This window comes from Stutzerimonas sp. FeSN7, from assembly GCF_030263795.1.
Taxonomy (GTDB): domain Bacteria; phylum Pseudomonadota; class Gammaproteobacteria; order Pseudomonadales; family Pseudomonadaceae; genus Stutzerimonas; species Stutzerimonas stutzeri.
The window spans coordinates 2,282,647-2,339,804 of sequence record NZ_JARPMN010000001.1 but is presented as its reverse complement, the minus strand read 5'-3'; the positions used below and the strand labels follow the sequence as shown (position 1 = coordinate 2,339,804).

51 protein-coding genes and 3 tRNA genes (2 of these 54 only partly in view) are annotated in these 57,158 nt (G+C 60.9%); 33 read left to right on the top strand and 21 right to left on the bottom strand.

The annotated features are described in order from the left end of the window. Window positions 1–947, top strand: the 3' portion of a protein-coding gene (locus tag P5703_RS10930) for a L,D-transpeptidase family protein (RefSeq protein WP_014596643.1). The gene continues 19 nt to the left of window position 1, outside the view; only the last 947 of its 966 coding nucleotides appear in the window; its start codon lies beyond the left edge, outside the window; the stop codon is at window positions 945–947. 61 nt (window positions 948–1,008) lie between these two features. Here P5703_RS10930 and P5703_RS10925 read toward each other — a convergent pair whose 3' ends face one another. Next, on the bottom strand, window positions 1,009–1,263 hold the full coding sequence (locus P5703_RS10925) for an Lpp/OprI family alanine-zipper lipoprotein (RefSeq protein WP_003294452.1): 255 nt from the start codon (window positions 1,261–1,263) through the stop codon (window positions 1,009–1,011). A gap of 391 nt (window positions 1,264–1,654) precedes the next feature. Between P5703_RS10925 and P5703_RS10920 the strand changes: the two genes are divergently transcribed. Further along, window positions 1,655–1,948 (top strand): GNAT family N-acetyltransferase, encoded by a 294-nt coding sequence (locus tag P5703_RS10920; protein ID WP_011913163.1) that lies wholly within the window; start codon window positions 1,655–1,657, stop codon window positions 1,946–1,948. A 31-nt stretch (window positions 1,949–1,979) separates the two neighbouring features. Here the strand turns inward: P5703_RS10920 and P5703_RS10915 are convergent, their stop codons facing one another. After that, on the bottom strand, window positions 1,980–3,056 hold the full coding sequence (locus P5703_RS10915; protein WP_013982729.1) for a 3-deoxy-7-phosphoheptulonate synthase: 1,077 nt from the start codon (window positions 3,054–3,056) through the stop codon (window positions 1,980–1,982). Window positions 3,057–3,319: 263 nt separating this feature from the next. Between P5703_RS10915 and P5703_RS10910 the strand changes: the two genes are divergently transcribed. Together P5703_RS10910 and cysB are read left to right on the top strand one after the other, a co-directional pair. Further along, complete coding sequence (locus tag P5703_RS10910; RefSeq protein ID WP_125882282.1) at window positions 3,320–4,276, top strand: putative 2-dehydropantoate 2-reductase; 957 nt, start codon at window positions 3,320–3,322, stop codon at window positions 4,274–4,276. Window positions 4,277–4,452: 176 nt separating this feature from the next. After that, window positions 4,453–5,427 carry an HTH-type transcriptional regulator CysB gene (gene cysB / locus P5703_RS10905; protein WP_011913166.1) on the top strand — a complete coding sequence of 325 codons (975 nt, stop codon included), beginning with the start codon at window positions 4,453–4,455 and terminating at the stop codon, window positions 5,425–5,427. Between the two features lie 68 nt (window positions 5,428–5,495). Here cysB and P5703_RS10900 read toward each other — a convergent pair whose 3' ends face one another. Then, the gene (locus P5703_RS10900) at window positions 5,496–6,230 is read right to left on the bottom strand and encodes a phosphoadenylyl-sulfate reductase (protein ID WP_218651157.1); all 735 of its coding nucleotides are present in this window, start codon (window positions 6,228–6,230) and stop codon (window positions 5,496–5,498) included. Between the two features lie 191 nt (window positions 6,231–6,421). Here P5703_RS10900 and thrH point away from each other — a divergent pair, with 191 nt between their 5' ends. Further along, on the top strand, window positions 6,422–7,039 hold the full coding sequence (thrH, locus tag P5703_RS10895) for a bifunctional phosphoserine phosphatase/homoserine phosphotransferase ThrH (RefSeq protein WP_011913168.1): 618 nt from the start codon (window positions 6,422–6,424) through the stop codon (window positions 7,037–7,039). Between the two features lie 40 nt (window positions 7,040–7,079). Here thrH and pabB read toward each other — a convergent pair whose 3' ends face one another. From pabB to rloA, 4 genes are read right to left on the bottom strand one after another with little or no spacing between them, the layout of a single operon-like run. Then, a complete protein-coding gene (pabB, locus tag P5703_RS10890; RefSeq protein WP_285586726.1) occupies window positions 7,080–8,426 on the bottom strand; it encodes an aminodeoxychorismate synthase component I in 1,347 nt (448 codons plus the stop codon). A gap of 50 nt (window positions 8,427–8,476) precedes the next feature. Then, window positions 8,477–9,460 carry an alpha-L-glutamate ligase-like protein gene (locus tag P5703_RS10885; RefSeq protein WP_011913170.1) on the bottom strand — a complete coding sequence of 328 codons (984 nt, stop codon included), beginning with the start codon at window positions 9,458–9,460 and terminating at the stop codon, window positions 8,477–8,479. Between the two features lie 3 nt (window positions 9,461–9,463). Beyond that, window positions 9,464–10,990, bottom strand: coding sequence for an osmotic stress tolerance membrane protein RloB (gene rloB / locus P5703_RS10880; protein WP_011913171.1), 1,527 nt, complete (start codon window positions 10,988–10,990; stop codon window positions 9,464–9,466). 5 nt (window positions 10,991–10,995) lie between these two features. Then, window positions 10,996–11,532, bottom strand: a complete 537-nt coding sequence (gene rloA, locus P5703_RS10875; RefSeq protein ID WP_014596645.1) for a retropepsin-like aspartic peptidase RloA — start codon at window positions 11,530–11,532, stop codon at window positions 10,996–10,998. A 266-nt stretch (window positions 11,533–11,798) separates the two neighbouring features. Here rloA and P5703_RS10870 point away from each other — a divergent pair, with 266 nt between their 5' ends. The 5 genes from P5703_RS10870 (at window position 11,799) to prpF (ending at window position 18,614) form a co-directional block, all read left to right on the top strand. After that, on the top strand, window positions 11,799–12,524 hold the full coding sequence (locus tag P5703_RS10870; RefSeq protein WP_011913173.1) for a GntR family transcriptional regulator: 726 nt from the start codon (window positions 11,799–11,801) through the stop codon (window positions 12,522–12,524). Continuing rightward, window positions 12,521–13,408 (top strand): methylisocitrate lyase, encoded by an 888-nt coding sequence (prpB, locus tag P5703_RS10865; RefSeq protein ID WP_011913174.1) that lies wholly within the window; start codon window positions 12,521–12,523, stop codon window positions 13,406–13,408. Before P5703_RS10870 ends, prpB begins: the two co-directional genes overlap by 4 nt. Window positions 13,409–13,504: 96 nt before the next feature. Then, entirely contained in the window at window positions 13,505–14,632 is a 1,128-nt protein-coding gene (prpC, locus tag P5703_RS10860) for a bifunctional 2-methylcitrate synthase/citrate synthase (protein ID WP_011913175.1), read from the top strand. A gap of 76 nt (window positions 14,633–14,708) precedes the next feature. Beyond that, on the top strand, window positions 14,709–17,312 hold the full coding sequence (gene acnD / locus P5703_RS10855; RefSeq protein WP_061373577.1) for a Fe/S-dependent 2-methylisocitrate dehydratase AcnD: 2,604 nt from the start codon (window positions 14,709–14,711) through the stop codon (window positions 17,310–17,312). A 114-nt stretch (window positions 17,313–17,426) separates the two neighbouring features. Then, complete coding sequence (prpF, locus tag P5703_RS10850; protein WP_020306354.1) at window positions 17,427–18,614, top strand: 2-methylaconitate cis-trans isomerase PrpF; 1,188 nt, start codon at window positions 17,427–17,429, stop codon at window positions 18,612–18,614. A gap of 106 nt (window positions 18,615–18,720) precedes the next feature. Here the strand turns inward: prpF and ppsR are convergent, their stop codons facing one another. Next, entirely contained in the window at window positions 18,721–19,539 is an 819-nt protein-coding gene (gene ppsR / locus P5703_RS10845) for a posphoenolpyruvate synthetase regulatory kinase/phosphorylase PpsR (protein ID WP_011913178.1), read from the bottom strand. 154 nt (window positions 19,540–19,693) lie between these two features. On the opposite strand from ppsR, the gene ppsA reads away from it, so the two are divergent. From ppsA to P5703_RS10810, 7 genes are all read left to right on the top strand, one after another. Then, window positions 19,694–22,063: a phosphoenolpyruvate synthase gene (gene ppsA / locus P5703_RS10840; RefSeq protein WP_285586719.1), complete on the top strand. Its 2,370-nt coding sequence runs from the start codon at window positions 19,694–19,696 to the stop codon at window positions 22,061–22,063. Between the two features lie 144 nt (window positions 22,064–22,207). Continuing rightward, on the top strand, window positions 22,208–22,696 hold the full coding sequence (rraA, locus tag P5703_RS10835; RefSeq protein WP_011913180.1) for a ribonuclease E activity regulator RraA: 489 nt from the start codon (window positions 22,208–22,210) through the stop codon (window positions 22,694–22,696). A gap of 81 nt (window positions 22,697–22,777) precedes the next feature. Then, window positions 22,778–23,773: a divalent cation transporter CmaX gene (gene cmaX, locus P5703_RS10830; RefSeq protein ID WP_043942321.1), complete on the top strand. Its 996-nt coding sequence runs from the start codon at window positions 22,778–22,780 to the stop codon at window positions 23,771–23,773. Window positions 23,774–23,829: 56 nt separating this feature from the next. Further along, window positions 23,830–24,072 carry a hypothetical protein gene (locus P5703_RS10825; RefSeq protein ID WP_013982738.1) on the top strand — a complete coding sequence of 81 codons (243 nt, stop codon included), beginning with the start codon at window positions 23,830–23,832 and terminating at the stop codon, window positions 24,070–24,072. 2 nt (window positions 24,073–24,074) lie between these two features. Beyond that, complete coding sequence (locus P5703_RS10820; protein ID WP_014596651.1) at window positions 24,075–24,899, top strand: mechanosensitive ion channel family protein; 825 nt, start codon at window positions 24,075–24,077, stop codon at window positions 24,897–24,899. Between the two features lie 84 nt (window positions 24,900–24,983). Beyond that, window positions 24,984–25,574: an RNA polymerase sigma factor SigX gene (gene sigX / locus P5703_RS10815; RefSeq protein WP_017245062.1), complete on the top strand. Its 591-nt coding sequence runs from the start codon at window positions 24,984–24,986 to the stop codon at window positions 25,572–25,574. Between the two features lie 99 nt (window positions 25,575–25,673). Then, window positions 25,674–26,666 (top strand): OmpA family protein, encoded by a 993-nt coding sequence (locus P5703_RS10810; RefSeq protein ID WP_017245063.1) that lies wholly within the window; start codon window positions 25,674–25,676, stop codon window positions 26,664–26,666. A gap of 204 nt (window positions 26,667–26,870) precedes the next feature. Here the strand turns inward: P5703_RS10810 and P5703_RS10805 are convergent, their stop codons facing one another. Then, complete coding sequence (locus P5703_RS10805; protein WP_285585726.1) at window positions 26,871–28,073, bottom strand: ISL3 family transposase; 1,203 nt, start codon at window positions 28,071–28,073, stop codon at window positions 26,871–26,873. Window positions 28,074–28,196: 123 nt separating this feature from the next. Then, complete coding sequence (gene acnB, locus P5703_RS10800; protein WP_285590162.1) at window positions 28,197–30,806, bottom strand: bifunctional aconitate hydratase 2/2-methylisocitrate dehydratase; 2,610 nt, start codon at window positions 30,804–30,806, stop codon at window positions 28,197–28,199. Window positions 30,807–31,213: 407 nt separating this feature from the next. Between acnB and P5703_RS10795 the strand changes: the two genes are divergently transcribed. Next, window positions 31,214–31,690 (top strand): DUF1289 domain-containing protein, encoded by a 477-nt coding sequence (locus P5703_RS10795; RefSeq protein ID WP_084899316.1) that lies wholly within the window; start codon window positions 31,214–31,216, stop codon window positions 31,688–31,690. Window positions 31,691–31,728: 38 nt separating this feature from the next. Here P5703_RS10795 and uspL read toward each other — a convergent pair whose 3' ends face one another. After that, window positions 31,729–32,589, bottom strand: a complete 861-nt coding sequence (gene uspL, locus P5703_RS10790; RefSeq protein WP_011913188.1) for a universal stress protein UspL — start codon at window positions 32,587–32,589, stop codon at window positions 31,729–31,731. 176 nt (window positions 32,590–32,765) lie between these two features. Between uspL and P5703_RS10785 the strand changes: the two genes are divergently transcribed. After that, window positions 32,766–33,371 (top strand): MiaE family protein, encoded by a 606-nt coding sequence (locus tag P5703_RS10785; protein WP_011913189.1) that lies wholly within the window; start codon window positions 32,766–32,768, stop codon window positions 33,369–33,371. Here P5703_RS10785 and lpxH read toward each other — a convergent pair. Beyond that, a complete protein-coding gene (lpxH, locus tag P5703_RS10780; RefSeq protein ID WP_285586714.1) occupies window positions 33,368–34,090 on the bottom strand; it encodes a UDP-2,3-diacylglucosamine diphosphatase in 723 nt (240 codons plus the stop codon). The genes P5703_RS10785 and lpxH overlap by 4 nt on opposite strands. Window positions 34,091–34,096: 6 nt before the next feature. Continuing rightward, window positions 34,097–34,591 carry a peptidylprolyl isomerase gene (locus P5703_RS10775; protein ID WP_013982747.1) on the bottom strand — a complete coding sequence of 165 codons (495 nt, stop codon included), beginning with the start codon at window positions 34,589–34,591 and terminating at the stop codon, window positions 34,097–34,099. 1,195 nt (window positions 34,592–35,786) lie between these two features. Between P5703_RS10775 and ltrA the strand changes: the two genes are divergently transcribed. The 3 genes from ltrA (at window position 35,787) to cysS (ending at window position 40,838) form a co-directional block, all read left to right on the top strand. Beyond that, window positions 35,787–37,526 carry a group II intron reverse transcriptase/maturase gene (gene ltrA / locus P5703_RS10770; protein ID WP_285586710.1) on the top strand — a complete coding sequence of 580 codons (1,740 nt, stop codon included), beginning with the start codon at window positions 35,787–35,789 and terminating at the stop codon, window positions 37,524–37,526. A 259-nt stretch (window positions 37,527–37,785) separates the two neighbouring features. Then, window positions 37,786–39,453 (top strand): glutamine--tRNA ligase/YqeY domain fusion protein, encoded by a 1,668-nt coding sequence (locus tag P5703_RS10765; RefSeq protein ID WP_011913192.1) that lies wholly within the window; start codon window positions 37,786–37,788, stop codon window positions 39,451–39,453. After that, window positions 39,453–40,838 (top strand): cysteine--tRNA ligase, encoded by a 1,386-nt coding sequence (gene cysS, locus P5703_RS10760; RefSeq protein ID WP_049339981.1) that lies wholly within the window; start codon window positions 39,453–39,455, stop codon window positions 40,836–40,838. The genes P5703_RS10765 and cysS overlap by 1 nt, the downstream gene beginning before the upstream one ends. Before the next feature lie 57 nt (window positions 40,839–40,895). Here the strand turns inward: cysS and folD are convergent, their stop codons facing one another. Then, on the bottom strand, window positions 40,896–41,750 hold the full coding sequence (gene folD, locus P5703_RS10755) for a bifunctional methylenetetrahydrofolate dehydrogenase/methenyltetrahydrofolate cyclohydrolase FolD (protein WP_014596658.1): 855 nt from the start codon (window positions 41,748–41,750) through the stop codon (window positions 40,896–40,898). Between the two features lie 272 nt (window positions 41,751–42,022). Between folD and P5703_RS10750 the strand changes: the two genes are divergently transcribed. From P5703_RS10750 to P5703_RS10700, 11 genes are all read left to right on the top strand, one after another. Beyond that, window positions 42,023–42,099: transfer RNA gene (locus P5703_RS10750), tRNA-Arg, on the top strand. Between the two features lie 33 nt (window positions 42,100–42,132). Next, window positions 42,133–42,208 (top strand) — tRNA-His (locus tag P5703_RS10745). Window positions 42,209–42,259: 51 nt separating this feature from the next. After that, window positions 42,260–42,344 (top strand) — tRNA-Leu (locus P5703_RS10740). A 254-nt stretch (window positions 42,345–42,598) separates the two neighbouring features. Then, on the top strand, window positions 42,599–43,306 hold the full coding sequence (locus P5703_RS10735; protein WP_125866089.1) for a FadR/GntR family transcriptional regulator: 708 nt from the start codon (window positions 42,599–42,601) through the stop codon (window positions 43,304–43,306). A gap of 8 nt (window positions 43,307–43,314) precedes the next feature. After that, complete coding sequence (locus P5703_RS10730) at window positions 43,315–44,076, top strand: sulfite exporter TauE/SafE family protein (RefSeq protein ID WP_049339837.1); 762 nt, start codon at window positions 43,315–43,317, stop codon at window positions 44,074–44,076. Window positions 44,077–44,248: 172 nt separating this feature from the next. Further along, window positions 44,249–45,559 carry a trigger factor gene (tig, locus tag P5703_RS10725; RefSeq protein WP_014596661.1) on the top strand — a complete coding sequence of 437 codons (1,311 nt, stop codon included), beginning with the start codon at window positions 44,249–44,251 and terminating at the stop codon, window positions 45,557–45,559. Between the two features lie 90 nt (window positions 45,560–45,649). Next, a complete protein-coding gene (gene clpP, locus P5703_RS10720) occupies window positions 45,650–46,288 on the top strand; it encodes an ATP-dependent Clp endopeptidase proteolytic subunit ClpP (protein ID WP_013982753.1) in 639 nt (212 codons plus the stop codon). Window positions 46,289–46,385: 97 nt separating this feature from the next. Then, complete coding sequence (clpX, locus tag P5703_RS10715) at window positions 46,386–47,666, top strand: ATP-dependent Clp protease ATP-binding subunit ClpX (RefSeq protein ID WP_049339836.1); 1,281 nt, start codon at window positions 46,386–46,388, stop codon at window positions 47,664–47,666. Window positions 47,667–47,798: 132 nt separating this feature from the next. Continuing rightward, entirely contained in the window at window positions 47,799–50,195 is a 2,397-nt protein-coding gene (gene lon, locus P5703_RS10710) for an endopeptidase La (protein ID WP_011913200.1), read from the top strand. A 130-nt stretch (window positions 50,196–50,325) separates the two neighbouring features. After that, on the top strand, window positions 50,326–50,598 hold the full coding sequence (hupB, locus tag P5703_RS10705) for a nucleoid-associated protein HU-beta (RefSeq protein WP_003282502.1): 273 nt from the start codon (window positions 50,326–50,328) through the stop codon (window positions 50,596–50,598). 205 nt (window positions 50,599–50,803) lie between these two features. Next, a complete protein-coding gene (locus P5703_RS10700) occupies window positions 50,804–52,660 on the top strand; it encodes a SurA N-terminal domain-containing protein (RefSeq protein ID WP_285586695.1) in 1,857 nt (618 codons plus the stop codon). Window positions 52,661–52,756: 96 nt separating this feature from the next. Here P5703_RS10700 and P5703_RS10695 read toward each other — a convergent pair whose 3' ends face one another. From P5703_RS10695 to P5703_RS10665, 7 genes are all read right to left on the bottom strand, one after another. Next, complete coding sequence (locus tag P5703_RS10695) at window positions 52,757–53,602, bottom strand: dihydroorotate dehydrogenase (protein ID WP_185749364.1); 846 nt, start codon at window positions 53,600–53,602, stop codon at window positions 52,757–52,759. Further along, window positions 53,595–54,695 (bottom strand): 3-phosphoserine/phosphohydroxythreonine transaminase, encoded by a 1,101-nt coding sequence (serC, locus tag P5703_RS10690; protein WP_285586694.1) that lies wholly within the window; start codon window positions 54,693–54,695, stop codon window positions 53,595–53,597. The genes P5703_RS10695 and serC overlap by 8 nt, the downstream gene beginning before the upstream one ends. Then, complete coding sequence (locus tag P5703_RS10685) at window positions 54,676–55,179, bottom strand: urate hydroxylase PuuD (RefSeq protein WP_011913203.1); 504 nt, start codon at window positions 55,177–55,179, stop codon at window positions 54,676–54,678. Before P5703_RS10685 ends, serC begins: the two co-directional genes overlap by 20 nt. 83 nt (window positions 55,180–55,262) lie before the next feature. Continuing rightward, a complete protein-coding gene (gene pqqE, locus P5703_RS10680) occupies window positions 55,263–56,408 on the bottom strand; it encodes a pyrroloquinoline quinone biosynthesis protein PqqE (RefSeq protein WP_265660162.1) in 1,146 nt (381 codons plus the stop codon). Then, a complete protein-coding gene (pqqD, locus tag P5703_RS10675; protein WP_003282508.1) occupies window positions 56,377–56,670 on the bottom strand; it encodes a pyrroloquinoline quinone biosynthesis peptide chaperone PqqD in 294 nt (97 codons plus the stop codon). The genes pqqE and pqqD overlap by 32 nt, the downstream gene beginning before the upstream one ends. A 55-nt stretch (window positions 56,671–56,725) precedes the next feature. Continuing rightward, window positions 56,726–56,800, bottom strand: coding sequence for a pyrroloquinoline quinone precursor peptide PqqA (gene pqqA, locus P5703_RS24040; protein WP_003282509.1), 75 nt, complete (start codon window positions 56,798–56,800; stop codon window positions 56,726–56,728). 182 nt (window positions 56,801–56,982) lie between these two features. Next, window positions 56,983–57,158, bottom strand: partial view of an ISL3 family transposase gene (locus P5703_RS10665; protein WP_003282047.1) — the 3' portion only. It continues 1,027 nt past the right edge of the window; only the last 176 of its 1,203 coding nucleotides appear in the window; the start codon falls outside the window, past its right edge — the gene reads right to left on this strand; it ends in the stop codon at window positions 56,983–56,985.

The following is a 57,158-nucleotide window of genomic DNA, read 5'->3' as shown; positions in this document are numbered from 1 at the left end:
CGGTCGCCTCCTGTTTGTCATTCGCTGCTTTGCTTTCGGCGGGCCCCAGCGCGGCGCTCGAACTGCCGCTGCCGCCGGAAGGCGAAGACATCGTCGGCCAGATTCAGGTCATCAAGGCGAAGTACGAAGATACCTTCGCTGCCATCGGTGAAGCCCACGATCTTGGCTATCTGGAGTTGGTCGCGGCCAACCCGGGTGTCGACCCGTGGCTGCCGGGCGAGGGCACCGACATCATTCTGCCGACCCGTTTCATCCTCCCGCCGGGCCCGCGCGAGGGCATCGTGATCAACATTGCCGAGTACCGGATGTACTACTACCCGGAAGGCAAGAACGTGGTGCATACCTTCCCGCTGGGTATCGGCCGAGAGGGCTGGGGTTCTCCGGTTGGAACAGCCCGGATCACGGCCATGACCAGCAACCCGGCCTGGTATCCGCCGAAGTCGATTCGCGAAGAGCACGCCGCCGATGGCGATCCGTTGCCGACGGTGGTTCCGCCAGGCCCGGACAATCCTCTCGGCCCATACAAGATGAGCCTTTCGCTTCCGGGCTACCTGATTCATGGCTCGAACAAGAAGTTCGGTATCGGCATGCGGGTGAGCCACGGTTGCTTCCGTATGCTCAACCACAACGTGCTAGAACTGGCGAAGATGGTGAAAGTCGGAACGCCGGTGCGTATCGTCGACGAGCCCTACAAGTTCGGCGTCAGCGAGGGCAAGGTCTATCTAGAAGCCCATGCGCCGCTGGAAGACGGTGATCAAAAGACGCTGACACTGATGGACAAGCACGCCGTCGTCATCAATACCCTGCTCAAGCGTGACGAGGCCGCGGGCAAGTTGCACCTGGACTGGGAAATGGTGCGCGAGATCATTGCTGGCGAAGACGGCTTGCCGATCCAGATCGCCGAGCAGCGGACCGAAGTCGCCGTCCATGAAGAGCAGTTGTTCTGACTGCTTTTCCGCGGGCATAAAAAAGCCGACCTTGAAGGTCGGCTTTTTTGCTTTTACAAGCTTACTTGCGGCTGGCGCGTTCCAGCATACGCAGAGCACGCTCGTTGGCTTCGTCAGCAGTCTGCTGAGCCTTCTGAGCGGCGGCCAGAGCTTCGTCGGCCTTGCTGTACGCTTCGTCAGCGCGAGCCTGGGCGCGAGCAGCGGCGTCTTCGGTCGCGGTCAGGCGAGCTTCGCTTTCTTTGGTCATGCTGTTGCTGCAACCGGTAGCCAGAACTGCGGCCAGAGCCAGAGCAGAGAATTTCAGAACGTTGTTCATCTTGTTCCCCTTAAGGTGGAAATCCATAAAGCAACTTCCGTTATGGAAAGTTTGCGCGCACATACTACCTATAACTTAGCTTAAGTAAACTGAGTGGGCGCAGGCGCTACAGGTTTTTTTTCAAACTGCCTTTGCTTTGTCTCTCATCCCGGCAAGTTGGATAAAAAACATCCAGCGCTGGTTCCCCAAAGACCCATCATAGTTGCCTGATTGCATCACGCATCGAAAGTTCCGGTGCAGGGCGTGCAAATAATGATCAACGCAAGGCTGGTCGAACGACTTCGAAAGAGGTAGAAAAGACGTCTGTGAATGTATGCGGCTGCCGACGACACGTCCCTGGTGCAGCCACCCGAAAACAAGAAGACAGGACAATCCTGCTGAAGGAGTCACGATGAGCGACACGGTGCGCGTCCATCACGACCAGGCTGGCCATCGCTTCGAGGCGATGATCGAAGGTCACTGCGCCTACCTTGCCTACATGGATCTTGGCAAGCAGACACTGGATATGTATCGCACCTTCGTTCCGGACGCATTGCGTGGGCGAGGCATCGCAGCGGCCCTGGCGCAGCATGCGCTCGAATACGCGGAGCGGGAGGGCTATCAGGTCATCCCTTCATGCTCATATGTGGAACGCTACATCGAACGCAATCGAACGGGCTCTGGCCAGGCCACGCCAGAGCCATAAAAAAACGCCGGGAGACCGGCGTTTTTTCTTCCTAGCCGCGCTGCCGTTTGGGCAGCACGTCCTTGAGCTTGTCATGCATGCTCAGCACGGCTTTCTCGGTGGTGTCCCAGTCGATACAGGCGTCGGTAATGGACACTCCGTACTTGAGATCGCACAGGTTCTTCGGAATGGCCTGATTGCCCCAGCCAAGGTGGCTTTCGACCATGAGGCCAACAATGGAATTGTTGCCTTCGAGGATCTGGTTGGCGACGTTGTCCATCACCAGCGGCTGCAGGGCAGGGTCCTTGTTGGAGTTTGCATGGCTGCAGTCGATCATGATGTTCGGGCGAATGCCCGCCTTGTGCAGCTCCTGCTCGCAGAGCGCGACGCTGACCGAGTCGTAGTTGGGCTTGCCGTTTCCACCGCGCAGCACCACGTGGCCGTAGTTATTGCCCTTGGTGGTGACGATGGACACGCCGCCAGACTGGTTGATGCCAAGGAAACGGTGCGGGCTGGAAACCGACTGCAGCGCGTTGATGGCCACGGTCAGGCTGCCGTCGGTGCCATTCTTGAAGCCGACAGCCGAGGACAGCCCGGACGCCATTTCGCGGTGCGTCTGCGATTCGGTGGTGCGCGCGCCGATCGCCGACCAGCTGATCAGATCCTGCAGATACTGCGGAGAGATGGGGTCGAGTGCCTCGGTGGCGGTGGGCAGGCCCATCTCCGCCAGATCGAGCAGCAGCTTGCGGCCGATGTGCAGACCGTCCTGGATCTTGAACGAGTCGTCCATGTAGGGATCGTTGATCAGGCCTTTCCAGCCGACAGTGGTACGGGGCTTCTCGAAATACACGCGCATGACGAGGAACAGGCTGTCGGAGACCTTTTCCGCCAGGACCTTGAGGCGCTCGGCGTACTCGTGGGCGGCTTTCAGGTCATGGATGGAGCAGGGGCCGATCACCAGGAACAGGCGGTGATCCTTGCCGTCGAGAATGTCGCGTACGACCTGACGACCATGGGAGACGGTCTGCAATGCCGAGGCGGTCAGCGGGATTTCACGCTTCAGTTGCTCCGGCGTGATCAGGGTCACGTTGGACGCAACGTTGAGGTCGTCGATTGGTAAATCAGCCATTTGTCACTCGTCAGGAATCACGGGAGCCGTCCGCCAGCGATCCCGGTGCGGCGGAACTGGACTTGAGGGCGCAGCGGGGAAACGGAACCTTAGCGCTAAAGGGCTTAATCGACAACGAGATTGATGGCGTATTGAGTCGATCCGCCTGTCGATCTTCGCAACGCCAAGCGGGACGCTGTGATGCGCATCGTCGGGCTGCTATCGTTCTGCTTTTTCAATCGGTTGGCGCGGGTATCCCGCCGGCCACATGACCTGGAGCGCTTATGTCTGCAGCCAATCCACGTATAGGCATCATCGGCACGGGTGCCATCGGAGGCTTCTATGGCTTGATGCTGGCACGCGCCGGCTTCGATGTGCATTTCCTGTTGCGTAGCGAATACGATGCCGTCCTCGCCCGTGGCCTGCAGGTCAATAGCGCGGTGCATGGGCCATTACTGCTGGAGCAGCCGCAGATTTACCGCGCTGCCGCCCAGATGCCTCCCTGCAACTGGCTACTGGTGGGGGCTAAAAGCACCAGCAACCAGGAGCTGGCGCCGCTCATCGCTCAGGTCGCAGCACCCGATTGCAAGGTGGTGGTACTGCAGAACGGGCTGGGTGTGGAGGATGTGCTCAGGCCATTTCTGCCGGCCAGCGTGCACCTGCTGGGCGGCCTGTGTGCGATCTGTGCACATCGTTCCGCGCCCGGCGTGGTCGAGCATCAGGCCCTTGGTGGGGTCAACCTTGGCTACCATTCCGGGCCAGCCGGGCATGACCCGCAGGCACAACAGGTATTACTGGGCGAGATGGTCGAGATGTTCCGTCGGGCCGGGGTGGATTCTTCACCGATGCCCAGCCTGGCACAGGCGCGCTGGATGAAGCTGGTGTGGAACGTGCCGTTCAACGGCCTCTCGGCTCTGCTCGACGCTGGTACCGAGTCGCTGCTCGCCAGCGACGACACGCGGGCGCAGATCAAGGCCATCATGCAGGAGGTCTGCGCCGCGGCGCAGGCGCTGGGTTGTGCGCTGCCAGAGGATTTCCCGGAGAAGTTGCTGATGGGAACGGCACGCATGCCCGACTACCTGCCCAGCATGTATCACGACAGGTTACACAACCGGCCGATGGAGCTGGAGGCGATCTATGCCGCACCGCTTGCCGCAGCTGCGCAGCAGGGCGTATCGATGCCCCGTACCGAAATGATCTATCGCCTGTTGCGCTTCCTGGAGCAGCGTAACGGCGCCTGACACAAACGCCGGCCCGGTTTTCGCCGCACTGCTAAGCTCAACGGCAGTCGCGGCGAGTCAGACCAAAGGTCGCACAGCAAAAGCCAGGCGGAACATCTATCATCCGTTGGCGCACCGTTCATAAGGTTATAAGTGTTGCGGCAGGCGCAGTGGTGCCTTTGCCTTGAGGGATTTCTATGAAGCTTCAACAACTGCGTTACATCTGGGAAGTGGCGCACCATGACCTCAACGTTTCGGCAACTGCCCAGAGTCTGTTCACCTCGCAACCCGGCATCAGCAAGCAGATTCGCCTGTTGGAGGATGAACTCGGCGTCGAAGTGTTCGCCCGCAGTGGCAAGCATCTGACGCGGGTGACACCTGCTGGAGAGCGCATCATCACCACGGCTGGCGAGATTCTGCGCAAGTGCGAGAGCATCAAGCAGATTGCCCAGGAGTTCTCCAACGAAAAGAAGGGCACCCTGAGCATCGCGACCACCCACACCCAGGCACGTTATGCGTTGCCTCAGGTGATCAGCAGCTTCATCAAGCAGTACCCGGACGTGTCGCTGCACATGCACCAGGGTACGCCGATGCAGATCGCCGAAATGGCCGCCGACGGGACGGTCGATTTCGCCATCGCAACCGAGGGGCTGGAACTGTTCGGCGACCTGGTGATGATGCCTTGCTATCGGTGGAACCGCTGCGTGATCGTGCCTCGCGGCCATCCGCTGGCGAAACTGGACAAGCTCACCCTCGAGGCGCTGGCCGAGCACCCGATCGTGACTTACGTGTTCGGTTTCACCGGGCGCTCCAAGCTCGACGAAGCCTTCGGCCATCGTGGGCTTTCGCCGAAGGTGGTTTTCACCGCAGCCGACGCTGACGTGATCAAGACCTATGTCCGGCTCGGGTTGGGCGTTGGTATCGTGGCGCGCATGGCGGTGGACCCGAACCTGGATTCGGATCTGGTGGTGCTGGATGCCAGTGAGCTGTTCGAGTCCAGCGTGACCAAGATCGGCTTCCGCCGCGGCACTTTCCTGCGCGGCTTCATGTGCGACTTCATCCAGCAGTTCGCCCCGCATCTGAACCGGGACATGCTGGAAAAGGCCATCCAGTGCCGCAACAAGGCGGAACTGGATGAGCTGTTCGACGGCATGCAGCTGCCGACCTACTGATCATTCGAGGCACGGGTTCGGCGCTGGCGCCAACCCGTGAGTGCACTGTCTACCGCATGAGTGTGCGGTCAGCTCTTGGCGATCAGATTGCCGGCGTGCAGCCCGCATTCCTTGTGGGTGGCTTCCTCCCACCACCAGCGACCTTCACGCTCGTGCTGGTTCGGTAGCACCGGCCGAGTGCAGGGCTCACAGCCGATACTGATGAACCCGCGCTCGTGCAGGCTGTTGTAGGGAATTTCCAGCATGCGGATGTAGCCCCAGACTTCCTCGCTGGTCATCTGTGCCAGCGGGTTGAACTTGTACAGCGGGTGGTCCGGTGTCGAGAACGCGGTATCCAGTTCCAGTACTGCAACCTGGCTACGGGTGCCAGGGCTCTGGTCACGCCGCTGGCCGGTGGCCCAGGCGCGCACTGTCGACAGTTTGCGGCGCAGCGGCTCGATCTTGCGGATACCGCAGCATTCGCCATGACCGTCGCGGTAGAAACTGAACAGGCCCTTTTCGTTGACCAGCGGCTGCAGCAACGCCGGGTCCGGGGTCATGATCTCGATGGCGATGCCGTAGTGATCACGGACCTGCTCGATGAAGCGATAGGTCTCGCTGTGCAGGCGTCCGGTATCGAGGGTGAACACCTTGACGCTCTTGTTCAGCTTCCAGGCCATATCCAGCAGTACCACGTCTTCGGCGCCACTGAAGGAGATCCACAGGTCATCGCCGAACAGATCGAGGGCGAGCTTAAGAACGTCTTGCGGCGATTTCTCGGCGTAGGCTGTAGCCAACGCGGCGACGTCGATGGAGGTGATCATCAGGCGGCTTCCTTATAAATGTCCACGGCGCTTCGGCGCTCTGAGGCGGCGGATGGTAGCAAAAGGGGTTTATGCCGCTAAATAACGTTTAGATACGCGTATCAGCCTTTTCGGGTATAAGCGCTGCGTTGCTTCGGCTGCGAGCTGCCGTTAGAGTGCCGCCTTCAATTTTCTGCATTGAGGAGTGGCCCGTGGAAATAGCCTGTCTCGACCTGGAAGGTGTGCTGGTTCCGGAAATCTGGATCGCCTTTGCCGAGGCCACCGGAATCGAATCGCTCCGGGCGACCACACGGGACATTCCCGACTATGACGTGCTGATGAAGCAGCGCCTGCGCATCCTCGACGAGCACGGCCTGAAGCTCGCCGATATCCAGAAGGTCATCGCAACGCTGAAGCCGCTGGAAGGCGCGCCGGAGTTCATCGACTGGCTGCGCGAGCGTTTCCAGGTGGTGATCCTGTCCGACACCTTCTACGAGTTCTCCCAGCCGCTGATGCGCCAGCTGGGCTTCCCGACGCTGCTCTGCCATCGCCTGATCACCGACGAGACCGACCGCGTGGTGGACTATCAGCTGCGCCAGAAGGACCCCAAGCGGCAGTCGGTCATCGCGCTGAAGAGCCTGTACTACCGTGTCATCGCTGCGGGTGACTCTTACAACGACACCACCATGCTCAGCGAAGCCCATGCCGGCATCCTGTTCCATGCGCCGGACAATGTCATCGCCGAGTTCCCGCAATTCCCTGCAGTGCATACCTTCGATGCGCTCAAGCAGGAGTTCCTCAAGGCGTCGAACCGCAAGCTGACGCTCTGATCTGTCCGGATCGAGGCGACCGTTCCGTTGATCGGTCGCCTCAGCCTGATAGCTGCTCCAGCGTTTCCAGCAGCACCTTCACTTTGTCGATCGACTCCTGGTATTCCGCCTGCCAGTCCGAGTCGGCGACGATGCCGCCACCGCCCCAGCAGCTGGCTTGTCCGCCACGGACGAGCAGGGTACGGATGGCGATGGAGCTGTCCATTTCCCCCCTGACATCGACATACAGCAGCGACCCGCAGTAAATCGAGCGGCGGGTAGGTTCCAGCTCGTCGATGATCTGCATGGCGCGGATCTTCGGCGCTCCGGTAATGGACCCGCCAGGAAAGCTGCCGGCCAGCAGATCGAATGCGTCCAGCCGGTCGGCGAGCTCGCCGGTGACACAGCTCACCAGGTGATGGACATTGGGGTAGCTCTCCAGCGCGAACAGCTGCGGGACGCGCACGCTGCCGATGCGACAGCTGCGGCCGAGATCGTTGCGCAGCAAATCGACAATCATCAGGTTCTCGGCACGATCCTTCTCGCTGGCCAGTAGTGCCTGCGCCTGTGCGGCATCGCTCTGCTCGTCATGCCCGCGGGGCCGCGTACCCTTGATCGGCCGCGTCTCCACCCGGCCGCCCTGCAGCCGCAGGAAGCGTTCCGGCGAAAGGCTGACGATGGCGCCATCGCCAAGCCCGACGAACCCGGCGAATGGTGTCGGGCAAGCCTTGCGCAGGGCGCTATAGGCACTCCATGCATCACCCGAGCAGGTGGCGCGAAAACGCTGGGTGAAGTTCACCTGGTAGCAGTCGCCCGCCTGGATATAGGCCTGGATGCGCTCGATGCCGCGGCGATAATCATCCCGCGAGATATCCGGAGTGAACCGCCCATGCAGCCTGAATGGCTCGGGTGCGGCAGAGAAGGCCGTTTCGAACAGACGGACCAGGCGTTCACGTTCGGGCCGGGCGGCGGCCGGATGAAACAGCAGCTGGCTGGTCTGACGCTGGTGATCCGTGATCAACGCCCAGCCATACATCCCCAGGCGCGCCAGCGGTAAACCACTGTCATCGCGTGCGCGCTGTGGAAGTCGTTCCAGCCGCGTGCCGAAGTCGTAATTCAGCAGGCCGATCAGTCCGCCCGCAAAGGGCAGCTCGCAACCGTCGGGCAGCGTGGCCGGCCCCAGGTCGCGCAATGCCTGGCGCAAACGCTGGAAAAAATCACGCCCTGATTCGCTCCGGGCAGGCTCGAAGATCGCCGATGGCCAGGCGCTGAGGATGTCGAAGCGGCCGCGCTCGGCTACCGGCCGGCCGGAATCCAGCAGAACGGCGCCGGGCGCATGACGAATGCGTTCGAACCAGTGAGCAGGATCGGCCTTATAGGGCAGAGGGTGCAGCGTGCAGAGGGGCATGGTCGGATCGATAAGGGCCGGCCCGCGAGATGCACGGGCCTGCCAATGGGTCAGTCGTGCGGCGGAACGTGGCCGAAGAGCTCCTGGGAGAACTTCACGCGTTCCTCGACGGTTTCCTGGATGCCCTTTGCCTTGAGCTCTTCCAGACGGTTCTCCACGGCGTGGGCGCGGTGGGTCAGCCCGCAGTCGTTGGCGATCTGGATGTTCAGGCCCGGGCGTGCATTCAACTCCAGGATCAGCGGTCCCTTGTCCTGATCGAGCACCATGTCGACACCGATATAGCCGAGCCCGCAGAGCTCGTAACAGCCGGCGGCCAGCTTCATGAAGCCGTCCCAGTTCGGCAGCTGTACGCCGTCCACAGCATTGGTGGTGTCGGGGTGCTTGGTGATCTTGTTGTTCAGCCAGGTGCCGCGAAGGGTGATACCGGTCGCCAGATCCACGCCGACGCCGATTGCACCCTGGTGCAGGTTGGCCTTGCCGCCGGACTGGCGGGTGGGCAGGCGCAGCATGGCCATGATCGGATAACCCATCAGCACGATGATGCGGATGTCCGGCACGCCTTCGTAACTGATGCTCTTGAAGATCGGATCAGGCGTGACGCGGTACTCGATCAGCGCACGGTCGCGGTGACCGCCGAGAGAATACAGACCAGTGAGGATGTTGGAGATCTGATGCTCGATCTCCTCATGGGTCATGATCTTTCCGGATACGGTCTTGTAGCGACCCTCGAAACGGTCCGCGATCACCAGAATGCCGTCGCCGCCAGCACCCTGGGCCGGTTTGACGACGAAGTCGGTGTGGTCCTTGACGATGTCCTTGAGCTTGTCGATGTCCTTCTCGGTCTCGATGATCCCGTACATCTCCGGCACATGAATGCCGGCCTCGATCGCGCGCTGCTTGGTGATGATCTTGTCATCGACGATCGGGTACAGGCTGCGCTTGTTGTACTTGAGCACGTAGTCCGCGTTGCGGCGGTTGATGCCCATGATGCCCTTGGCTTCCAGGGCCTTCCACGTCTTGATCAGACCGAACATGGCTCAATCCTTCAGAAAGGCTTTGAAGCGGAACAGCTCGGTCAGGCGGTAGCCGCGGTAGCGACCCATCGCCAGCATGAAGCCCACCATGATCAGCAGCACGGCCGGGAAGGTGAAGATGAAGTAGGTCAGCTCCCGGATGTTCATCAGCATGAAGGCCAGGCTTGCGGCGATCAGCGTGCCGACCGCGACCTTGAAGGCATGGCCGCCGCCGCGCTCTTCCCAGGTGATGGACAGGCGTTCGATGGTCATGGTCAGGATCACCATCGGGAACAGCGATACCGACAACCCGCGCTCGAGGCCGAGCTTGTGGCTGAGCAGGCTGATCACTGCAATCAGCACAACGACGAAGGTCAGCACGACCGACAGGCGCGGCAGCATCTGGAGTTTCAGATGTTCCAGGTACGAGCGCAGCGACAGGCCGAGCGCGGTGATCAGGGTGAACAGGATGATGCCGAAACCGATCTGGGTTTCGCGGAACGCCAGGGCGATCAGCACCGGGGTGAAGGTGCCGAGGGTCTGCAGGCCGCCGAGGTTGCGCAGGATCAGGATCACCAGCACGCCGATCGGGATCATGATCATGATCTGGTAGGTCTGCTGAGTCTGCAGGGGCAGGCCGTACAGCGAATACTCCAGGAATCCGGCCTCGGTGTTCTCGTCTGTCAGCTTGGCGAGGCGGATGGCGTTCATCTCGCTGTTGTTCAGGGTAAAGGTCACCTGCGGGTTGCGGCCACCTTCCAGGTTGATCAGCGGCTCGTCACCGGTCCACCAGACCAGACGGTCACCCGGCAGGCCCTGTTCGCCGGTGCCGGGGTTGAAGAACAGCCACTTGTCGCCATTGAAACTGCGCAGCCAGAGTTCGGGCGTTTGCGGCTGATCGGCATTCAGGCGGATGGTATGCACACGCTCCATCGGCACGTGGGCGATGGACAGCAGCAGCTCGATGACGCGTGCCTTGTTCGGAATGGAGGTATCGCCCCCGAGCAGCAACTTGACGTTGTCATCGTTGGGATTGTTGACGCGCTTGATCGCTTCGCTGATGAAGGTCTCGACGTCGGCCGAATGCTGGCGAATGGGAGAGAGCAGGGCCTCGGCGGCAATCTTCTCCGGGCCTTCGACCGGGATGCTGTCGCGGAAGATCGGGCCGGTGGGCTTGCTCTGCTCGCCGCTGTAGCGCTTGGTCAGCACCAGGCGGTAATAGAGTGTCTGGTTGCCGCTGGCGCGACGCGCGGACCAGGTGACGCGGCGGTTGCCATCGACGCGGTTGACGCTGACACCGTAGTTGTTGGAGATGAAGCTCTCGTTGAGGCTGACGAACTCCTGATTCAGTGGCGGCACGTACATCTGCAGCTTCACTGGCTCGCGCGGATTGGCCTGGAACTCGACCTTGGCGTCGATATTCCACAGGTCATCGGTTTCGTCTTCGGTAACCGGAATGCCGAGGATGAAGATCTGGTAGGCAGTAATCGAAATTCCCAGTGCGACGAGCAGGAAGATCAGGACTTTCAGATGCAGAGTGAGAGCGCGCATGGGTATTACTCGTCAGCGTCAGATTCGTTGAGGCAACCGGGCTTGCCGGCAATAAAGGTGCGACTTGGGTCCACCAGGGCACCGAAGCGGGTGAGCGCATCGGAACCGATCAAAAGTGGGTATTGGAAAGCCGTACGGTCGGTGAGGTTCACTTCGATGGTGCGTTTGACCTTGCCCATGCACAGATCGAGCTCGATGACCGGTCGTGCGGTATAGGTCTTTTCCTCTTCCGGATCGAAGTCGCCGGCGCGACGTTTGATCTTGCTGATCCGCGCCAGGGGGCGTTCGATGGGGTGCGCATGGGCGCTGTCGACGGCCAGGTAGAAGCGCACCCAGGATTCGCCCTTGCGCTTGAAGCGAGTGATGTCGCGCGCGCTGAGCGATGCCGTCTGCGCGCCGGTGTCGAGTTTCGCTTCCACTTCCAGATTGAAGTCGGGAATGCCGACGTGTTCGTTCAGACCGTAGATCGCCTTTTCGGCAGCCACGCCGATGGCGGGCAGGATCAGTACGCAGAGCAGCAGAAGGTGGGCTTTAACTCTCATGGAACCTGAAATCTAAGGGAAGGGAAGAATGGCCGGCTGGCCTGCGCCGAAAGGTCCGGCGAGCGGCCTGGACGCGAAAGGCTGGCATTCTAGCATGCTGATTTCTTGGCGCTACAACGGCCACCAGCGCTTTGACACCCCATGATACAGACCATGCCGAGCGTACGACTTTAGTAAAGGTGTCGACAATCGGCGGACTGCGTCAGTTGACTGTTAGGTTATGCAGGCGTAATTTCGCCGTACTGTCTTTCGGATTGTCGACAATCATGCTGGATACCGTTGAGCTACCCCCATCAGTACAGCAGCTTGATAGCGGCACACTTGCCGAGAACGTGTTCCGTCTGATCCAGGCTGCGATCGTCAAGGGTGAGATTGCGCCGGGCAGCAAGATTTCCGAGCCCGAACTGGCGCGTACCTACGGCATCAGCCGCGGGCCGCTGCGCGAGGCTATCCACCGGCTGGAGGGCCAGAAACTGCTTGTCCGCGTTCCCCATGTGGGCGCGCGCGTGGTTTCGCTGAGCCATGCCGAGCTGATCGAACTCTACGAAATCCGTGAGTCCCTGGAAGGCATGGCCTGTCGCCTGGCCGCCGAACGCATGAGCGAGGCGGAAATCGATGAACTGCGTCGGGTGCTCAGCACTCACGAACGCGATGAGGCGTTTCAGGCTGGCGTCGGTTACTACCAGCAGGAAGGCGACTTCGACTTCCACTACCGGATCATCCAGGGCAGCGGCAACCGCACGCTGGCCAAGCTGCTGTGCGACGAGCTCTACCAGCTGGTGCGCATGTACCGCATCCAGTTCTCCACCACGCCGAATCGGCCGCATCAGGCCTTCGCCGAACACCACCGAATCCTGGACGCCATCGCCGAGCGCGATGGCGAACTGGCGGAGCTGCTGATGCGCCGCCATATCGCCGCTTCCAAGCGCAATGTCGAGCGCCATTTCAAAGGTGCTCTTGAGCAAACACCACAACCAAGAGGTGAGGCATGACACTCCCAACCCCCGGTCAGCGTTTTCGCGACGCGGTCGCCAGCGAACATCCCCTGCAGGTGGTCGGTGCGATCAACGCCAATCATGCGCTGCTGGCCAAGCGCGCCGGCTTCAAGGCGATCTACCTGTCCGGCGGTGGTGTCGCCGCCGGTTCGCTGGGTCTGCCTGACCTGGGAATCACCGGGCTCGACGATGTGCTGACCGACGTCCGTCGCATCACCGACGTCTGCGACCTGCCGCTGCTGGTGGATGTCGACACCGGCTTCGGCTCCTCGGCGTTCAACGTGGCCCGCACCGTGAAGTCGATGATCAAGTTCGGCGCTGCCGCGATCCATATCGAGGACCAGGTCGGCGCCAAGCGTTGCGGCCATCGTCCGAACAAGGAAATCGTTTCCCAGCAGGAAATGGTCGATCGCATCAAGGCGGCGGTGGACGCGCGCACCGACGACAGCTTCGTGATCATGGCGCGTACCGATGCGCTGGCGGTGGAAGGTCTGAACTCCGCGCTGGATCGTGCCGCTGCCTGCATCGAGGCCGGTGCCGACATGATCTTCCCGGAGGCGATCACCGAGCTGGCCATGTACAAGACTTTCGCCGACCGCGTGAAGGCACCGATCCTGGCCAACATCACCGAGTTCGGCGCCACGCCGCTGTACACCACCGAGGAGCTGGCCAGCGTCGACGTTTCCCTGGTGCTCTATCCGCTGTCGGCGTTCCGCGCCATGAACAAGGCGGCCGAGAATGTCTACACCGCGCTGCGCCGTGACGGCACCCAGAAGAATGTGATCGACACCATGCAGACCCGCATGGAGCTCTACGATCGCATCAACTACCACGCGTTCGAGCAGCATCTCGACGCGCTGTTCGCCCAGAAGAAGAGCTGACGAGCAGGTCCCGCCGGGATTTGCCAGCGGGACCTTTGCGATCCATTTTTCAACGTGATTTGCAGTATCCAGAACAAATCCAAGAAGGAGATAGCAATGGCTGAAGCAAAAGTATTGAGCGGTGCGGGGCTGCGCGGACAGATCGCCGGGCAGACCGCCCTGTGCACCGTCGGCAAGACCGGCGCCGGGCTGACCTACCGTGGCTATGACGTACGCGACCTGGCGGCTGAGTGCGACTTCGAAGAAGTGGCCTATCTGCTGTTCTACGGCGAGCTGCCCACCACGGCGCAACTGGCCGACTACAAAAAGCGCCTGAAGACCATGCGCGACCTGCCGCAGCCGCTGAAGGAAGTGCTCGAGCGCATCCCGGCCAGCGCGCATCCGATGGATGTGATGCGCACCGGTTCGTCGGTGCTCGGCACCCTTGAGCCCGAACTCAGCTTCGATCAGCAGCGCGACGTGGCCGAGCGCCTGATGGCGGCCTTCCCGGCCATCATGTGTTACTGGTACCGCTTCACCCATGACGGTGTGCGCATCGATTGCACCAGCGACGAAGACACGCTGGGTGGTCATTTCCTCGCGCTGCTGCACGGCAAGAAGCCGAGCGACCTGCACGTCAAGGTGATGAACGTCTCGCTGATCCTCTACGCCGAGCACGAGTTCAACGCCTCGACCTTCACCGCCCGTGTCTGCGCCTCGACGCTGTCCGACCTCTATTCCTGCGTGACCGGTGCCATCGGTTCGCTGCGCGGCCCGCTGCATGGCGGCGCCAACGAGGCGGCGATGGACATGATCGAGCAGTGGAAGAGCCCGGAAGAGGCCCGCGAAGCGATCCTCGGCATGCTCGAGCGCAAGGACAAGATCATGGGCTTCGGCCACGCGATCTACAGCGTCTCCGACCCGCGCAACGAGGTGATCAAGGTCTGGGCCAAGAAGCTCGCCGACGAAGTGGGCGATACCGTGCTCTACCCGGTCTCGGTGGCCGTCGACGAAACCATGTGGGAGCAGAAGAAGCTCTTCCCCAACGCCGACTTCTACCATGCCTCCGCTTATCACTTCATGGGCATCCCCACCAAGCTGTTCACGCCGATCTTCGTCTGCTCGCGCGTCACCGGCTGGGCATCCCATGTGTTCGAACAACGCAGCAACAACCGGATCATTCGGCCGAGCGCCGAGTACATCGGTCCGGAACAGCGCAAGGTAGTACCGATCGCCCAGCGCTGATCGGGATGGGGAGCCCGCCGTGCGGGTTCCTCCAGGCCTTGCCCCTCGGAACATTACTGGATTGAGTTCTTCCGGCATGAATACAGAACACCGCAAACCGCTGCCAGGCACCGGGCTTGACTACTTCGACACCCGCGAGGCGATTGAAGCCATTCAGCCGGGCGCCTATGACAAGCTGCCCTATACCTCCCGCGTGCTGGCCGAGCAGCTGGTGCGCCGCTGCGAACCGGCAGCGCTGACCGATTCGCTCAAGCAGATCATCGAGCGCAAGCGCGATCTGGACTTTCCCTGGTATCCGGCGCGCGTGGTCTGCCATGACATCCTCGGCCAGACCGCGCTGGTCGATCTCGCCGGCCTGCGTGACGCGATCGCGGAGCAGGGCGGCGACCCGGCCAAGGTCAACCCGGTGGTGCCGACCCAGCTGATCGTCGACCACTCGCTGGCCGTCGAGTACGCCGGCTTCGATCCGGATGCCTTCGAGAAGAACCGTGCCGTCGAGGAGCGCCGCAACGAGGATCGTTTCCACTTCATCGAGTGGACCAAGACGGCGTTCAAGAACGTCGACGTGATCCCCGCCGGCAACGGCATCATGCATCAGATCAACCTGGAGAAGATGTCCCCGGTGATCCAGGCCCGCGGCGGCGTGGCCTTCCCGGACACCTGCGTGGGCACCGATTCACACACGCCGCACGTCGATGCACTGGGCGTCATCGCCATCGGCGTCGGCGGCCTGGAGGCAGAGACCGTGATGCTCGGCCTGCCTTCGATGATGCGCCTGCCCGACATCGTCGGGGTCAAGCTCACCGGCAAGCGTCAGCCAGGCATCACCGCCACCGATATCGTTCTCGCGCTGACCGAGTTCCTGCGCAAGGAACGTGTCGTCGGAGCCTGGGTGGAGTTCTTCGGCGAGGGCGCCGACAGTCTGTCCATCGGTGACCGCGCCACCATTTCCAACATGTGCCCGGAGTACGGCGCCACCGCCGCGATGTTCTACATCGACCAGCAGACCATCGAGTACCTCAAACTGACCGGCCGCGAACCGGAGCAGGTTGCCCTGGTCGAGCAGTACGCCAAGGAAACCGGCCTGTGGGCGACAGCTCTGGAAGGCGCCGAGTACGAGCGCGTGCTCGAATTCGACCTGTCCAGCGTGGTGCGCAACATGGCCGGCCCGAGCAACCCGCACAAGCGTCTGCCGACGTCGGCACTGCACGAGCGTGGCATCGCCGACGAGGCCAAGCTGGCCGCCGCACGTGCCGAGGAGGCCGAAGGCCTGTTGCCGGATGGCGCGGTGATCATCGCCGCCATCACCAGCTGCACCAATACCTCCAACCCGCGCAACGTGGTCGCGGCGGGCCTGCTGGCCAAAAAGGCCAACGAACTGGGGCTGGTACGCAAGCCCTGGGTGAAGACGTCGTTTGCGCCGGGCTCGAAGGTGGCCAAGCTGTACCTGGAAGAGGCGGGCCTGCTGCCGGAACTGGAGAAGCTTGGCTTCGGCATCGTCGCCTATGCGTGCACGACCTGTAACGGCATGTCCGGTGCGCTGGACCCGAAGATCCAGCAGGAAATCATCGACCGTGACCTGTATGCCACGGCAGTGCTGTCCGGCAACCGCAACTTTGACGGACGCATCCACCCGTACGCCAAGCAGGCCTTCCTGGCCTCGCCGCCGTTGGTGGTGGCCTACGCCATCGCCGGCACCGTGCGCTTCGACATCGAACAGGACGTGCTGGGCACCGACAAGAACGGCCATCCGGTCACTCTGAAGGACCTTTGGCCATCCGACGAGGAGATCGACGCCATCGTCGCCGCCTCGGTCAAGCCGGAGCAGTTCAAGCAGGTCTACATCCCGATGTTCGACCTGGGCAGCATCGAGGAGGCCAAGAGTCCGTTGTACGACTGGCGCCCGATGTCTACCTACATTCGCCGCCCGCCGTACTGGGAAGGCGCGCTGGCTGGTGAGCGTACCCTCAAGGGCATGCGACCGCTGGCGATCCTGCCGGACAACATCACCACCGATCACCTGTCGCCATCCAATGCCATCCTGCCGGATTCGGCGGCGGGCGAGTACCTGGCCAAAATGGGCCTGCCGGAGGAGGACTTCAATTCCTACGCCACCCACCGCGGCGACCATCTGACGGCACAGCGGGCAACGTTCGCCAACCCGCAGCTGGTCAACGAGATGGCGGTGGTCGACGGCAAGGTGCAGAAGGGCTCGCTGGCGCGCGTCGAGCCGGAAGGCAAGGTGATGCGCATGTGGGAAGCCATCGAAACCTACATGAATCGCAAGCAGAACCTGATCATCGTCGCCGGTGCCGACTATGGCCAGGGCAGCTCGCGTGACTGGGCGGCCAAGGGCGTGCGTCTGGCCGGCGTGGAAGTGATCGTCGCCGAAGGCTTCGAGCGCATCCACCGTACCAACCTGGTGGGTATGGGCGTGCTGCCGGTCGAGTTCAAGCCGGGCACCACCCGCCTGACCCTCGGCCTTGACGGCACCGAAACCTACGACATCGAAGGCGCACTGTCGCCGCGTTGCGATCTGACCTTGGTCGTGCATCGCAAGAATGGGGAAGAGACCCGCGTGCCGGTCACGTGCCGCCTCGACACCGCGGCCGAGGTCAGCGTCTACCAGGCCGGTGGCGTACTGCAGCGCTTCGCCAAGGATTTCCTCGGCCAGGCCTGAGGCACGCCAGTTCCGCACATGCTCTGCGGTTCGTTCGCAGAGCGTGTGCGCAGCGGCGACATTTCATTCCTGCGCGACCGTCCGGTGGCGCAGCTTCATGAGGACCAGATTCCCATGGCTCATCTTCCCCAGATCAGGATTCCTGCCACCTACATGCGTGGCGGCACCAGCAAGGGCGTGTTCTTCCGTCTGCAGGATCTCCCGCAGAGCTGCCAGGTGCCGGGTGCTGCGCGCGACAAGCTGTTCATGCGCGTGATCGGCAGCCCTGACCCGTACTCGGCGCACATCGATGGCATGGGCGGCGCCACATCGAGCACCAGCAAATGCGTCATTCTGTCGAAGAGCAGTCGCCCCGATCACGACGTCGAGTACCTCTATGGCCAGGTGTCGATCGACAAGCCCTTCGTCGACTGGAGCGGTAACTGCGGCAACCTCTCTACCGGCGCCGGTGCCTTCGCGCTGCACGCAGGGCTGGTGGACGCCTCGCGTATCCCGGACAACGGCACCTGCGTAGTGCGGATCTGGCAGGCCAACATCGGCAAAACCATCATCGCCCATGTGCCGGTAGCCAACGGGCAGGTACAGGAAACCGGCGACTTCGAGCTGGACGGTGTGACCTTTCCGGCTGCGGAAATCGTACTGGAATTCCTCGATCCGTCCGATGATGGCGAGGAGGGCGGCTCGATGTTTCCTACCGGCAACCTGGTCGACGACCTGGAGGTGCCCGGTATCGGCACGCTCAAGGCGACCATGATCAGTGCGGGCATCCCGACAGTATTCGTCAATGCCGAGGACATCGGCTATCAGGGCACGGAGTTGCGTGAGGACATCAACGGCAATCCGGAGGCGCTGGCTCGTCTGGAGTCGATTCGCGTAGCCGGAGCGCTGCGGATGGGCTTGATCAAGACCGCGGAGGAGGCGTTGACCCGCCAGCACACGCCGAAGGTTGCGTTCGTGTCCCGGCCTAAAAGCTATCGTGCGTCGTCCGGCAAGAACATCGAGGCGGGCGAGGTCGATCTGCTCGTGCGCGCACTGTCCATGGGCAAGCTGCACCACGCCATGATGGGCACCTGTGCGGTGGCCATCGGCACGGCGGCGGCGGTGCCCGGTACGCTGGTCAATCTTGCCGCGGGTGGTGGTGAGCGTCAGGCCGTGCGCTTCGGGCATCCGTCCGGCACGTTGCGCGTCGGTGCCGAGGCGAAGCAGATAGACGGCCAGTGGACCGTGACCAAAGCCATCATGAGCCGCAGCGCGCGGGTGCTGATGGAAGGCTGGGTGCGGGTCCCCGGTGATGCCTTCTAAGGCTGGTGCACGACCAGGTCGAGTGCGTCCTGCGCAGATTTTTCTTGCGCCTTGAACGCAAAAAGTCCGCACCAAGCGGACTTTTTGTTGTCTAGCGAAGCGGCGGTTATTTGAGTCGACGCTCGACGCCTTTCTCCACCAGGATCTTGGCCGAGATTTCCTCGACCGAAAAATGCGTGGAGTTGATGAAGTTGATGTTCTCGCGGCGGAACAGGTTTTCCACCTCGCGCACTTCGAATTCGCATTGGGCGAAACTGGCGTAGCGGCTGTTGGGCTTGCGTTCGTTGCGGATGGCAGCCAGGCGGTCCGGGTCGATGGTGAGACCGAACAGCTTGTCCTTGTATTCCTTGAGTGCACTCGGCAGCTGCAGGCGCTCCATGTCGTCCTCGGTGAGCGGGTAGTTGGCGGCGCGGATGCCGTACTGCATCGCCATATACAGGCAGGTTGGCGTCTTGCCGCAGCGGGAAACGCCAACCAGGATCAGGTCCGCCTTGTCGTAGTAGCGGGTGCGCGCACCATCGTCGTTGTCGAGGGCGAAGTTGACTGCCTCGATACGCTCCATGTAGTTGGTGTTGTGGCTGATCGAGTGGGATTTGCCCACGGAATAGGAGGAACGTGACATCAGCTCATGTTCCAGCGGAGCAAGGAACGAAGAGAAGATATCGATCATGAAGCCATTGGATTCGGCCAGAATGTCACGGATTTCCTGGTTAACCAGCGTGTCGAAGATGATCGGCCGGCCACCGTCCTTTTCCGCGGCATTATTGATTTGCTGTACCATGGCCCGCGCTTTTTCCGCGGTGTCGATGTACGGGCGCGTCAGTTTCGTGAAAGTGATGTTCTCGAACTGTGCCAGAAGACTCTGGCCCAGGGTTTCCGCGGTGATGCCTGTGCCGTCCGAAATGAAGAAAGCAGTTCGTTTCATGTGCCTTGGGCCTTAAGTCGAGAACGGTTCCCAGCTATAGTAGGCCCTTCGCCGAGCCCGGTTGGCGGGCATTGTTACTTATTTTGCAGGGTCGGGCCACAGTCGTGCGGCCCGGCTCCGGTTGAGTTTCCAACACTAATGTGGAGAGATCACCTTGGTAGAGTACGTAGTTTCCCTCGATAAGCTCGGCAATCATGACGTTGAGCGTGTAGGGGGCAAGAACGCCTCCCTGGGCGAGATGATCAGCAACCTCGCCGGTGCCGGCGTTTCCGTACCGGGCGGTTTCGCCACGACAGCTCAGGCCTATCGCGACTTCCTCGAACTCAGCGGTCTGAACGATCAGATCCACGCTCTGCTCGATGCCCTCGACGTGGATGACGTCAACGCCCTGGCCAAGGCCGGCGCGCAGATCCGCCAGTGGGTCATGGACGCCAAGTTCCCACCGCAGCTCGATGCCGACATTCGCAAGGCCTTCGCCGAAATGTCCGGCGGCAACGACAACATGGCCGTTGCGGTCCGCTCCTCGGCCACCGCCGAAGACCTTCCGGATGCGTCCTTCGCCGGCCAGCAGGAAACCTTCCTCAACATCCGTGGCGTGGACAACGTGATCCGCGCGGCCAAGGAAGTGTTCGCCTCTCTGTTCAACGACCGTGCCATTGCCTACCGCGTGCACCAGGGTTTCGATCACAAGCTGGTCGCCCTGTCTGCCGGAGTACAGCGCATGGTCCGCTCGGAAACCGGCACCGCCGGTGTGATGTTCACCCTCGACACCGAATCGGGCTTCCGTGATGTGGTCTTCATCACCGGCGCCTACGGCCTTGGCGAAACCGTCGTGCAGGGCGCGGTCAACCCGGACGAGTTCTACGTCCACAAGCAGACGCTGGAAGCTGGTCGCCCGGCTATCCTGCGCCGCAATCTGGGCAGCAAGGCGATCAAGATGGTCTATGGCGACGAAGCCAAGGCCGGCAAATCGGTCAAGACTGTCGACGTCGATGCGGCCGACCGTGCGCGCTTCTGCCTGACCGATGAAGAGGTCACCAACCTCGCCAAGCAGGCGATGATCATCGAGAAGCACTACGGCCGCCCGATGGACATCGAATGGGCCAAGGACGGTGACGACGGCAAGCTGTACATCGTCCAGGCCCGTCCGGAAACCGTGAAGAGCCGCAGCAGCGCCAACGTGATGGAGCGTTACCTGCTGAAGGAGAAGGGCACCGTACTGGTCGAGGGTCGTGCCATCGGCCAGCGCATCGGCGCAGGCCCGGTCAAGGTCATCCACGACGTGAGCGAGATGGACAAGGTCCAGCCGGGCGACGTACTGGTCTCCGACATGACCGATCCGGATTGGGAACCGGTGATGAAGCGCGCCAGCGCCATCGTCACCAACCGCGGCGGGCGTACCTGCCACGCAGCGATCATCGCCCGTGAGCTGGGTATTCCGGCAGTAGTTGGCTGCGGCAACGCCACCGAAGTCCTCAAGGATGGCCAGCGCGTTACTGTCTCCTGTGCGGAAGGCGATACCGGCCTGATCTTCGATGGCGAACTGGGCTTCGACATTCGCCAGAACTCCATCGACGCCATGCCGGAGCTGCCGTTCAAGATCATGATGAACGTCGGCAACCCGGATCGCGCCTTCGACTTCGCCCACCTGCCGAACGAAGGCGTCGGCCTGGCCCGCCTCGAGTTCATCATCAACCGCATGATCGGCGTGCACCCCAAGGCGCTGCTGAATTTCGAAGGCCTGCCGGCCGACGTGAAGAGCAGCGTCGAGAAGCGCATCGCTGGTTACGACGATCCGGTCAACTTCTATGTCGAGAAGCTGGTCGAAGGCGTCAGCACCCTGGCAGCAGCGTTCTGGCCGAAGAAGGTCATCGTGCGCCTGTCGGACTTCAAGTCCAACGAGTACGCCAACCTGATCGGCGGCAAGCTCTACGAGCCGGAAGAAGAGAACCCGATGCTGGGCTTCCGCGGAGCCTCGCGCTACATCAGCGACTCGTTCCGCGACTGCTTCGAGCTTGAATGCCGCGCGATGAAGAAGGTCCGCGACGTCATGGGGCTGACCAACGTCGAGCTGATGGTGCCGTTCGTGCGCACACTGGGCGAAGCATCCCAGGTTGTCGATCTGCTGGCGAAGTACGGCCTCAAGCGTGGCGAGAATGGCCTGCGGGTCATCATGATGTGCGAGCTGCCGTCCAACGCTCTGCTGGCTGACGAGTTCCTCGAGTTCTTCGATGGTTTCTCCATCGGCTCCAACGACATGACTCAGCTGACTCTGGGCCTGGATCGCGACTCCGGCATCATTGCCCACCTGTTCGACGAGCGTAATCCGGCGGTGAAGAAGCTGCTCGCCAATGCCATCCAGGCGTGCAACAAGGCTGGCAAGTACATCGGTATCTGCGGTCAGGGTCCGTCGGATCATCCGGATCTGGCCAAGTGGCTGATGGAGCAGGGCATCGAGAGCGTGTCGCTGAATCCGGATTCCGTGCTGGACACCTGGTTCTTCCTGGCTGATCGCCATATCTGACCGTTGCGGTAGATCGAAAACGGGGCGTCAGCCCCGTTTTCATTTGCGCCGAAAATCCCTGTCCGTTCCGCCATTGGCCGCTTGCGGCTAATATGTCGCGCCAGATGGTTCTAAGGTCGTTATCCCTAGCAGAAGGAGCTTTCCATGCAATACGTCACGCCTGATCTGTGCGACGCCTATCCTGACCTGGTGCAGGTCGTCGAACCGCTGTTCAGCAATTTCGGCGGTCGCGATTCCTTCGGCGGGGAGATCGTGACCATCAAGTGCTTCGAGGACAACTCGCTGGTCAAGGACCAGGTTGACGTCGATGGTACCGGCAAGGTGATGGTCGTCGACGGTGGTGGCTCGCTGCGCCGTGCGCTGCTGGGCGACATGCTTGCCGAGAAAGCGGCACGCAACGGTTGGGAAGGTCTGATCATTTACGGCTGCGTACGTGACGTCGACGTGCTCGCTCAGACCGAGCTGGGCGTACAGGCCCTGGCCAGCCACCCGATGAAGACCGACAAGCGTGGAATTGGCGATCTCAACGTCCCGGTGACCTTTTGCGGCGTGACGTTCCGTCCGGGTGAGTACGTGTACGCCGATAACAACGGCATCATTGTGTCGCCAGAGCCGCTGTCGATGCCGCAGTAATCCGCTGCACTGGCGGGCATGCCCGTCATCTGTTCCGAGCCCGGCTTCGCCGGGCTTTTCATGAGTGACGACGGTACATCGATGCGGGAATCTCATAGCGAGCAAAACGGCCTGATCCACGCGTTTGTTCTGGATGGCAGCGGCGGTGCCCGACAGATCGGCTATCAGGCCCTGCCGACCTTGCAACTGAACGCGCATGAAAGCCTCTGGTTGCACTGGGATCGCAGCCAACCCCAGGCGCAGCAATGGTTGCGCAGGCAGAGCGGGCTCAGTGCGTTTGCCTGCGATGTGCTGCTGGAAGAGAACACGCGGCCTCGCATGCTGGCCTTGCCTCAGGAGGAGCTGCTGCTTTTCCTGCGGGGCGTCAATCTGAACCCCGATGCGGAACCCGAAGATATGGTGTCCGTGCGCGTGTTCGCCGATCGGCAACGCGTCATTTCCCTTCGGCTGCGGCCATTGCGATCTACGGAAGTGGTCATACAGCTGCTGTCGGAGGGAAGAGGGCCGAAGACCGCGTCTGAGCTGCTGATCTATCTCGCCGAGGCGATGACCGACCGCGTCGATGACCTCGTCATGCAGCTTTCCGAGCGGATCGATAAGGAAGAAGAAGCGCTTGAGGCGAACGAGCGCTACACCCCCGAGCACGATTCGATGCTCTCCTTGCGTCGGCAGGCGGCTGGCCTGCGCCGGTTCCTGCTGCCCCAGCGGGAGCTCTATGGGCAGCTGACGCGCAACGGACTGAGCTGGTTCGTCGATGACGATACCGAGTATTGGAACGAGCTCAGCAACCGCCTGACCCGTTACCTCGAAGAGCTCGAAATGGTCCGGGAGCGGATCAATCTCGTGCTGGAGTCTGAACACCGCAGGCTGAGCGAGCGGATGAACCGGACCATGTATCTGCTTGCTATCATTACGGGCTTTTTTCTGCCGCTCAGCTTTCTCACCGGGTTGCTCGGAATCAACGTCGGGGGTATCCCAGGTGCCGACTTCCCGTACGGGTTCGCCGTAGCCTGCGTACTGATCGGCAGTATCGCCTTGCTGCAGTGGTGGATGCTTCGCCGTTTGCGTTGGCTATGAATGTGACTCCCACCCGGTCGTAGGCCGTCTAGGCGACATACTTTTGCGAGGTTTGCATGCGCGATCCCTTCGAAGAATCCCTGCGCGACCTGCTCAACAAGCCGTCCGTCCATGACGACGATGCTTGTCTGGGGCGCGTTCTGAAAACGGCCAACCGTCAGGTAGGGGCTGGCGATCTGTTCGCGCTGATCGGCCACTGGCTGCAAGCACTGATGATGGCCGCCAACAGCGGCAAAGGCCATCTCGCTCCTGTCTCTCGTCGAGGCACCTCCCACCGTTCGTTCGATAAGGCTGATTGATCATGGAATTCGATCCCTGGACCCAAAGTCTGCTGGCGGCGATGAGTTCGCTCTGGGCATCTGTCGCGGCCTTCATTCCCCGCCTTTTCGGCGCACTGGTCGTGGTGCTGCTCGGTTTCGTGGTGGCCAAGCTCCTGGACACGCTGCTTTCCAAGGTTCTCGCCAAACTGGGGCTGGATCGCCTGATGGCCGGAACCGGCCTCACCAAGTTGCTGGGACGGGCGGGCATACGCATTCCGGTATCGGCCTTGATCGGCAAGGTGGTGTACTGGTTCGTCCTCTTGATTTTCCTGGTTTCGGCTGCGGAATCGCTCGGACTGGAGCGGGTATCGGCGACCCTGGACATGCTTGCGCTCTATGTGCCGAAAGTATTCGGTGCGGCGCTGATTCTGCTGGTTGGCGTGCTGCTCGCGCAGGTGCTCAGTGGTCTCGTTCGCGGCGCTGCGGAAAGCGTGGGGCTGGACTACGCCAACGGCCTGGCCCGGATTGCGCAGGGTCTGGTGATCATCATCAGCATCTCGGTGGCTATTGGTCAGCTGGAGGTCAAGACCGAACTGCTGAACTACGTCATCGCCATCGTGCTGATCACCTTTGGCCTTGCGGTGGCGCTGGCGTTCGGTCTCGGTAGCCGCGAACTGGTCGGCCAGATCCTGGCAGGTATATATGTTCGCGAGCTGTACGAAGTGGGCCAGCGGGTGCGCCTGGCAGACATCGAAGGGCAGATCGAGGAGATCGGGACGGTCAAGACATTGCTGCTGACCGATGACGGCGAGCTGGCTTCGGTTGCTAACAAAGTGCTGCTCGAGCAGCGCGTCGGCAGCCGCTAGCCATCCGATTCTGGTAAAGTACGTCGCCTTTTTTCCGGTTTCCATGAATGGCGGCCGTGACTTTGATTGCCGGCTCGAAGCGTCTTGACTAAAACCCCATCGTCCATATCGCGCTACGACCCTCGCCAGCTCACCGATGAAGAGCTGGTGCAGCATGCGCATGTCGAGCTGTTTCATATTACGCGGGCCTACGAAGAACTCATGCGCCGATATCAGCGCACGCTGTTCAATGTATGTGCCCGCTATTTGGGAAACGAGCGAGACGCCGACGATGTCTGTCAGGAAGTAATGCTCAAGGTTCTATATGGCCTGAAGAACTTTGAAGGCAAGTCCAAGTTCAAGACCTGGCTATATAGCATCACTTATAATGAGTGCATTACCCAATATCGCAAAGAGCGCCGCAAGCGACGCCTGCTCGATGCGCTGAGCCTGGATCCGCTCGAGGAAGCCTCAGACGAAAAGGCGCCAAAGATCGAAGAGAAGGCCGGTCTCGACCGATGGCTAGTACATGTGAATCCAATCGATCGCGAGATATTGGTGTTGCGTTTTGTTGCTGAACTCGAGTTCCAGGAAATTGCCGATATCATGCACATGGGTTTAAGCGCGACGAAGATGCGATACAAGCGCGCGCTCGACAAGCTGCGAGAAAAATTTTCGGATACCGCTGAAACTTAATCCCGGAAACTTGTCTTATACCTTGCGAACAGCTCGGGCATACAGACAGCCGGTTTCCTTAGATTGTTCTGATTCTAACCACCAGATGGGGATTTACGGATGAAACTTAAAAACACCTTAGGCGTCGTTATCGGTTCGATGGTTGCCGCCACTTCTCTTAGCGCGCTGGCCCAAGGACAGGGTGCCGTAGAGGTGGAAGCGTTCGGCAAGCACTACTTCACCGATAGCTCGCGTGACGTACAGCGTGACGGCGAGCTCTACGGTGCTGGCGTCAGCTACTTCCTTACCGACGATGTTTCGCTGGGTCTTTCCTATGGCGAGTATCACGACCTGACCTCCAAGGATCCGGTTGGCGCCGATGGCAGCCACAAGAACATCAAGGGCAGCCTGACTTCCCTTGACGCCGCTTACCACTTCGGTGCTCCGGGTGTTGGTCTGCGTCCGTACGTTTCCGCTGGCGTTGCGCACCAGAGCATCGGCCAAGCCGATCGTGGTGGTCGTGACCGCAGCACCTTCGCCAACGTGGGTACTGGCGTGAAGTACTACTTCACCGAGAACTTCTTCGCCAAGGCGAGCGTTGACGGCATGTACAACATCGATGCCGACGAAGCCGAGTGGATGGCTGGCGTTGGTGTCGGCCTGAACTTCGGTGGCGGCGCCCGTCAGGTCGCAGCCGTTGAGCCGACTCCGGAACCGGCTCCGGCTCCGATCGTCGACACCGAGCCGGAACCGGCTCCGGAAGTCGTGCGTGTTGAACTGGACGTTAAGTTCGATTTCGACAAGTCGCGCGTCCGCGAAGAAAGCTACAGCGACATCAAGAACCTCGCTGACTTCATGCAGCAGTACCCGCAGACCACCACCGTGGTTGAAGGTCACACCGACTCCGTTGGTACCGACCAGTACAACCAGCGTCTGTCCGAGCGTCGCGCCGAAGCTGTGCGCAACGTGCTGGTCAACGAGTACGGTGTTCAGGGTAATCGTGTGAACTCCGTTGGCTACGGCGAGTCCCGCCCGGTCGCTGACAACTCCACCGAGGAAGGTCGTCAGATCAACCGTCGTGTAGAGGCCGAGGTAGAAGCTCAGGTTCAGTAATGCTGAACTGAAGCCTTCAAGCTCGAAAAGCCCGGCATAGTCCGGGCTTTTCTTTGCCTGCAGCAAACGTCGCCACAGCGGTGGCGCTAGTGATTCTCCGATGGGTTAGGCGGCGCACAACGACTGCGCCGGGATCAGCGTCAATCGGATTTCGAAGAATTCATTGAGCATAAAAAACCCCGCCGGAGCGGGGTTTTTTTAGGTTCATCGCGCTTTCCCGGGGAAGGCGGCCTTGATTTTCAGAAAGAAGTATTCCGAGTCCCGAAATCCATAGGCCATGCGCTTGATCACCTTGATGCGGTTGTTAACACCCTCAAGGACGCTGGTATGCATGTGGAAGTGAGCACTGGCAAGGATGCCTCGGGCGTATTTGCGCAGGTTGCGAGCGAAGCGTTGCAGCGGCGCGAGGCCGCTCTCGCGAGCATGTCGCAGCCAGGTTCGCCAGCGTCGCCAACCCTCTCGTACGCTGGGGGCGTACCAGACATCCTTCAAGGCATCCTTGAGTACATAGACCGTAGCCAGCGGCTGGTTCGCTGCGAGCAGTTCCTGTAGCTGCACGGCCTGTCCGTCCTTCAGGTTGTCGCGATTTCGCAGCAGCAGCCAACGACTCTGCTTGACCGCCTTTCGTGCCGGCTTGTCTTCGCGCAGGAGGTTGGCCTGGTCGACCCGGATACGGTCGATCACATCCCGGCCGTAGCGCGCGACGACGTGAAACAGGTCGTACACCACTTCGGCCTGCGGGCAATGTTGCTTTACCTCCAGGCCGAAAGCCGTGTTCATGTCCATGGCCACCGCCTCAATCTGCTGGCAGTGCTCGCCGAGCAATTCAAAGAACGGGCGGATCGCCTCACGGCTGTTGCCGTGGCCGACCCACAGCACCCGTGTTCGCTCGGCATCCATGATGACCGTGGCATAGCGATGCCCCTTGTGCAGGGCGAACTCGTCCATCACCAACCGGCGGACACCGCTTGAATCGAAGGTGCCTACCTCGGCTTCCAGGCGTCGTTTATCGAGCGTCTTGAGGGTGTGCCAGTGCAGGCCGGTGAGCCGGCTGACGTGGCTGATCGGCAGCAGCCGCAGCAGGCTTTCGAGCCAGACCCGTAACCGCCGGGTCAGGCGAGATGCAGGCTCCAGCCAGTCGATCCGCTCGGTCACCCGACCACAGTTCAGGCAATCGACTCGGCGCACGGGTAGTTGAAGCAGGACGCGCTGATCGAACAGATCGCGATCACGCACCAGACGAATCCGGCGCTCGTGAATCAACGGGCTGAGCTGACCACAACGCCCGCACCTGGGCACTGAACCGGCTTGAGGCTCAAGCTCAATCAGAAGGGAGTTGTTGGCAGATGAACGGCAGGCAACGACGTCATAGCCTGGCCAGAACGAGGCAAGATCAATAGGATGCACGGCGACAGCAGGGACAGGTGAAGGGTGTGTTTGGCGACTGCCAATTTACCTGCTTCCCTGACTGTCAACTCGCTCTTCCCCCAGAGTCCGCGAAGAACCTTTTTTTATTGCCTTACGCAGTCATCAGACTTCGACGACCTTGATCTTGGCCTTCTCCGCAGCGTCACGGAACTCGGCGATCTGGTCGAAGGACAGGTAGCGATAGATGTCGGCAGCCATGCTGTCGATGTTCTTCGCGTATTCCATGTACTCCGCGACAGTCGGCAGCTTGCCGATGATGGATGCGACTGCAGCCAGCTCGGCCGATGCCAGGTAGACGTTGGTGGCGTCGCCCAGACGGTTCGGGAAGTTACGGGTCGAAGTGGAGACCACGGTCGAACCGGTCTGTACGCGCGCCTGGTTACCCATGCACAGCGAGCAGCCCGGCATTTCCATGCGCGCACCGGCCTTGCCGTAGATGCCGTAGTAGCCTTCCTCGGTCAGCTGGTGAGCGTCCATCTTGGTCGGCGGAGCCAGCCACAGACGGGTCGGGATGCCGCCCTTGACCTTGTCCAGTAGCTTACCGGCAGCGCGGAAGTGACCGATGTTGGTCATGCAGGAACCGATGAAGACTTCGTCGATCTTCTCGCCGGCAACGGTGGACAGCAGGCGGGCATCGTCCGGGTCGTTCGGTGCGCAAAGCACGGGCTCTTTCACTTCGGACAGGTCGATCTCGATCACGGCCGCGTATTCGGCGTCCTTGTCGGCTTCCAGCAGCTGCGGGTTGGCCAGCCAGGCTTCCATCGCGCGAGCGCGACGCTCCAGAGTGCGGGCATCGCCGTAGCCTTCGCTGATCATCCAGCGCAGCATGGTGATGTTCGACTTCAGGTACTCGGCGATCGACTCTTCCGGCAGCTTGATGGTGCAACCGGCAGCCGAACGCTCGGCGGAGGCGTCGGACAGCTCGAACGCCTGCTCGACGGTCAGCTGGTTCAGACCTTCGATCTCGAGGATGCGGCCGGAGAAGATGTTCTTCTTGCCTTTCTTCTCGACGGTCAGCAGGCCTTGCTGAATGGCGTAGTAGGGAATCGCATGAACCAGGTCGCGCAGGGTGATGCCAGGCTGCATCTGACCCTTGAAGCGCACCAGTACCGACTCCGGCATGTCCAGCGGCATGACGCCAGTGGCGGCGGCGAAGGCGACCAGGCCAGAACCCGCCGGGAAGGAGATACCGATCGGGAAGCGGGTGTGCGAGTCGCCGCCAGTGCCGACGGTGTCCGGCAGCAGCATGCGGTTCAGCCAGCTGTGGATGATGCCGTCGCCTGGACGCAGGGACACACCGCCGCGGGTCATGATGAAGTCCGGCAGGGTGTGGTGGGTGTTGACGTCGATCGGCTTCGGATAGGCCGCGGTGTGGCAGAACGACTGCATGACCAGGTCAGCGGAGAAGCCCAGGCAAGCCAGGTCCTTCAGCTCGTCGCGGGTCATCGGGCCAGTGGTGTCCTGGGAGCCCACGGTAGTCATCTTCGGCTCGCAGTAGGTGCCCGGGCGCACGCCCTGGCCTTCCGGCAGACCGCAGGCGCGACCGACCATCTTCTGTGCCAGGGTGAAGCCTTTGCCGCTGTCCGCCGGAGCTTCCGGCTTCTTGAACAGGGTGGACGGCGCCAGGCCCAGCTCGGCACGCGCCTTCTCGGTGAGGCCACGGCCAATGATCAGCGGAATACGGCCGCCGGCACGGACTTCGTCCAGCAGGACTTCGGTTTTCAGCTCGAAGGTGGTGATGACTTCATCGGTACCGTGCTTGCAGACCTTGCCAGCGTAGGGATAGACGTCGATCACGTCGCCCATGGCCAGGTTGGTGCAGTCGAACTCGATCGGCAGGGCGCCGGCGTCTTCCATGGTGTTGTAGAAGATCGGGGCGATCTTGGTGCCGAAGCAGAAGCCGCCAGCGCGCTTGTTCGGAACGAAGGGGATGTCGTCGCCGAAGAACCACAGCACCGAGTTGGTGGCGGACTTGCGCGAAGAACCGGTACCGACCACGTCGCCGACGTAGGCAACCGGGAAGCCCTTGGCTTTCAGCTCTTCCATCTGCTTGATCGGACCGACGGAGCCGGGTACGTCCGGGTTGATGCCGTCGCGAGCCATTTTCAGCATGGCCAGAGCGTGCAGCGGGATGTCCGGGCGCGACCAGGCATCCGGAGCCGGCGACAAGTCGTCGGTGTTGGTTTCGCCAGTGACCTTGAAGACGGACAGGGTGATCTTTTCGGCAACCGCCGGGCGGTTGGTGAACCACTCGCCGTCGGCCCAGGACTGCATCACGGCCTTGGCGTGCTGGTTGCCGGCCTTGGCCTTCTCGGCGACGTCATGGAAGGCGTCGAACATCAGCAGGGTGTGCTTCAGTTGCTCGGCGGCGACTGCGCCCAGTTCCGCGCTGTCCAGCAGCTCGACCAGGGTGGCGATGTTGTAGCCGCCCTGCATGGTGCCCAGCAGTTCGACGGCACGCTGCTTGCTCAGCAGCGGAGAGGAGGTTTCGCCCTTGGCCAGGGCGGACAGGAAGCCGGCCTTGACGTAGGCAGCCTCGTCGACGCCCGCGGGGACGCGGTTGGTGATCAGGTCAACGAGGAATGCTTCTTCGCCCGCTGGCGGGTTCTTCAGCAGTTCGATCAGGCCGGCGGTCTGTTCGGCGTTCAGCGGCTGGGGCACAACGCCCTGGGCGGCACGCTCTTCTACGTGTTTGCGATAGGCTTCAAGCACAGTTTTTACCCTCATCATTGGTCCCTTGGGTGTTTCGGGACGCGCATCCGGAAGCTGTTTTCAAAGTTTTACGCTGGCGGACGAGGCCGGATGAGCAGGGAACAGGCAGCTCTGCGCATCCGGCACGTTGCCGGGTCAAACTGTGCTCGTGACGCTTTGAAAACAGCTTCGTGCGGACTATGGCGCCAAAAACGGCGGGCTGAGTCTAGCGGAAATGGCTCACGAAGTTAAGTCGAGCGCGGCTGGCCGCTGGGGTGCGAGTCGTGTCTGGCGCGCTTCTCCGGACAAGCTCGGGGCCGCCAATCACAGGGCTCGCGGAGGGATTCGGCCGATCCGCATGCAAAGCCGGGTGACCCCGGTTGGACAAAAGTCTAAGATGCGCGGCCGGCCATCAAACCTGTTCTGCCATGTCCAGCCAGCGCATCAAAACCCCATGCATAGGTCTCTGCTCGACGGTCTACGGTGACGTCGTATGCCGTGGCTGCAAGCGCTTTCACCATGAGGTGGTGAACTGGAACGCCTATGACGACATGGAAAAGCGTGCGGTATGGCGGCGCCTGGAAACCCTATTGGCTCAGGTCATGGCGGCCAAGCTCGAGGTGTTCGACCCGCAATTGCTTCGCCAGCAGTTGGAGGCCCGACAGATCCGTTTCGTCCCGGAGCAGTCGCCCTATTGCTGGGCATATCAATTGATAGCTCGCGGCGCTCGGGTCATTCAGCAGCTCGAGGCCTATGGCGTCGTCCTGCTTCCGGAATTTCGCGAGTGGCCGCTACCGGAGCTGCGCGACGCGGTCGACCGGGAATTCTTTCTGCTGTCCGAAGCCCACTACGAGCGTTACATCGCGCCGCGCTTCCTGCGTGAAGGCGTGGATCTGCGCATCTGAGAACGAAAGCCCGCTGCAGGGCTTTCGTTTCTACGGTATCAATGGCGGACCAGATCTTCGAGATGGTCGATGACATCGTCCGGCTTGAGTACCAGCACATCGCTTTCCAGCGTATCCAGCACCACTTCGGCGGTATTGCCCATCAGCGCGCCGGAGAAGCCCGTGCGTGCCACTGTGCCGATGACCGTGACGACGGCCTTGAGCTGATGACAGACCCTGGGGATCAGCGCATCGGCCGGACCCTCCTCGACGTGCAGCTGTGCGTCCGGAATATCGAACTCCTCTTGGAAGCGCTTGCAGGCCTCGCGATAACGCGCCTCGATGGTTTCCTTCAACTGGAACGCCGGGTCGGCCGCGGACAGCATGGCGGAAGGGTGCGCGCTGATCACATGCAGCTTGCCGTCAGCCAGGTTGGCGATCTCGTAGCCGTGGTTGACGATGGTGGCGTGGAGCGTACGGTGCTCGAGATCGGCATTGCCCACATCCACCGCAGCGAGGATGTTGCCACCGGTCCATGGGTTGTCGGTTTTCACCATCAGCACCGGGCAGGGGCAATAGCGCAGCAGCTTCCAGTCTTCCGGCGTAAGCAGGGCGCGCTTGAGCGGGTTGTCCGGTACGTGTTGCTTGACGACCAGACCACAGCCCTCGGCCTGCTGGGCAGCGATGATGGTCTGGTGCAGACTTTCGTGCCATGCCTGTTGTGTGGTGACCTGATGCCCCTCGCTTTCCAGCTGCGCACGCAGATTCGCTAGATGTCCGCTGTGATCGTGCTTGGCATCGCAGGCCAGCAGGTGCAGGCGCGACTGGCTGACGGTCGAGATCAGGCGTGCTCGTTTCAAGGCCAGCTCTTGTGGCTGGTTCGGATCAATTACCACGAGGATGCAGCGAATGGCTTGCATGATCGGCTCCATTTCCTGATGCGGGTTGGTCAACTATAGACAAGCCTGCGACGCCAGTTGTGATGCATATCAAGGAAGACTGGCTGCCCCGCGCGGCATTCGTATAATGCCCGCCCGTTGCGGCGCGGTACCACGCGGCGAGACACTATTTTGTTCCTGAATATGCAAGGTTCGACATGCTGCCTGATCTGAACGACTTCCTCGCCTGCGCCACTCCCGCTGCCTGGGTGGAGGCTGCCTTGCAGAACCAGGACGTGATGCTGATCGACCACGGCAACTGCGAGAAAAAGGCGGCGGGGTCGGCGTTTCAGTTGATGTTCCGCTATGTCGACAAACCCGACCTGCAGAACAAGATGTCGCGTCTGGCGCGGGAGGAGCTGCGTCATTTCGAGCAGGTGCTGGCGATCATCCGTCGCCGCGAGATCGAGTTGCGCAATGTTGGCTCGTCTCGCTATGCCGCAGGATTGCGCGAGCTCGTGCGCAACCACGAACCCTATCGGTTAACCGACACGCTGGTGATCGGCGCCTTTATCGAGGCGCGCTCCTGTGAGCGCTTCGCCATGCTCGTGCCGCACTTGGACGAGGAGCTGGGCAAGTTCTATCACGGGCTGCTCAAGTCGGAAGCGCGGCACTTCCAGGATTACCTCAGGCTGGCTTATCTGTATGGCGACGCCGCCGATGTGGACGCCACCATCGTTCGGGTGCGCGAGCGGGAAAGGGAGCTGATCGAAAGCCCGGACAGCGAGTTCCGGTTTCACAGCGGCGTGCCGGCGGCAGCCTAGCTCAGGGCGAATGGCGCCTGGTGGTAGCCGTTTTCATCCACCTGCAGTGCCCAACCCTGTCGATCCCAGTCGCCCAACACGATCCGCTTGGCGGGTTGACCATCTACCTCGAGGTCATGTGTCGCCGGTCGATGGGTATGGCCGTGGATCAGCGTGCGTACGCGATGCTCGGCCAGTACGCCGGGTATCAGCTCCGGGGTGACGTCGATGATGTCGCTGGCTTTCATGCGCGTCTGGGTACGGCTTTCGTTGCGTAGCTTACGGGCCAGTTTCCGGCGAGTGGCGAGTGGAAGATTGCGCAGAACGAACAGGCTGAGGGGGTTGCGCAGCAATCGGCGTAGCCGCATGTAGCCCTCATCGCGGGTGCACAGGCTGTCGCCGTGCATCAGCAGTACCGGCTCGCCGCAGAGCTGGACCACGCTCGGATCAGCCAGCAGCTTGCAGCCGGCCTTGTGGCAGAAACTCTGGCCGAGCATGAAGTCGCGGTTGCCGTGCATCAGATAGATTCTGACGCCGCGCTCGCTCAGCGCACGCAGGGCGCGGGCAATCGACTCCTGGAACGGCGTCATGGCGTCGTCGCCAATCCAGACCTCGAAGAAGTCACCGAGAATGTACAGGGCTTCGGCCTGGGTAGCGCGCGTCGCGAGAAAATGCAGGAACGCCCGGGTGATATCCGGGCGTTCCTCTTCCAGATGCAGATCTGAGATCAGCAGGATCACTCGCGATTACTCGACGATCTCGGCCTTCTCGATCACCACGTCCTCCACCGGGACGTCCTGATGGCCGGACTTCATGGTGGTTGCCACAGCTTTGATCTTCTCGACCACATCCATGCCTTCGGTCACCTCGCCGAACACGGCATAGCCCCAGCCCTGAACGGTTGGCGCGCTGTGATCGAGGAAGTCGTTGTCCTTCACGTTGATGAAGAACTGCGCGGATGCCGAATGCGGCTCCATGGTGCGCGCCATCGCCAGAGTGCCGGTTTTGTTCGACAGGCCGTTGTTGGCCTCGTTCTTGATCGGCGCGCGGGTAGCCTTCTGCTTCATGCCCGGCTCGAAACCGCCGCCCTGGATCATGAAATTGCTGATCACGCGGTGGAAGATGGTGCCGTCGTAGTGGCCGCTCTTCACGTATTCCTTGAAGTTGGCAGTGGTTTCCGGAGCCTTGTCTTCGAACAGATTGACGGTGATGACGCCGTAGTTGGTGTGCAGTTTGATCATCGTGAGGGGTTCCGTTTCGTTGGTGCGGGCGTGCCGCTGCAAGGGTCGTCGTACCGAGTGCCGCCAGTCGCTGATCGTAGCGCCGCCTGAGCGCATTGCTCTGTCAGGGGGTTGACGGGTCCGCTATGATAGGCGCTTTGGTGCGACACGTGTGCACGTGTCGCGCTTGGTTTGGTTAACTGCACCATGGCTCCAAACCCTTTGTTTCAAGGGGTTAATGCTTAAAACAGCAGCTAATGTACCGGCTCAGCCTGGTAATCCTACGCTTCGGACGCTCTGCGTTTTTACGAGGCTAGGCAATGAATCTGCATCAATTCGCACCCAAAATGGGTCCGCAATGGGGTGTGGAAACCAGAAAGTTGCAATCTAGCCTAGCTCGATTGTTACAAATAATGTCTAACCCAGAGGGTGAATTCCGCCCTCTGGGCAGATTTCGTCCCTCACGTTGGGCATCGAGCCTTTATCACCGTCGTGAGACGTTGGGGGACGTTAAACCAAGCGCGGAGCGTCAAGCTCCGAATCGCATTGCTCAGCTCTGCTTGTTCAGGGAGTACCGAGCCTGGCGTGTACCCGCCAGTTCATTAGATCGGCATGCGTCAGGGGCCAACCCTGGGGTGTGAAGCCCGATTAACAATGTCTCGCTCGCAAGAGGGTGTTATCCGGTGACGGAGAACGCTTCGCGTCCGAATTGCACGGGCGCGACGAGGCTAATGACCTAACCCGCATGGCTAACGCATGTGAATCGTCGCCAGAACCCTCGTAACTATCGACGGGCCTACGGCAATTATTGGCCTCAGCCAAAAAACGGCATAGCAGTTGGCATCACAGTCAAAGCTTGTGATGCGGTACCACACAACTGTCGGGGGATAGACGAAGCCTAAACGGGGAATAGATGCGACTCGGGGAACGTGGCAATCCCGACCACTCGCCTGGTCAGCAACATCGGTCAGGCAGGCAAACCGCAAGGGGCGCTGATGGGTGTGGGGAATGGGAGGATGCAAAAAGCGAAGGGCTGCCTGTAATGGGTGGCATACCGGTTGAAACATCACCGGCAGGGGCAACCCTGGCTGACTTGCATCTGGTTTACGAGCGCAAAACATAGCCGCTGATTCCAGCGATAACAAACGACCCTATGGGCGACTACTGCCCATAGGGGAGTAGTCCGTCCTGAAAGTCGTGATCTCAGGAGGACAGTATGAAAACGCAACCAGCAGCACCGGTCGCGTCTGCGTCCTTCGACGGGATGACGAACTGGCACGATCTTGATTGGGCCAGGATTCAACAAGCCGTTCGGAAAACGCAGCTAAAGATTGCGCAGGCAACTGGGGAAGGCGACTGGCGCAGGGTTAAACGCCTGCAACGACTGCTGACCCACTCGTTCTATGGCCGCTGTCTGGCTGTAAGGCGAGTCACGGAGAACCGGGGTCGCAAGACGCCGGGTGTCGATGGAGAAACCTGGGGAACGCCTCAGGCCAAGCTCCAGGCCGTGGGACGTCTGTCGAAAAAGCGAGGCTATCGGCCCAAGCCGCTACGGCGGGTTTGGATACCGAAGCCCGGCAAGCCAGAGAAACGCCCACTGGGTATCCCGACGATGTTGGATCGGGCCATGCAGGCGCTGTATCTGCAAGCGTTGGAACCTGTAATCGAAAGCACCAGCGATCTGAAATCCTATGGATTTCGCCCGGATCGTTCGACTGCTGACGCAATGGTCGAGCTTTTCCACCTGCTGTCGCCACAAACGGCGCCGGTCTGGATTCTGGAAGGCGACATCAAAGGTTTCTTCGACAACATTAACCATGAATGGCTGTGCCGGAATGTTCCGATGGACAGGACGGTGCTGCGCAAGTGGTTGAAGGCCGGAGTTATCGACCGGCGACAACTCATGGCTACGGAGGCCGGGACGCCGCAGGGAGGAATTATCTCGCCCTGTCTGGCAAACGCCACCTTGAATGGCTTGGAAACCCAACTGAAGCGCCATCTGGTGCAGAAATTGGGAGCCAAAAAAGCTAAGAAGATCAAAGTGCAGTGTGTGCGCTATGCGGATGATTTTGTCGTTACGGCAGTCTCGAAAGAGCTGCTAGAGGACGAGGTCAAGCCATGGGTAGAGCAATTCCTGTCGGTACGAGGAGTTGCACTGTCACAGGCGAAAACGCAGATCACGCACATCAATCAAGGCTTCGATTTTCTAGGGTGGAATTTCAGGAAGTACGTGCCGAAATCGCCGTATAGGAAGGCCAAGCTGCTGATCAAACCCTCGAAGAAGAACGCCTCGGCGTTCTATCGGAAAGTGCGAGAGATCATCAAAAACAGCGGGGCACTGACGCAGGATGCGTTGATCGGCCAGCTGAACCCGGTACTGAAGGGGTGGGCGCAATACCACTCCCCGGTCGTGGCAAAACAGACCTTCAGCAAGCTGGATAGCTTGATTTTCTGGCGACTCTGGAGGTGGGCGAAGCGTAGGCACTCGAAGAAGTCGGCTGACTGGATCAGGAATAAATACTTCCGATCCATAGGCGGGCAGAACTGGGTGTTTGCGTATCCCTACAAAAATGGCAAGGGAGAAAGGCATTACCGACAGCTGTACAAGCTGGCGGAAACCGCAATCGTGCGTCACAAGCGTTTACCGGGTGAGTATCAGCCCTACGACGCGGCGCATGAGCTGAAGTGGGAGGCGTTGAGGGTTCAGCGGATGCAGCACAAGCTGCGTTATCGGGGGCAAATACTCAGTATCTTTCGCAGACAGAAGGGAGTTTGTGCCCTGTGCGGGTATGCGATCAGCAAGGAGACCGGTTGGCACGACCATCACGTCATCAGGCGTGTGGACGGCGGACCGGATACCTTGAGCAATCGCGTGCTGCTTCATCCCAACTGTCATGCGCTGGTGCATAGCCGGCGTGAAAAGGTAACTCTGCGATACGGTGGTCTGGAATGTTAAGATCACGCGACATTGTTGCCGGTCAGCCATCAGCTGACTTTTCGTAAACTTGAGCCGTATGCGGTGAAAGCCGCACGTACGGTTCTTAGGGGGGGACGGGCCAGTAATGGCCTGTCCCTACCCGACAATTGGTCGGCCTACCCTGAGAGGGTACTTGCAAACTACTGCACTCGGCATGCGGCGTTAAAACCTGCCTCGCCATCGCTCACTACTTTGTAAACCTCTCTAAGCCGCATACTCGCTGATCGTTAAGGACACCATGAGCAAGCCCGAGACTCCCGCCGCTAGCAACTTTCTCCGTCCGATCGTCCAGGCTGACCTGGACTCCGGCAAGCATGCCAAGATCATCACCCGTTTCCCCCCGGAGCCCAACGGTTATCTGCACATCGGGCACGCCAAGTCGATTTGCCTGAACTTTGGCCTGGCGAAGGAGTTCGGTGGTGAGTGCAACCTGCGTTTCGATGACACCAACCCGGCCAAGGAGGACCAGGAGTACATCGACGCGATCAAGAGCGACGTGCAGTGGCTTGGCTTCCAGTGGGCTGGCGAAGAGCGTTACGCCTCCGATTACTTCGATCAGCTGCATGACTGGGCCGTACACCTGATCAAGGCCGGCAAGGCGTATGTCTGCGACCTGACACCCGAGCAGGCTCGAGAGTACCGCGGCAGCCTGACCGAACCGGGCACGAACAGCCCGTTCCGCGAGCGCTCGGTGGAAGAGAATCTCGACCTGTTCGCCCGCATGAAGGCCGGCGAGTTCCCGGATGGCGCCCGTGCGCTGCGGGCGAAGATCGATATGGCGTCGCCGAATATGAACCTGCGCGACCCGATCCTCTACCGCATTCGCCATGCGCACCATCACCAGACCGGCGACAAGTGGTGCATCTATCCGAGCTACGACTTCACTCACGGTCAGTCGGATGCCATCGAGGGCATCACGCATTCCATCTGCACGTTGGAATTCGAGGACCATCGTCCGTTGTACGAGTGGTTTCTGGCCAACCTGCCTGTACCGGCCCAGCCTCGCCAATACGAGTTCGCCCGTCTCAACCTGAACTACACCATCACCAGCAAGCGCAAGCTCAAGCAGCTGGTCGATGAGAAGCATGTGAGTGGTTGGGACGACCCGCGCATGTCGACGCTCTCTGGCTTCCGGCGCCGCGGCTATACCCCAGCCTCGATCCGCAACTTCTGCGACATGATCGGCGTGAACCGCGCGGGCGGTGTTGTCGACATCGGCATGCTGGAGTTCGCGATTCGCGAAGACCTGGACGCCAACGCCGCGCGTGCCATGTGCGTGCTCAAGCCGCTCAAGGTGGTCATCACCAACTACCCGCAGGATCAGGTCGAGAACCTCGAGCTGCCGCGCCATCCCAAGCAGGACATGGGAGTGCGGGTGCTGCCGTTCAGCCGCGAGATCTATATCGATGCGGGCGACTTCGAGGAAGTCCCGCCAGCGGGCTTCAAGCGGCTGGTTCCCGGCGGGGAGGTACGCCTGCGCGGCAGCTACGTGATCCGTGCCGACGAGGCCGTCAAGGATGATCAGGGCAATATCGTCGAGCTGCGCTGCTCGTATGACGAAAACACCTTGGGCAAGAATCCCGAGGGCCGCAAAGTCAAAGGTGTGATCCACTGGGTGCCAGCTGCCGAAAGCGTCGAATGCGAGGTGCGCCTGTACGATCGTCTGTTCCGTTCCGCCAACCCGGAGAAGGACGAGGAGGGCGGCAGCTTCCTGGACAATATCAATCCCGAGTCGCTCGTCGTGCTCAAGGGGTGCCGCGCCGAGCCGTCGCTGGCCAATGCGGCTCCTGAAGAGCGCTTCCAGTTCGAGCGTGAAGGGTATTTCTGTGCCGACATGAAGGACAGCAAGCCCGGCGCTCCCGTGTTCAATCGCACCGTCACGCTGCGTGACTCCTGGGGTCAATGATGGCGCTGGCAATCTACAACACCCTGAGCAAGGCCAAGGAGCCGTTCCGCCCCCTGGAAGGCAACAAGGTGCGCATGTACGTCTGCGGGATGACGGTCTACGACTTCTGCCATATCGGTCATGCGCGGGTGATGGTGGCGTTCGACGTGGTCACCCGCTGGCTGCGCCACCGAGGCTACGATGTCACCTACGTGCGCAACATCACTGACATCGACGACAAGATCATTCGCCGAGCCAGCGAGAACGGCGAGCCGTTCCAGGCGCTAGTCGAACGCATGATTGCGGCCATGCATGAAGATGAGACGCGCCTCAACGTGTTGCGTCCGGACGTCGAGCCTCGCGCCACCGACCATATCGCCGGCATGCATACGATGATCCAGACACTCATCGACAAGGGTTTCGCCTATGCGCCGGGCAACGGGGACGTCTACTACCGGGTCGGCAAGTTCGTCGGTTATGGCAAATTGTCGCGTCGCAAGATCGAAGACCTGAAGATCGGTGCTCGTATCGAAGTGGACGAAGCCAAGGAAGATCCGCTGGACTTCGTACTGTGGAAGGGCGCCAAGCCGGGCGAGCCGAGCTGGGATTCGCCGTGGGGCCCTGGGCGTCCCGGTTGGCATATCGAGTGTTCGGTGATGTCCACCTGCTGCCTGGGCGAGACGTTCGACATCCATGGTGGCGGCCCGGACCTGGTGTTTCCGCACCACGAGAACGAGATCGCACAGAGCGAGGCGGCCACCGGCAAGCTTTACGCGAACGCCTGGATGCACGCCGGTGCGGTGCGTGTCGATGGCGAGAAGATGTCCAAGAGCCTGGGCAATTTCTTCACCATCCGCGAAGTGCTGGAGAAGTACCACCCGGAGGTGGTGCGCTATCTGCTGGTATCCAGCCACTACCGCAGCCCGATCAACTACTCCGAAGACAGTTTGCGTGAAGCCAAGAGCGCTCTGGAGCGTTTCTACAACGGCCTCAAGGGCTTGCCGGAGGCTCAGCCTGCCGGCGGCGATGAGTTTGTTGCGCGCTTCGCTGCGGCGATGGATGACGACTTCAACTCGCCGGAAGGCTGCGCCGTGCTGTTCGAGATGATTCGTGAGGTGAACCGCCTGCGTGAGTCTGATCTGACTGCCGCGGCGGCGCTGGCTGCACGACTCAAGGAGCTGGCGGGCGTATTGGGCGTGCTGCAGCTTGAGCCTGGAGCCTTCCTGCAAGCGGGTGCGGCGGGGAAGGTCGATGCAGCTGAGGTCGAAGCGCTGATCGCTGCGCGACTGGCAGCCAGGGCGGAAAAGAACTGGGGCGAATCCGATCGCATCCGAGATCAGCTCACCGCGATGGGGGTGGTGCTGGAGGACGGGAAGGGCGGGACGACCTGGCGCTTAGCCGAATAGTCGAATACAAACAAGAACGGCGCCAAAGGGCGCCGTTCTTGTTTGCGTCGTTCCCGATCAGTCGTGCAAATGTTCTGCAGCGTACAGGGTATTTTCCAGCAGGCAGGCGCGGGTCATCGGGCCCACGCCGCCCGGGACCGGAGTGATCCAGGCAGCGCGTTCGCTGGCAGGCTCGAACTCCACATCACCCAGCAAACGCCCGTCGGTCTGGCGGTTGATGCCCACGTCGATAACGATTGCACCGGGCTTGATCCACTCACCCTTGACCAGTCCAGTGATGCCGGTGGCGACCACTACCAGGTCGGCACGCCGTACATGTTCGGCCAGATTGCGGGTGAAGCGGTGAGTTACGGTAGTGGTGCAGCCGGCGAGCAGCAGCTCCAGCGCCATTGGCCGGCCGACGATATTGGAGGCGCCCACGACTACGGCGTCCAGACCGTGCAGGTCGACCCCTGTGCTTTCCAGCAGCGTCATGATCCCTTTTGGGGTGCAAGGGCGCAGCAGCGGCATACGTTGGGCCAGCCGACCAACGTTGTAGGGGTGGAATCCATCCACGTCCTTGTCCGGACGAATACGCTCGAGCAGTTGCGACGCATCGAGGTGCTTGGGCAGCGGCAGCTGCACCAGGATGCCGTCAATGGAGGCGTCGTCGTTCAGCTGATCGATCAGAGCCAGCAGGTCCTCCTGGCGGGTATCGCTCGGCAGGTCATGAGCAACGGAGTTGAAACCGACTTCCTCGCAATCCTTGCGCTTGTGCGCCACATATACCTGGGAGGCCGGGTCGCTGCCCACGAGAATCACGGCGAGGCCGGGCGCGCGGAGCCCTTGGGCACGGCGCTCGGCAACACGACCAGAAATCTGTTGGCGAATATTGGCAGCAATCGTTTTACCGTCGATCAGTTTTGCGGTCATGACGCTTGATTAACCATTGGAGAGGACGAGGAAAGGGCGCGTATTCTCGCATGCCATGGTCATACGGCAAAGGCGAACCGGCTAACGGCGGTTGTAACTCCTTTATCTAACTGAAATTTTTTTGAATTTGCTGTTGACGACTGTTTGGAGCCTCTATAACATTCGCCCCGCTTGTCGAGCACAGCCTGCTGCTGGGTAAGATGGCTTAGAAGAAACAGCTTCTTCAACGGCCGGAGCTTCAAGTCTGCGCTCCGAACAGAATGCAGATAAAAGCGCCCGTAGCTCAGCTGGATAGAGCATCCGCCTTCTAAGCGGATGGTCGCAGGTTCGAGTCCTGCCGGGTGCGCCATTTCGGGCTCTGGCACAAGCAAAGCGTAATATGGTGGGCGTAGCTCAGTTGGTAGAGCACAGGATTGTGGCTCCTGGTGTCGAGGGTTCGATCCCCTTCGTCCACCCCATATTCCAGAAAACGCCAGGCGCTGCCTGGCGTTTTCGTTTAAGCCCGCTTGGCGGACGTGGTGAAATTGGTAGACACACCAGATTTAGGTTCTGGCGCCGCAAGGTGTGAGAGTTCGAGTCTCTCCGTCCGCACCATGTAACAAGGTGAAAGCCCCGGATTCCGGGGCTTTCGCGTTTCTGGCGATGTGATTTCTGTTACCCGATGAAGCCGTTGACTGAAACGGCAAAACGTCCGCTGGATTTTGCGCTCCGCCTGGAGCGACTCTCCGGCTCTCTCCTTGATGACCGCAGCTTCATCCCTCTGAACGTTCCGATGTGTGGCGCTCGACGTTGTTCACCACCGAAATTCATCCTATGATCCATACGTAGGATGAATTTGGAGGTGGCGAATGACGTTGCAGCATGCGGAACGTTTATCGCTGGTGGAGCGCGTCATCGACCAGCTGCGCACGCAGATCACTGCCGGCTCATGGGAATGCGGTGAGCGTATTCCTACCGAGCCCCAGCTCAGCGACATGCTCGGCGTGGGCAGAAATACCGTTCGTGAGGCGGTGCGCGCGCTGGTGCACACAGGGCTGCTGGAGGTTCGCCAGGGTGCCGGCACGTTCGTTCGGTCAAACCGGGACCCTTCGGAGTTGCTCGAAAGCCTGGACCATGCCGCGCTGCACGATCAGCTGGAGGTCCGTCGGGCTTTGGAGGTCGAAGCGGCGCGACTCGCCGCGTCACGTCGTACCGATGACGACCTGAAAGCGATCAGTGATGCGCTTGGCGCCAGAGGAAGCTGGACTGACGCGGCCTCGCTTGAGGCATTCGTCCACCGCGATGCGCAGTTTCATTTAAGCATTGTCCGGGCCAGTCACAACGCGGCACTGGTTGAGATGTACCGGTTCTTCTGGGCTGGCCTACAGAACACCATCGCCAGGACGGAAGCGGAGAAGCATCTCCCTGAACCTACCTATCAGGCCCACGCGGCCGTCTATGAGGCCATTGTGCGTGGCTGCCCGGAGCAGGCCGCCATCGCAGCCAGCGAGCTGCTGACTCCGGCGCTACAGGCCCTTTCTTCGACAACAAAAAAAGCAACGAACAAACCGGAGTAGCCATAGACATGGATCATTCGATCGCCACTTGGGCAATCCTGCTCGCAGCTGCTTTCCTGGGCGGTGGGCTGAATGCCATCGCCGGAGGCGGTAGCTTTTTCACGTTCCCGGCCCTGGTTTATGCAGGCGTGCCGCCTGTTGCAGCGAATGCTTCGGGGACCGTTGCGCTGTTGCCGGGATACTTCGCAAGCACCTGGGGTTATCGGGAGGATCTCCAGGCTCCGGCCACGCTGAGCATGCGTTCGCTTCTCGCCGTCAGTCTGGGTGGGGGTGCATTTGGCGCGGCGCTGCTGCTAACGACGCCAGATGACGTGTTTCGCGCCATCGTGCCCTGGCTGCTTCTGGTTGCCACTTTGCTTTTCGCGTTCGGGCCATGGTTGCTGCGCACGTTCAAGCGCACCGCCGGCTCCGGCGAGGCCGGTACCTGGGTGCAGGCCTGTGCGATCGCTGCGGTGAGTGTTTATGGTGGCTACTTCAACGGCGGACTGGGCATTGTCCTGCTGGCTGCTTTCAGCCTGCTCGGCCATAGCAACATCAACGCGATGCAGGGACTCAAGAACCTTGTGTCATCGGTATTGACCGCAATCGCCGTGTCGGTTTACGCCTTTGGAGGCGCCATATTCTGGCGTGAAGCGCTGGTAATGATGCTGGCTGCAACAGTCGGAGGGTATGTCATGGCTCGTGTCGGACGACGCCTGCCGGCAACGCTGGTACGCGCGGTGGTAATCGTGACCGGGTCGATCATGACGATACTGTTCTTCCGGAGCTGATGAGCGATGCCGCCCGTAAGGCTCGGACGGGCCGGCAGGTGCGATTCGCAAGCGCCCTGCGGCTTGCAGGTTGTGTGAGAGGCAGGGTGACTTATGCTGGTCGAGCCACTAGAATGCTTGCCCATTCTGGGGCCGGAACGCCCGGCTTATGTCTGTGCAACGAGGAAAATCCATGCAAGTTTCTGTTGAAAGCACCTCCGCTCTTGAGCGCCGCATGACCATCGGCGTGCCGGTCGAGCGCATCGAGACCGAAGTCAACAAGCGTCTGCAACAGACCGCCAGCCGTGCCAAGATCCCCGGTTTCCGCCCCGGCAAGGTGCCGATGAGCGTGATCCGTCAGCGTTATGAGGAAGCCGCTCGTCAGGAAGCGCTGGGCGACCTGATCCAGTCCACCTTCTACGAAGCCATCGTGGCCGAGAAGCTGAACCCGGCTGGTGCTCCGTCCGTCGAGCCGAAGGTATTCGAGAAGGGCAAGGATCTCGAGTACGTCGCCACCTTCGAAGTATTCCCCGAGTTTGAAGTGGCTGGTTTCGAGGCCATCGAGATCGAGCGTCTGCAGGCTGAAGTGACTGATGCCGACGTCGACAACATGCTGGAAATCCTGCGCAAGCAGAACACTCGCTTCGAGAGCGTCGAGCGTGCTGCCGAGAACGGCGACCAGGTGAACATCGACTTCGTCGGCAAGATCGACGGTGAAGCTTTTGCCGGCGGCTCGGCCAAAGGCACTCAGCTGGTGCTGGGTTCCGGCCGCATGATCCCGGGCTTCGAAGACGCCCTGGTCGGCGCCAAGGCCGGCGATGAGCGCGTGATCACCCCGACTTTCCCCGAGGATTACCAGAACCTCGATCTGGCCGGCAAAACTGCCGAGTTCACCGTCACCGTGAATAGCGTCGCGGCTCCTCAGCTACCGGAACTCAACGAGGAGTTCTTTGCCCAGTTCGGCGTTCAGGAAGGTGGCGTGGAAGGTTTCCGCGCGGAAGTGAAAAAGAACATGGAGCGCGAACTGCGTCAGGCCATCAAGACCAAGGTGAAGAACCAGGTCATGGAAGGGCTGGTTGCGGGTAACCCGATCGAAGTGCCCAAAGCACTGGTAGACAATGAAGTGAACCGCCTCCGCGTACAGGCGGTGCAGCAGTTCGGCGGCAACATCAAGCCAGACCAGCTGCCGGCTGAGCTATTCCAGGAGCAGGCCAAGCGTCGTGTCGTGCTGGGTCTGATCGTGGCTGAAGTGGTCAAGCAGAAAGAGCTCAAGCCGGACGAAGCGCGCGTTCGTGAGCTGATCGAAGAAATGGCTTCCGCTTACCAGGAGCCGGAGCAGGTTGTGGCCTGGTACTACAAGAATGCTGAGCAGTTGAACGAAGTTCGCTCGGTTGTGCTCGAAGAGCAAGTTGTAGATACTGTTCTGCAGCAGGCCAAGGTGACCGACAAGTCGGTCTCCTACGAAGAAGCCGTCAAGCCTGCGGAAGCTCCGCAAGCAGCCTGATTTTCTTCATATATTCGAGTGCACAAACATAAGCCAGCCTCGTGCTGGCTTATGTCTTTTGAGGCATGACATAGGGAGTATCGTTGGAACATGTCCCGCAATCCTTTTATGCAAGCTCCGGACATTCAGGCCGCCGGCGGCCTGGTCCCGATGGTGATCGAGCAATCCGCACGCGGTGAGCGCGCCTACGACATCTATTCACGCCTCCTGAAGGAGCGGGTGATCTTCATGGTCGGCCAGGTCGAAGACTACATGGCCAACCTGATCGTGGCGCAGCTGCTGTTCCTCGAGGCGGAAAACCCCGAGAAAGACATTCACCTCTATATCAATTCCCCGGGTGGCTCGGTGACCGCTGGCATGTCGATCTACGACACCATGCAGTTCATCAAGCCTAACGTCTCGACCATCTGTATCGGTCAGGCTTGCTCCATGGGAGCCCTGTTGCTGGCGGGCGGTGCGGCGGGCAAGCGTTACTGCTTGCCGCATTCGCGCATGATGATTCACCAGCCTCTGGGTGGCTTCCAGGGTCAGGCTTCGGACATCGAAATTCACGCCCGGGAAATCCTGACCATTCGCGAGCGCTTGAACAAGGTGCTTGCCCATCACACTGGCCAGCCCATGGACGTCATTGCCCGTGATACCGATCGCGACAATTTCATGAGCGGTGAAGAAGCCGTCAAATACGGCCTCATCGACCAGGTTCTGACCCAGCGCCAACTGGCCGTCTGATCGCCCCAGCCTGCGATATGTGGCTGTTCCGTGGGCTTGAAAAAGCCCACGATTGCCTTCATCTTGTGTTTCAAGCCTTCCCGATTGGATCGATCGAATGACTGACACCCGCAACGGCGAGGACTCCGGCAAACTGCTCTATTGCTCTTTTTGCGGCAAAAGCCAGCATGAAGTTCGCAAGTTGATCGCCGGGCCCTCCGTTTTCATCTGCGACGAGTGCGTCGACCTGTGCAATGACATCATCCGTGAGGAGGTGCAGGAAGCCCAGGCCGAGAGCAACGCGCATAAGCTGCCTGCGCCAAAGGAGATCAGCGGCATTCTCGACCAGTACGTCATTGGTCAGGAGCGCGCGAAAAAGATCCTCGCGGTGGCCGTGTACAACCATTACAAGCGCCTCAACCAGCGCGACAAGAAAGAAGAAGTCGAGCTGGGCAAGAGCAACATCCTGCTGATCGGTCCCACTGGCTCCGGCAAGACGCTGCTCGCCGAGACGCTGGCGCGCCTGCTCAATGTTCCGTTCACCATTGCCGATGCAACCACGCTTACCGAGGCGGGTTACGTGGGTGAAGACGTCGAGAACATCATCCAGAAGCTGCTGCAGAAGTGCGATTACGATGTGGAGAAGGCCCAGATGGGCATTGTCTATATCGATGAGATCGACAAGATCTCCCGCAAATCGGATAACCCGTCCATCACCCGAGACGTTTCCGGTGAGGGCGTGCAGCAGGCGCTGCTGAAGCTGATCGAAGGCACCGTTGCTTCCGTCCCGCCGCAGGGTGGCCGTAAGCATCCGCAGCAGGAGTTCCTGCAGGTCGACACGCGCAACATCCTGTTCATCTGCGGCGGCGCATTCGCCGGCCTGGAAAAGGTTATCCAGGGTCGCTCCACCCAGGGTGGCATCGGCTTCAACGCGGAAGTGCGCAGTAAGGACCCGGGCAAGAAGATCGGTGAAGCGCTGCGTGCGGTCGAGCCGGATGATCTGGTCAAGTTCGGCTTGATCCCTGAGTTCGTCGGTCGTCTGCCGGTGATCGCAACCCTCGACGAGCTCGACGAAGCCGCGTTGATCCAGATCCTGACCGAGCCGAAGAACGCGTTGACCAAGCAGTACGCCAAACTGTTCGAACTCGAGGGAGTGGATCTCGAATTCCGCCCGGACGCGCTGAAAGCTGTCGCTCATCGTGCACTCGAACGCAAGACGGGTGCACGCGGTTTGCGCTCGATTCTCGAAGGCGTTCTGCTGGACACCATGTATGAAATTCCGTCGCAGAAGGACGTCAGCAAGGTGGTCATCGATGAAAGCGTGATCGAAGGCACATCCCAGCCTTTGCTGATCTACGAGAACACCGAGCCGCCAGCCAAGGCTGCGCCTGAGGCGTGATCGAACAAAGGGGCCTTCGGGCCCCTTTGTATTTGGCTCGCCGCCTTGTTTTTTGCCGAGGGTGCCCTCATCTTTGCTGCAAGGGTATAGCCCGTCCGTTTACCGCCGTATGGCCGTCGTAGAGCTGAATTTATGAAAACAACCATCGAATTGCCCCTCTTGCCGCTGCGCGATGTGGTGGTTTACCCGCATATGGTGATCCCGCTTTTCGTTGGCCGTGAAAAATCCATCGAGGCGCTCGAATCCGCCATGTCCGGCGACAAGCAGATTCTCCTGCTGGCGCAGAAGAATCCGGCCGACGACGACCCGGGCGAAGATGCGCTATATCGCGTCGGCACCGTTGCTACCGTGCTGCAGCTGCTCAAGCTTCCGGACGGCACCGTCAAGGTGCTGGTCGAAGGTGAGCAGCGGGGCGTGATCGAGCGATTCGTCGAAGTCGACGATCACTGTCGAGCCGAGGTTTCGCTGATCGAGGAAGCCGATGTCGATGCACGCGAATCGGAAGTTTTCACGCGCAGCCTGCTCAGTCAGTTCGAGCAGTACGTGCAGCTTGGCAAGAAGGTCCCGGCAGAGGTGCTGTCCTCACTGAGCAGCATCGACGAGCCGGCCCGCCTAGTCGACACCATGGCGGCGCACATGGCGCTGAAGATCGAGCAGAAACAGCAGATCCTGGAGATCACCGACCTACCTGCCCGTGTCGAGCACGTCCTGGCGTTGTTGGACGCCGAGATCGATCTGCTTCAGGTCGAGAAGCGCATTCGCGGCCGCGTGAAGAAGCAGATGGAGCGCAGCCAGCGCGAGTACTACCTGAACGAGCAGATGAAGGCCATTCAGAAGGAGCTCGGCGATATCGATGAAGGCCATAACGAAGTCGATGAACTGAAGAAGCGTATCGAGAACGCCGGACTCAGCAAGGATGCCTATGCCAAGGCCCAGGCGGAGCTGAACAAGCTCAAGCAGATGTCACCGATGTCGGCCGAAGCGACGGTAGTGCGGACCTATATCGACTGGCTGGTGAACGTGCCTTGGAAAGCCGCCAGCAAGGTCCGGCTGGACCTCGCCAAGGCAGAAGAGGTGCTCGACGCCGACCACTATGGTCTGGAAGAGGTCAAGGACCGCATCCTTGAGTATCTCGCCGTGCAGAAGCGTGTGAAGAAGCTCAAGGGCCCGGTGCTCTGCCTGGTAGGGCCGCCCGGTGTCGGCAAGACGTCCCTCGCCGAATCCATTGCGCGTTCGACCAATCGCAAGTTTGTTCGCATGGCGCTGGGCGGTGTGCGTGACGAAGCCGAGATTCGCGGCCATCGCCGCACCTACATCGGTTCCATGCCGGGCCGCCTGATCCAGAAGATGACCAAGGTGGGCGTGCGCAACCCGCTGTTCCTGCTCGACGAGATCGACAAGATGGGCAGCGACATGCGCGGCGATCCTGCCTCGGCACTGCTCGAGGTGCTGGACCCGGAGCAGAACCACAACTTCAACGATCACTATCTGGAGGTCGACTATGACCTCTCGGACGTGATGTTCCTCTGTACCGCCAACTCGATGAACATTCCGGCGCCGTTGCTCGACCGCATGGAAGTCATCCGCCTGCCTGGCTATACCGAGGACGAGAAGGTCAACATTGCCACACGGTATCTGGCGCCCAAGCAGATTGAGGCCAATGGTCTGAAGAAGGGCGAGCTGGAGTTCCAGGAAGCCGCTATCAGGGACATCATTCGCTACTACACCCGGGAGGCCGGTGTTCGCAGCCTTGAGCGCCAGCTGGCCAAGGTGTGCCGCAAGGTGGTCAAGGAGCATGCGGCCGAGAAACGCTTCCATGTGATTGTGGATGCCGATTCTCTCGAGCATTTCCTGGGTGTTCGCAAGTTCCGTTACGGGCTCGCCGAACAGCAGGATCAGGTAGGGCAGGTCACCGGGCTGGCCTGGACTCAGGTCGGTGGCGAGCTGCTGACGATCGAGGCGGCCGTGGTACCGGGCAAAGGGCGGCTCACCAAGACCGGCTCGCTGGGCGAGGTGATGGGCGAGTCGATTACCGCGGCGCTGACGGTGGTTCGCAGCCGGGCGGTCAGCCTGGGCATTGCTGCCGATTTCCATGAAAAGCAGGACATCCATATCCACGTGCCAGAGGGCGCCACCCCCAAGGATGGCCCGAGCGCTGGTATCGGGATGTGTACGGCGCTTGTTTCTGCCCTGACGCAGATCCCGGTGCGCGCAGATGTCGCAATGACCGGCGAGATCACATTGCGTGGACAAGTGCTGGCCATTGGTGGACTGAAGGAGAAACTTCTGGCTGCGCATCGCGGCGGAATCAAGACGGTGATCATTCCGGAAGAAAATCAGCGTGATCTGAAAGAGATTCCTGAAAATATTAAGCAGGACCTGCAGATTAAACCGGTGAAGTGGATTGACGAGGTCCTGCAAATTGCGCTGCAATACGCGCCGGAGCCCTTGCCCGATGCGGCTCCCGAGATTGTTGCAAAGGACGACAAGCGCGAGCCTGATTCCAAGGAGCGAATCAGCACGCATTAGTCTGGAAGGCCACGTTGACACACTTCAGGTGCCCTTGTTTAATCGGCCTCTTGTGTCAGAGCCATCTAGCACCGCTTTGCTTACACCCGAAAATTAAAGATACGACTCAACAGAAATAAGGGGACTTAGAGTGAACAAGTCGGAACTGATCGATGCCATCGCTGCATCTGCTGATATCCCAAAAGCTGTTGCTGGCCGCGCGCTGGATGCAGTGATCGAATCCGTCACCGGCGCCCTGAAGGCTGGTGACTCCGTGGTACTGGTTGGTTTCGGTACTTTCGCTGTCAAGGAGCGCGCTGCGCGCACTGGTCGCAACCCGCAGACTGGCAAGCCGATCAACATCGCTGCTGCCAAGATCCCGGGCTTCAAAGCTGGCAAGGCTCTGAAAGACGCTGTCAACTAAGCGTTTTGTTACCCGGCCAGTCAGCGTGCGCTGCGCTGGCACGGGGCGGTTGTCGAGCAGGCCTGGCCTGCCGAGATCTGGCTTGGGGGAATAAGCCCAACCGCTCCAAAGGCTCCGAGAAGGCGCATCCCTGGATGCGCCTTTCTTTTATCCGGTTTCCACCCGCGGTGCGCAGTCTTGCGGGCCGCAGACTCCTGGGGGTCGCATGCTTCAGAACATCAGGGACAATTCACAAGGCTGGATTGCCAAAACAATCATCGGCGTCATCGTCGTGCTGCTGGCCTTGACTGGCTTCGATGCCATCTTCAATGCCGCCAGCAACGCCCAGAACGCTGCAGAAGTCAACGGCGAGGAAATTTCCCGCTACGACCTCGACCAGGCCATGAACATGCAGCGCCGGCAGCTTGCCCAGCAGCTCGGGCAGGATTTCGATCCTTCCCTGCTCGACGACCGCCTGCTGCGCGATGCGGCTCTCGGCTCGCTGATCGATCGCATGCTGCTGTTGCAGGCCGCCAAGGGCGCCAACTTCGCATTCTCGCGCGAAGCGCTCGATCAACTGATCCTGCAGACCCCCGAGTTCCAGGTTGACGGTGCTTTCAACCCTGCCCGGTTTGATCAGGTGATCCAGCAGATGGGCTATTCCCGTCTCCAGTTCCGCCAGCTGCTCGAACAGGAAATGCTGATTGGCCAGCTGCGCGCTGGCATTTCCGGTACCGGTTTCGTTACCGATCAGCAGGTGCAAAACTTTGCCCGCCTGGAGATGCAGACCCGGGATTTCGCTACGCTGACCGTGCCGGCGCAGCACGAAGCCATTGATGTCAGCGACGACCAGATCAACGAGTTCTACGAGGCCAATGCCGACCGTTTTCGTACCCCTGAACAGGTCGTCGTCGAATACGTCGAGCTGAAGAAGGAGTCGTTCTTCGATCAGGTCGAGGCGTCCGACGAGGAGTTGCAGGAGCTGTATCAGAAGCAGATCGCCAATCTGGCAGAACAGCGCCGCGCCGCGCATATCCTGATCGAGACCGGCGGTGAACTGAGCGACGACGAGGCCAAGGCCAAGATCGACGAGATCGCCGCGCGCGTGAAGAATGGTGAGGATTTCGCCGCGGTCGCCAAGGAGGTTTCCCAGGATCCGGGCTCGGCCAACGAAGGTGGCGACTTGGGCTTTGCTGGTCCAGGGGTGTACGACCCAGCATTCGAAGATGCGCTTTATGCATTGAACGAAGGCGAGGTCTCGGCACCGGTCAAGTCGGAGTTCGGCTGGCACATCATCAAGCTGCTCGGCGTCCAGTCACCGGAGGTTCCCTCTTTCGAAAGCATGAAGCCGGAGCTGGTACGCGAGCTGAAGGCCCAGCAGGTCGAGCAACGCTTCGTGGAGACCAGCAAACAGCTGGAAGACGCTGCCTTCGAGGCATCCGACCTGGCGCAGCCTGCGCAGGAGCTGGGTTTGATGGTGCAGACCACCGAAGCGTTCGGGCGTGAGGGCGGCGAAGGCATCACGGCCAATCGGCAGGTCATCCAGGCTGCGTTCAGCGAGGAAGTGCTGGTGGACGGCGCCAACAGCAGCGTGATCGAACTGGACCCTGATACGGCGGTGGTGATTCGCGTCAAGGAGCACCTGAAGCCTGCGCCGATTCCGCTTGCCGACGTTCGTGACGATATCGTGCAGCAACTCCAGCGCACGCTGGCGGCCGAAACCGCTCGTACTCAGGGTGAGCAGCTGTTGGCCGAGCTGCGCGAAGGCAAGCAACCTGAAGGGCAGTGGCAGGCGGTCGAAGCGGCCACTCGCAGCCAGGAGGGCGTCGCACCGGCGCTGCTGCAGGCAGTGTTCCGCATGCCGCGTCCGGAGCAGCAGGACAAGCCCAGCTACTCGGGCGTGGCGCTGAACAACGGCGATTACGTGGTTGTGCGACTGAACGGCGTCAATGAGGCTGACGCCACTTTGTCCGACGAAGAGAAGCTGAACATTCGCCGCTTCCTGGCTTCGCGGATGGGGCAACAGGACTTCGCGGCGTTCCGTCAGAAGCTGCAGGCCGAAGCGAAGATCGAGCGTTTCTGATCGAATGAATGGCTGGCAAGCTGCGAAGCCTTGCCAGCACCCACGACAACGCCCCGACTGGTTCGGGGCGTTGTCGTTTCTGCCGGGGAAGAAGCGCTACCGCAACAGCCGGCGTGCGAGCCAGGGGCTCTGGTGCATGAAGGCGGTGTGGACCTGCACGAGTTCTGCGCCCGCACTCATGCGGGCACGTAGATGATCAGCGGTCTGGACCCCGCCGACCGAAAGCAGAGCCATGTCGGGCCCGCAGAACCGGCGCAGGTCTTCGATCTGTTGGCAGGCCTGAGCCTGCCGCTGGGCATCCTGCCAGGCCCGGTAGCGCTCTGCTGTCGCTGGTGGCCCGGGGTCGTGGGCGGCGAGCAGGCCATCGAAGCCCAGCTCGACAAGCAGGCCGGCGATAGAGAAGGGCGTGCGTTCGGGCATGCAGCGCAGCTTGGCCAGTAACGGCACGCGTCGCCGGCCGTCCTGGTTCAGTTGGCGTTGTTCTTCGCAGAGGGCGGCGAGCAGATGGCGGAGTCGTGTCGATTGCGATAGCAGCGGTGCGCTGGTCGGCCCGATCAGGTTGAGCATCAGGTAGTCGGCATGGGGCCACGCGGCCCGCAACATGGCGCGGCTCTCCGCCGAAGCCTGCCTTGCGTCCAGGGTGAGGCTGATGCCGAGACGTGCAGAGCCGTTGTGCATGACGCCGAGCTGCGCCACCTCGTTTGCGGTCAGGCTGCCGATTTCGTTGAAGCCGAATCCCAGCGCAGCCACTCGCCGAGCCAACCGTCCGTAGCGATCGAAGCCTGCGGCTATTCCCACCGGGGAGGGAAACCGCAGCCCCATCGCCGTAACCGGTCGAGCGTGTCCTTCGCCAGAACAAGCACAGGCAACGCTGGCCAGTTCCAGTGCCAGGCGTTGTACCGCGCGGCTACGCAAGGCTCGCCAATCGATCCGCTTATCCATGCGCATGTTCGAACGCCGTCATGAAAGCGATCAGCCGGCGGACGCCTGCCAGAGGCATGGCGTTATACAGGCTGGCTCGGATGCCGCCCTCGGCGGCATGCCCATGCAGGTTGTACAAGCCGTGCTGCGCCGCCTGCTGGACAAAGGTGTCGGTCAATCCTGGCTCGATGAGCCGGAAGCAGACATTGATCGTCGAGCGGTCCGGCGGATGCTGTCGGCAGCGATAGATTCGGCTGGTATCGATGTACCGGTAGAGCTCGCGGCTTCTGCGCTGTGCGGCTTCATCCATCGCCGGGAGACCGCCGTTCTGGCGGATCCAGCGCAGCATCAGCCCGGCCACATAGAGTGCAAAGGTCGGTGGGGTATTGAAACGGCTTTGCTGTTCGGCCTGGACGGCGTAACTGTATGCCGCAGGCAGGTGGCGCGGCGGCCGTCGCAACAGGTTCTGGTGAACGATGACCACGCAGAGCCCGGCAATCCCGAGGTTTTTCTGCGCACTGGCATAGATCAGCCCGAATCGATCGACCGGAATCGGACGGGTGAGAAAGTCCGAGGTCATGTCGGCAACCAGCGGCACGGCCAACTGTGGAAAGTCCCGCAGCTGAAGTCCATTTCCGGTTTCGTTGCTGGTGATATGGCAATAACCCGCGTCCGGCGACGGGCGCCATTGCTCGAACGAGGGCAGGGCAGTGAAGGACTGAGCTGCAGCGCTGGCGATAACGTTCACCCGAGCGTGTCGACGAGCCTCACTGATCGCCCTGCGTGCCCAGTGCCCACTTTCCAGGTAGTCGGCGCTCTGCCCTGGATGCAGCAGGTTGAGCGGCAGCAGCCCGAACTGGGCACTGGCTCCGCCCTGCAGGAACAGCACGCGATAGCTCCGGGGGATCGACAGCAGCGTACGCAAGTCTGCTTCGACTTCTTCCATCAGCCCCTTGAAGGCTGCGCTGGTGAAGGGTTGTTCCAGTATCGAAGAACCGGAGCCGCGCCAGTCCGGCATCTCTTCGCGGATCTGCGTCAGCACCTCGGCAGGCAGCATCGCCGGGCCAGCGGCGAAGTTATAGCGCTCGGCGAACTCAGTACAGGTGCAGACCATGACCGCCGGTCGCCATCAGAAACAGCAAGGGGATGGACAGGATGGTATTGCTGCGCGAGGAGAGAAAGGTGATCCGCGAACAGCGTATTCGCTCTTCCAGCGTCGCCGGAACGAAGCCGAGCAGCTTTTTCTGATGCGGCCAGAGCACCAGCCACAGATTGAGCAGCATCAGCGTACCGATCCAGGCCCCCAGCCCGATCACCGCTAACGGGCCCTGCAGCAGCAGCGCGTCGACGAGCCAGCCGCGCTGCCAAAGCATCACCAGGCCCGACAGCCAGACCACCAGTGAGGCATAGCGGAAGACGCCGTGCTCGCGCTTCATCCGCGCCTCCAGATCGCGGTTGAGGGCGGCAACGTCGACGCCGTTCTGCAGCGGCACGAAGCGCGGGTTCTGGATGAAGTTCGCGTAGTTGTGGCCGACCCAAACCAGCGCGAACAGAAGATGCGCGTAGCGCGCCAGCAGGTCGAGAACGGGCAGTTGCATGTCAGCTCACCAGCCAGTAGCGCAGCAGCAGGTAACAGCCGAGTGTCAGCGCAACCCCGGCGCCTATGGTGCCGGCGAAGGAATCATGGGGCAGCTGCAATTTCCACCCCCTGGCTGGCCTGTCGTGGAATGAGCGTCCCGGCAGGACGGGCCGCATTCTGCGCCAGCTCGACAGCCTGACGAATCAGCTGATGATGCGGCGACTTGCTGCACGCCGGGTCGGTATTGGCACCGTCGCCCGTGAGCAACAGAGCCTGACAGCGACATCCGCCGAAGTCCTTTTCCTTCTCGTCGCAGCTGCGGCAGGGCTCGGGCATCCAGGTATCGCCGCGATAGAGATCGAACACCGGCGAGTCGTGCCATATCTGCTCCAGGCGTTGCTGGCGCACGTTGGGAAAGGTGATGTGCTTGAAGTTGCTGGCTTGCGAGCAGGGCAGCACGTTGCCGTTGGGCGCGACGGTCACGTGAATGGCGCCCCAACCATTCATGCATGCCTTCGGGCGGCCTTCGTAGTAGTCCGGGATGACGAAAAAGATGGTCAGCCGCTCACCGAAGCGTTCGCGCGCGGCATGCACTTGGCCCTCGGCGCGCTGCAGCTCGGCGTGCGTCGGCATCAAGGCGTCGCGGTTGAGCAGGGCCCAGTTGTAATACTGCACGTTGGCCAGCTCCAGGTACTCCACGCCCAACTCGACGGCAAACTCGATGATGTCCGGCACCTGGCCGATGTTCTGCCGGGTGATCGGTACGTTGAGCACCATGGGAAAGTCCATTGATTTGATCAGCTGTGCCATGCCGAGCTTGCGCTCCAGGACATCGACTCCGGCCAGCTGGCGTGCCACGTCATGGTCGGTGGATTGAAAACCGAGCTGAATGTGGCGCAGCCCCGCATCCTTTAGGGCACGCAGACGCGCCTCGGTCAGTCCTATGCCCGAGGTGATCAGGTTGGTGTAATAGCCCATGCGGTCGGCTTCGGCGACCAGCGTTTCGAGGTCCTTGCGCAGGGTGGGCTCGCCGCCGGAGAAGCCGATCTGCACCGCACCCATGGCGCGGGCCTGAGCCATCACGTCGATCCACTCGGCTGTGCTGAGCTCGTCCGGACGGTAATCGGCGAAGTTGCGTGGATTACTGCAGAACACGCACTGCAACGGGCATTGATATGTCAGCTCCAGCAGCAGCCAGACCGGGTTGCCGCTGCCATCAAGCCTTAGCTCTGATCCAGCCCTTGGCATGGGACACCTCCAGGAAATTCAGAACGCCTGCACGGATCGCGTCGATGGCGGATGCGTTGTAGTCGCAACCCAGCTGCTCGATCAGCTCGACGACGCTCGTGCTGCCATCGCAGCGCTTGAGAATGTCGCCAGCGGTGGCATTGAGCTTGACGATGCCTTCGGGGTAGAGCAGCACGTGGGCCTGCTGGGAATCCTCCCAGCGGAACAGAAAAGGTGGACGGATCTCGTAGCGGTCGGTCGGCGCTATGGTTGTTGTTTTCATCGTTCAGCTCCTCGCGGAACCGGCGTGGGACGCATGGCCCGACGCCGGTCAAGGCTCAGCGCACGTAGACGTACGCGGTGACTTCGAAGCCCAGACGCAGATCGCAGAAGTCCGGATCGATCCACTGCATGGCGTATCTCCTTTCATGTTGTCGTTGGGAAATGCGGTACCGCAGCTCGAAGCTAAGGCGCTTTGCAGGGGCATCTAATAAGACTTTGGGGTCGGTTTTGCAGGCTTTTGGTCGTGCTTTTCTTGCGCTCGGAGAATATTTGCGCTGTGGTTCTGCGCCCTTGTCTGGGGTCATTTTTGGGTTCATCGCGCTTTCCCGGGGAAGGCGGCCTTGATTTTCAGGAAGAAGTACTCCGAGTCCCGGAATCCATAGGCCATGCGCTTGATTACCTTGATGCGGTTGTTAACACCCTCAAGGACGCTGGTATGCATGTGGAAGTGAGCACTGGCAAGGATGCCTCGCGCGTATTTGCGCAGGT

Bases quoted from the DNA above. Each gene is read 5' to 3' on its own strand.
- P5703_RS10925 (WP_003294452.1), bottom strand. From the start codon at position 1,263: ATGAACAACGTTCTGAAATTCTCTGCTCTGGCTCTGGCCGCAGTTCTG.
- P5703_RS10920 (WP_011913163.1), top strand. From the start codon at position 1,655: ATGAGCGACACGGTGCGCGTCCATCACGACCAGGCTGGCCATCGCTTC.
- P5703_RS10915 (WP_013982729.1), bottom strand. From the start codon at position 3,056: ATGGCTGATTTACCAATCGACGACCTCAACGTTGCGTCCAACGTGACC.
- P5703_RS10910 (WP_125882282.1), top strand. From the start codon at position 3,320: ATGTCTGCAGCCAATCCACGTATAGGCATCATCGGCACGGGTGCCATC.
- cysB (WP_011913166.1), top strand. From the start codon at position 4,453: ATGAAGCTTCAACAACTGCGTTACATCTGGGAAGTGGCGCACCATGAC.
- P5703_RS10900 (WP_218651157.1), bottom strand. From the start codon at position 6,230: ATGATCACCTCCATCGACGTCGCCGCGTTGGCTACAGCCTACGCCGAG.
- pabB (WP_285586726.1), bottom strand. From the start codon at position 8,426: ATGCCCCTCTGCACGCTGCACCCTCTGCCCTATAAGGCCGATCCTGCT.
- P5703_RS10885 (WP_011913170.1), bottom strand. From the start codon at position 9,460: ATGTTCGGTCTGATCAAGACGTGGAAGGCCCTGGAAGCCAAGGGCATC.
- rloB (WP_011913171.1), bottom strand. From the start codon at position 10,990: ATGCGCGCTCTCACTCTGCATCTGAAAGTCCTGATCTTCCTGCTCGTC.
- rloA (WP_014596645.1), bottom strand. From the start codon at position 11,532: ATGAGAGTTAAAGCCCACCTTCTGCTGCTCTGCGTACTGATCCTGCCC.
- P5703_RS10870 (WP_011913173.1), top strand. From the start codon at position 11,799: ATGCTGGATACCGTTGAGCTACCCCCATCAGTACAGCAGCTTGATAGC.
- prpB (WP_011913174.1), top strand. From the start codon at position 12,521: ATGACACTCCCAACCCCCGGTCAGCGTTTTCGCGACGCGGTCGCCAGC.
- prpC (WP_011913175.1), top strand. From the start codon at position 13,505: ATGGCTGAAGCAAAAGTATTGAGCGGTGCGGGGCTGCGCGGACAGATC.
- acnD (WP_061373577.1), top strand. From the start codon at position 14,709: ATGAATACAGAACACCGCAAACCGCTGCCAGGCACCGGGCTTGACTAC.
- prpF (WP_020306354.1), top strand. From the start codon at position 17,427: ATGGCTCATCTTCCCCAGATCAGGATTCCTGCCACCTACATGCGTGGC.
- ppsR (WP_011913178.1), bottom strand. From the start codon at position 19,539: ATGAAACGAACTGCTTTCTTCATTTCGGACGGCACAGGCATCACCGCG.
- rraA (WP_011913180.1), top strand. From the start codon at position 22,208: ATGCAATACGTCACGCCTGATCTGTGCGACGCCTATCCTGACCTGGTG.
- cmaX (WP_043942321.1), top strand. From the start codon at position 22,778: ATGCGGGAATCTCATAGCGAGCAAAACGGCCTGATCCACGCGTTTGTT.
- P5703_RS10825 (WP_013982738.1), top strand. From the start codon at position 23,830: ATGCGCGATCCCTTCGAAGAATCCCTGCGCGACCTGCTCAACAAGCCG.
- P5703_RS10820 (WP_014596651.1), top strand. From the start codon at position 24,075: ATGGAATTCGATCCCTGGACCCAAAGTCTGCTGGCGGCGATGAGTTCG.
- P5703_RS10810 (WP_017245063.1), top strand. From the start codon at position 25,674: ATGAAACTTAAAAACACCTTAGGCGTCGTTATCGGTTCGATGGTTGCC.
- P5703_RS10795 (WP_084899316.1), top strand. From the start codon at position 31,214: ATGTCCAGCCAGCGCATCAAAACCCCATGCATAGGTCTCTGCTCGACG.
- uspL (WP_011913188.1), bottom strand. From the start codon at position 32,589: ATGCAAGCCATTCGCTGCATCCTCGTGGTAATTGATCCGAACCAGCCA.
- P5703_RS10785 (WP_011913189.1), top strand. From the start codon at position 32,766: ATGCTGCCTGATCTGAACGACTTCCTCGCCTGCGCCACTCCCGCTGCC.
- P5703_RS10775 (WP_013982747.1), bottom strand. From the start codon at position 34,591: ATGATCAAACTGCACACCAACTACGGCGTCATCACCGTCAATCTGTTC.
- ltrA (WP_285586710.1), top strand. From the start codon at position 35,787: ATGAAAACGCAACCAGCAGCACCGGTCGCGTCTGCGTCCTTCGACGGG.
- P5703_RS10765 (WP_011913192.1), top strand. From the start codon at position 37,786: ATGAGCAAGCCCGAGACTCCCGCCGCTAGCAACTTTCTCCGTCCGATC.
- cysS (WP_049339981.1), top strand. From the start codon at position 39,453: ATGGCGCTGGCAATCTACAACACCCTGAGCAAGGCCAAGGAGCCGTTC.
- folD (WP_014596658.1), bottom strand. From the start codon at position 41,750: ATGACCGCAAAACTGATCGACGGTAAAACGATTGCTGCCAATATTCGC.
- P5703_RS10735 (WP_125866089.1), top strand. From the start codon at position 42,599: ATGACGTTGCAGCATGCGGAACGTTTATCGCTGGTGGAGCGCGTCATC.
- P5703_RS10730 (WP_049339837.1), top strand. From the start codon at position 43,315: ATGGATCATTCGATCGCCACTTGGGCAATCCTGCTCGCAGCTGCTTTC.
- tig (WP_014596661.1), top strand. From the start codon at position 44,249: ATGCAAGTTTCTGTTGAAAGCACCTCCGCTCTTGAGCGCCGCATGACC.
- clpP (WP_013982753.1), top strand. From the start codon at position 45,650: ATGTCCCGCAATCCTTTTATGCAAGCTCCGGACATTCAGGCCGCCGGC.
- clpX (WP_049339836.1), top strand. From the start codon at position 46,386: ATGACTGACACCCGCAACGGCGAGGACTCCGGCAAACTGCTCTATTGC.
- lon (WP_011913200.1), top strand. From the start codon at position 47,799: ATGAAAACAACCATCGAATTGCCCCTCTTGCCGCTGCGCGATGTGGTG.
- P5703_RS10700 (WP_285586695.1), top strand. From the start codon at position 50,804: ATGCTTCAGAACATCAGGGACAATTCACAAGGCTGGATTGCCAAAACA.
- P5703_RS10695 (WP_185749364.1), bottom strand. From the start codon at position 53,602: ATGGATAAGCGGATCGATTGGCGAGCCTTGCGTAGCCGCGCGGTACAA.
- serC (WP_285586694.1), bottom strand. From the start codon at position 54,695: ATGGTCTGCACCTGTACTGAGTTCGCCGAGCGCTATAACTTCGCCGCT.
- P5703_RS10685 (WP_011913203.1), bottom strand. From the start codon at position 55,179: ATGCAACTGCCCGTTCTCGACCTGCTGGCGCGCTACGCGCATCTTCTG.
- pqqE (WP_265660162.1), bottom strand. From the start codon at position 56,408: ATGCCAAGGGCTGGATCAGAGCTAAGGCTTGATGGCAGCGGCAACCCG.
- pqqD (WP_003282508.1), bottom strand. From the start codon at position 56,670: ATGAAAACAACAACCATAGCGCCGACCGACCGCTACGAGATCCGTCCA.